The organism is Pseudomonas sp. S1(2024) (assembly GCF_046557535.1).
The window spans coordinates 1-49,539 of sequence record NZ_JBKGFP010000021.1; the positions used below are offsets into that span (position 1 = coordinate 1).

Genomic DNA, 49,539 nt, shown 5'->3' on the forward strand with positions numbered 1-49,539 from the left:
GGACAATCCATTCCCCCCGGTTCCTTTTTTTTTTTTTTTTTTTGGTGTTTTTTTCCCCCCCCCTGGGCCGCAAAGCGGCCCCAATTTCAGGCGGCTCAGATCTCAGGCCAGAACGCCCGGATCCCGGCCACACCCTGCGCCCCTGCTTCCCAGGCCTGCTCGCGCTCACCCGGCCCTACCCCACCCAACAGGTAGACCGGCTTGTTGAACCCGGCAATCAAACGTTGCGCCTCGTCCCACCCCAGCGGCACCGCCTCAGGGTGCGTCCGGGTCGCCTGCACCGGCGACAAGGTGACGAAGTCCACGCCCATCTGCTCCGCCAGCGTCAGCTCTTCGGCACTGTGGCAGGACGCCGCCAGCCAGCGCTCCTTGGGGAACGGCCGGCCGTTGGCGGCATACTTGCGCAGTTGTGCAGCCGTCAGGTGCCAACCCGCGGCTGGGAAGTCACCCAGCCACTCCAGCGGCCCCTTGAGCATCAGCTGCGCCTTGCCCGCGCAAAGGCCGACCGCATCCACCGCCACATCACGATACTTGGGATCGTACATGTCCGGGGCACGCAACTGGATCAGGCGAATGCCACTGGCCACTGCCTTCTGGATGCCCTTGAGCATCTGCGGCACTTCCAGGCCATCGGGGGTGATCAGGTACTGGTCCGGCAGGCGCGCGGCTGCAACGATCGGCTTATTGGCCTCGGGGAATTCGTACTGGGGCAAATCACGTGGGGCAACCCATTCCAGCGGCTGGCCCTCGGCTCCATGCGGCTCTCCAGTGAACGCCTCGACTTCGCGCACGTCCAGCAGCACCTGCTTGTCCGGGTAGTCGTGGCTGACCTTGATCAGCGCGCGCGAACGGCTCACCTCGATGCCAAGCTCCTCGCGCAGCTCGCGGGCCAGCGCCGCCTCGACGCCCTCACCCTCTTCTACCTTGCCGCCCGGGAATTCCCACAGACCGCCCTGGTGCTGGGTATCGGCGCGCCGCGCGATCAGAATACGGCCGTCAGTACCGCGAATGACAGCAGCTACAACATGAATCCGTTTCACCCTTCACGCTCCGCCAGGCCAGCCTTTTGCCAGGCCTGGAAGGCTGGCCACTGATAAATGGTTTCGATATAAGCCGCTGCCTCTGCAGGCACTTCCACACGGTAGGTGCGCAGGCGCACCGCCACCGGGGCGAAGAAGGCATCAGCCAGGCTCGGCCTGCCGAACAGGAACGGGCCGCTGTCCTTGGCCGCAAGGCGACATTCCGACCACAGTGCAACGACACGGTCGATATCGATTTGAACCTCCAGCGGCAAGCTGTCCAGCGCCTGGTCGCGCGACAGGTCGAACGGCATCGCGCCTCGCAGGGCGAAGAAGCCGCTGTGCATCTGCGCGCAGGCCGAACGGGCCTGGGCCCGGGCCGCCACGTCGGCAGGCCACAGCTGCGCGTCGGGGTGGCGTTCGTTGAGGTATTCGGCAATGGCCAGCGAGTCGGCGATCACACCGTGCTCTGTCTTGAGCAGCGGTACCTTGCCGGTAGCCGAGAAAGCGAGGATGCGCTGACGGGTGTCAGGCTGGTTCAGCTTGATCAGTGTTTCTTCGTAAGGCACGCCAGCCAGCTCGAGGGCCAGGGCGCCACGCAGCGACCAGGAGGAATACAGCTTGTCGCCGATGATCAGGTGATAGCTCATGGTTCGGCTCCATCGTTTGGGAATTCTGGGGCTGCTCTGCAGCCCTTTCGCGACACAAGGCCGCTCCCACATGGGGCAGTGTAAGCAGGTGCTTGTGGGAGCGGCCTTGTTTCACGATGGGCCGCAAAGCGGCCCCAATTACATCAGGTACGGTACTCGGCGTTGATCTTCACGTACTCGTGGGACAGGTCGGTGGTCCAGATGGTTTCGCTGCACTGGCCACGGCCCAGCTCGATACGGATGGTGATCTCTTCCTGGGCCATTACCTTGGCACCCTGGTCTTCGGTGTAGCTCGGGCTACGGCCGCCTTTGCTGGCAATGCACACGCTGTCCAGGTACACATCGATCAGGCTCACGTCCAGCTCCGGTACGCCGGCACGGCCGACGGCGGCGAGGATACGGCCCCAGTTGGGGTCGGAGGCAAACAGCGCAGTCTTGATCAGCGGCGAGTGGGCCACGGCGTAGCCGACGTCCAGGCATTCCTGGTGGTTGCCACCGCCGTTGACCTGCACGGTAACGAACTTGGTGGCGCCTTCGCCGTCACGGACGATGGCCTGGGCCACTTCCATGCACACTTCGAACACTGCCTTCTTCAGCGCTTCGAACAGTGCGCCGCTGGCTTCGGTGACTTCCGGCAGGTTGGCCTTGCCAGTGGCAATCAGCATGCAGCAGTCGTTGGTCGAGGTGTCGCCATCGATGGTGATGCGGTTGAACGACTTGTTGGCGCCGTCCAGCATCAGGTCCTTGAGCACCGCCGGGGCAACCTTGGCGTCGGTGGCGATGTAGCCGAGCATGGTGGCCATGTTCGGGCGGATCATCCCTGCACCCTTGCTGATGCCGGTGACGGTAACCGTCACGCCATCGTACTGGAACTGGCGGCTGGCCCCCTTGGGCAGGGTGTCGGTGGTCATGATGCCGGTGGCAGCTTCAGCCCAGTGGTTTTCCGACAGGTTGTCGAGGGCGGCCTGCAGTGCGCCTTCGATCTTCTCGACCGGCAGCGGCTCGCCGATCACGCCGGTGGAGAATGGCAGTACCGACTCGGCCGGTACGCCGGCCAGTTCGGCCAGCTTGGCGCAGGTGCGCTCGGCGGCGGCCAGGCCTGGCGCGCCGGTGCCGGCGTTGGCGTTACCAGTGTTGGTCAGCAGATAGCGCACGGTGCCCTGCACACGCTGCTTGGACAGGATCACCGGCGCTGCGCAGAAGGCGTTGAGGGTGAACACGCCAGCCACGCTGGAGCCTTCGGCGCAGCGCATGACCACCACATCCTTGCGCCCCGGGCGCTTGATGCCGGCAGAAGCGATGCCGAGTTCAAAACCCGGAACCGGGTGCAGGGTGGGCAAAGGACCAAGACCAACAGCCATTAGAGCGCTCCTAGAAAATACGGTGAACAGGTGATGGAAGAGCGGGGCCGCTTCGCGCCCCATTCGCGGCACAAGGCCGCTCCTACAAGGACATCGCAACCATTGGGGCGGGCGCGGTCCCTGTAGGAGCGGCCTTGTGCCGCGAATGGGCCGCAAAGCGGCCCCGGATGTTTCAGGTTACAACAGCTTGGTCAGATCACTCGATCTGCCCGTGGCAATGCTTGAACTTCTTGCCCGAACCACACCAGCACGGCTCGTTGCGGCCCAGCTTCTGCTCGTTGCGCACCGGTGCCGAGGCAACGGCCACTTCGGCGCCCTCCTCGTTCAGTTGCTCGCTTTCCAGGCCCGGAGCAGCGGCATGCTGGAACTGCATGCGGCTGGCCAGTTCCTCGGCCTCGCGGCGCAGGCGTGCTTCCTCTTCGACCGGGTCTTCGCGGCGTACCTGAACGTGCGACAGCACGCGGATGGTGTCGCGCTTGATCGACTCGAGCAGCTCCTGGAACAGGCTGAAGGATTCGCGCTTGTACTCCTGCTTCGGGTTCTTCTGCGCATAACCACGCAGGTGGATACCGTGACGCAGGTGGTCCATGGTCGACAGGTGGTCTTTCCACAGGTCATCCAGCACACGCAGCAGGATCTGCTTCTCGAAGGTACGCAGGGCTTCGATACCGGCCTGGTCTTCCTTCTCGGTGTACGCGGTGGTGATTTCGTTCAGCAGCTTCTCGCGCAGGGTCTCTTCGTAGAGGTGATCGTCCTCGTCGAGCCACTGCTGGATCGGCAGCTTCATGGCGAAATCGCTGGCCAGCGAAGCCTCCAGGCCGGCCACGTCCCACTGCTCGGGCAGCGACTGCGGCGGAATGTGCTGGCTGATGGTAGCGTCCAGTACTTCCTTGCGGAATTCGACGATGGTGTCGCCGATGTTCTCGGCGGCCAGCAGGCTGTTGCGCATGTGGTAGATCACCTTGCGCTGCTCGTTGGCCACGTCGTCGTATTCCAGCAACTGCTTGCGGATGTCGAAGTTGCGGCCTTCGACCTTGCGCTGGGCCTTCTCGATGGCGTTGGTGACCATGCGGTGCTCGATGGCCTCGCCGGACTGCATGCCCAGCGCCTTCATGAAGTTCTTCACCCGGTCAGAGGCGAAGATACGCATCAGGCTGTCTTCCAGCGACAGGTAGAAGCGGCTGGAGCCCGGGTCGCCCTGACGGCCGGAACGGCCACGCAGCTGGTTGTCGATACGGCGCGATTCATGGCGCTCGGAAGCGATCACGTGCAGGCCACCCGACTCGATCACCTGCTGGTGACGCTTCTGCCAGTCGGCCTTGATCTGGGCGATCTGCTCGGCGGTCGGGTTTTCCAGGGCTGCCACTTCGGCTTCCCAGTTACCGCCCAGCAGGATGTCGGTACCACGGCCGGCCATGTTGGTGGCGATGGTCAGGGCACCTGGCGCACCGGCTTGCGCGATGATCTCGGCTTCCTTCTCGTGGTACTTGGCGTTGAGCACCTTATGGTCGATACCTTCCTTCTTCAGGAGGTTGGACATGTGCTCGGAGGTTTCGATGGTCGCAGTACCCACCAGCACCGGGCGACCCTGCTTCATGCTTTCTTTGATGTCGGCGATGATCGCGGCGTATTTCTCGTCGGCGGTCAGGTACACCAGGTCGTTGAAGTCTTTACGTGCCAACGGTTTGTTCGGCGGAATGACCATCACGTTGAGACCATAGATCGACTGGAACTCGAACGCTTCGGTGTCAGCGGTACCGGTCATGCCGGACAGCTTGGTGTACAGGCGGAAGTAGTTCTGGAAGGTAGTCGAAGCCAGGGTCTGACTCTCGGCCTGGATGTTCAGGTTCTCTTTGGCTTCGATGGCCTGGTGCAGGCCTTCGGACAGACGGCGGCCCGGCATGGTACGGCCGGTGTGCTCGTCGATCAGCAGGACCTGGCCGTCCTGGACGATGTACTCGATGTTGCGGTGGAACAGCTTGTGCGCGCGCAGGCCAGCATAGACGTGGGTCAGCAGGCTCAGGTTATGCGCCGAATACAGGCTCTCGCCCTCGGCCAGCAGACCGGACTGGGTGAGCATCTCTTCGATGAACTGGTGACCGGCTTCGTTCAGCTCGACCTGACGGCTCTTTTCGTCAATGGTGAAGTGGCCTTCCTGGGTGACCTGGCCTTCCACTTCCTCGATGTGCTGGGTAAGGCGCGGGATCAGACGGTTGATCTCGATGTACAGCTTGGAGCTGTCCTCGGCCTGGCCGGAAATGATCAGCGGGGTACGCGCTTCGTCGATGAGGATGGAGTCGACTTCGTCGATCACGGCGAAGTTCAGTTCACGCTGGAACTTCTCTTCCTGGCTGAACGCCATGTTGTCGCGCAGGTAGTCGAAACCGAATTCGTTGTTGGTGCCGTAGGTGATGTCGGACGCGTAGGCGGCACGCTTTTCTTCCGGCGGCTGGAAGGCCGAGACGATGCCGACCGACAGGCCAAGGAACTCGTACAGCGGGCGCATCCAGTTGGCGTCGCGGCGGGCCAGGTAGTCGTTGACGGTGACCACGTGCACGCCCTTGCCGGACAATGCGTTGAGGTACACGGCCAGGGTACCGACCAAGGTCTTGCCTTCACCGGTACGCATTTCTGCGATCATGCCCTCGTGCAGGGTCATGCCACCGATCAGCTGCACGTCGAAGTGGCGCATGCCCATCACGCGCTTGCCGGCCTCACGGGCCACGGCGAAGGCTTCAGGCAGCAACTGGTCCAGTGTCTCGCCTTTGGCCAGGCGCTCCTTGAACTCTGCGGTCTTGCCCCGCAGTTGCTCGTCGGAGAGGGCCACCATCTTCTCTTCGAGAGCATTGACGATGTTCACCGTCTTGAGCATGCGTTTGACTTCACGCTCGTTCTTGCTTCCAAAAAGTTTCTTTAACAAAGGCGCAAACATATCGGCAGGATCTTCCACACGTAGGGATGGAGGGCGGCCCCATGAGTCGCCCGTGCAGCCCTGAGGCCGCATGCGAACGAGCATTCTACCCGGAAACGATGGTGAGGAAAGTGGTGGATTTCCACGATGCTTGGACAGCGTTTTGGCGGGGGCTTGTTTTAGATAGGGGCATTTTCCCTGAGTTCAAGGTTCGGGAAGATGAAACGTATCGAGAATGAGTCTTGTCCTTGGTTGCCTGTGCCGGCCTCTTCGCGGGCTTGCCCGCTCCCACAGGATCACCACAGGTCTCAAGTGTTGCGTAATACCTGTGGGAGCGGGCAAGCCCGCGAAGAGGCCGGTGCAGGCCACAAGAGGTGTTAAACTGCCGATCTTGTAACCTCATGCACATACCCATGGCCTACAAACCCTCCCCCGCCCAGCCGCCCTCGGCCCTGCTCCGCCAGGTCCGCCCGCTGCGCCTGCTGCTGAACCAGGCCGAACGCCTGGAGCACCTGCAGCGCCTGCTGGAAAGCCAGCTGCAACCGGCCGCCCGCGAGCATTGCCATGTGGCGTCGTGGCGCGATGGCACATTGTTGCTGGTGGTGACAGACGGCCATTGGGCAACCCGCCTGCGCTATCAGCAGAAACGCTTGATGTCTGCATTACAGGCCATGGAGGCATTCGCCAACCTCAGGCGCATCCTGTACAAGGTCCAGCCACCGCTGGTGCCAGCCAAGCGTGGTGGCAATGCCGCAGAACTGTCCAATAACGCAGCCGAGAGCCTGCGCGATACCGCCGAGGGCATCACTGACCCCAAGCTGCGCGCAGCACTGGAACGATTGGCCGCCCACGCCCGGGACAAGCCATAAAAAAGGCCACCCGAAGGTGGCCTTAATGAACTAGAGAGTGTTCGAACTTACACGGCCGCAACAGGGCGCATGTACGAGATCGGTGCCGTGCTGGCATCTTCGAAGGTGACCACTTCCCAGGCATCGGTTTCGGCAATCAGCTTGCGCAACAGCTGGTTGTTCAGCGCGTGGCCGGACTTGTAGCCCTTGAACTCGCCAATCAGGCTGTTGCCCAGCAGGTAGAGGTCGCCGATAGCGTCGAGGATCTTGTGCTTGACGAATTCGTCTTCGTAACGAAGACCGTCTTCGTTGAGCACGCCGTCCTCATCGACCACGATGGCGTTCTCGACACTGCCACCCAGCGCAAGGTTGTGCTTGCGCAGGTACTCGATGTCACGCATGAAACCGAAGGTACGCGCGCGGCTGACTTCCTTCACGAACGAGGTGCTGGAAAAGTCGACGCTCGCGCTCTGGGTCCGGTTGCGAAGCACCGGATGATCGAAGTCGATCTCGAAGCTCACCTTGAAACCGTCGAAAGGCAGGAAAGTGGCGCGCTTGTCGCCCTCTTCCACGGTTACCTCACGCAGGATGCGGATGAACTTCTTGGCTGCGTCCTGTTCTTCCAGGCCGGCAGACTGAATCAGGAATACAAAGGGTCCGGCGCTGCCATCCATGATCGGCACTTCCGAGGCGGAGAGCTCGACGTAGGCGTTATCGATGCCCAGGCCCGCCATGGCGGAGAGCAGGTGCTCGACCGTATCGACCTTGACGTCACCGTTGACCAGCGTCGTCGACATGGTTGTCTCGCCGACGTTGGCCGCGCGCGCCGGGATTTCGACCACAGGGTCGAGGTCGGCGCGGCGGAAGACGATGCCGGTGTCAACAGGTGCAGGCTTGAGGGTCAGGTAAACCTTCTCCCCGGAGTGCAGACCGACACCTGTGGCACGGATGGTATTCTTCAGGGTGCGTTGTTTAATCATGGCATTGGCCGCTTCAGCGCAAATTGCGAACAGGTATCAACAAAGGCTGGGGATGATAACAGACCCAACCTTTGATGAATACCAATCACCTTTATACCCCTGATAAATTCCATTAATCAGCCTGACGACGCAGGAATGCCGGGATATCGAGGTAGTCCAGGTCATCCTGAGGGTTCAGTTTAGCGGCTGCAGCAGCACCTGCATGGGCCTGGTTGCGCATTACGGTCGGGCGCTCCAGGTCACGGTAGTTGACCGCAGGCTGCTCCTGGCGAACCGGCGCCGGGTTGGAAGCCTCGTACACCTGCTGGGCAGTCTGCAGGGTGTTGTCGACCACCTTCACAGGCTTCTCGATGCGCGCGCCCAGGCCGGTGGCCACTACGGTCACGTGCAGCTCGTCACGCATGTCCGGGTCGATCACGGTGCCGACCTTGACCATGGCGTGGTCGGAGGCGAAGGCTTCGATGATGCTACCCACATCGGAGTACTCACCCAGCGACAGGTCAGGGCCTGCGGTGATGTTCACCAGGATGCCGCGGGCGCCCTGCAGGTTGACGTCTTCCAGCAGCGGGTTGCGGATCGCTGCCTCGGTGGCTTCACGCGCACGGTTCGGGCCGCTGGCACAGCCAGTACCCATCATGGCCATGCCCATTTCACCCATCACGGTACGCACGTCGGCGAAGTCGACGTTGATCATGCCCGGGCGCTTGATGATATCGGAGATACCGCGCACGGCACCGGCCAGTACGTCGTCGGCCTTGGCGAAGGCGGACAGCAGGCTGGCATCCTTGCCCAGGATGGTCAGCAGCTTCTCGTTGGGGATGGTGATCAACGAGTCGACGCTTTCGGCCAGCATGCGGATGCCTTCATCGGCGATCTGCATGCGCTTGCGGCCTTCGAACGGGAACGGACGGGTCACCACGGCAACGGTGAGAATGCCCATTTCCTTGGCCACTTCGGCGATGATCGGCGCTGCACCGGTACCGGTACCGCCGCCCATGCCGGTGGTGATGAACACCATGTTGGTGCCCTGCAGCACTTCAGCGATGCGCTCACGGTCTTCCAGCGCGGCCTGGCGGCCGACTTCCGGATTGGCACCGGCACCCAGGCCCTTGGTCACGCCAGTGCCCAATTGCAGGATGGTGCGCGCGCCGATGTTCTTCAGCGCCTGGGCATCGGTGTTGGCGCAGATGAATTCCACGCCTTCGATGCTGCTCTTGACCATGTGGTTGACGGCGTTGCCGCCACCACCACCAACACCGATCACTTTGATGACCGGGCTTTGCGGGACGTTGTCTACGAGCTCGAACATTTTCCCTCTCCTTACAGTTCTCTAGTTGTCGCGCCTACCACTACTGCTTTGAAACTTAGAAATTGCCCTGGACCCAGCGCTTGAAGCGTTCAAGCACTGGAGCCTTCGGTTCATCGCCATAGCTGTTGTTGCTGCTGTTACCGGTCAAGGGCAGGTCTTCGGTCTGCTTCTGCAGGCCGTAGGTGAGCAAGCCCACGCCGGTGGAATAGATCGGGTTGCGAACCACGTCGCTGAGCCCCCGAACGCTGTGCGGTACGCCCAGGCGTACCGGCATGTGGAAGATCTCCTCGGCCAGTTCCACTGCGCCTTCCATCTTCGCGGTGCCGCCGGTGAGGACGATGCCGGCCGGCACCAGGTCCTCGTAGCCGCTGCGGCGCAGCTCGGCCTGGATCAGGGTGAAGAGCTCGTCATAGCGTGGCTCCACCACCTCGGCCAGGGCCTGGCGCGACAGCTCGCGCGGTGGGCGATCACCCACGCTTGGCACCTTGATGGTCTCGCCGGCGCCAGCCAGTTTGGCCAGGGCGCAGGCGTAGCGGATCTTGATTTCTTCGGCGTACTGGGTCGGGGTACGCAGGGCCATGGCGATGTCGTTGGTCACCTGGTCGCCGGCAATCGGGATCACCGCGGTGTGACGGATCGCGCCCTCGGTGAAGATGGCGATGTCGGTGGTGCCACCACCGATGTCCACCAGACACACGCCCAGCTCTTTTTCATCGTCGGTCAGCACCGAGTAGGCCGAGGCCAGCTGCTCGAGGATGATGTCGTCGATTTCCAGGCCGCAACGGCGTACGCATTTCTCGATGTTCTGCGCCGCGTTTACCGCGCAGGTGACCACGTGGACCTTGGCTTCCAGACGTACGCCAGACATGCCCAGCGGCTCGCGCACGCCTTCCTGGTTGTCGATCACGTAGTCCTGCGGCAGGGTGTGCAGCACGCGCTGGTCGGCCGGGATGGCAACGGCCTGGGCGGCGTCGAGTACGCGCTCCAGGTCGGCCAGGCTGACTTCGCGGTCGCGGATGGCGACGATGCCGTGGGAGTTCAGGCTGCGGATGTGGTTGCCGGCCACGCCGACGAAGGCCGAGTGGATACGGCAGCCGGCCATCAGCTGCGCTTCTTCCACGGCGCGCTGGATCGACTGCACGGTGGACTCGATGTTCACCACCACGCCTTTTTTCAGGCCGCGGGACGGATGAGTACCAATCCCGACGATTTCCAGGGTGCCGTCCTCGCCCACTTCACCCACCAGCGCCACCACCTTGGAGGTGCCGATGTCCAGCCCGACGATCATTTTGCCGCTATGCGCGTTTGCCATGGTCCTGCCTCTCTCTAATTCTTCGCAACGGCGGGTTGGGCCGTCGTCGGTGCAATCGGTTCCCGCCAACCAACGGCAAGTCCGTTGGAGTAACGCAGATCAATGCGGGCGATAGTGGTGATCTGGTCTTTGAGTGTCTTGTCGTAAATGGCAATGAAACGGCGCATCTTCTCCACCAGATGGTCGCGCCCCAGCAGCAGCTCGATGCCCGGCCCGGCGCTGCTCGCGCCCGTGGTCAGGAACCAGCTGCCTCGCTCGCGCAGCTCCAGGCGAGCGATGGAAAAGCCCAGGGGGCGCAGCATCTGGCTCAATACCTGATACTGCTGCATGACTTGTTGCTGAGCACGCTGCGGCCCGGCCAGCTGCGGCAGGTGCTCGTAGTTGGCCAGTTCGCGCGGGGTGAAAGCCTGGCCCTGGTTGTTGAGCAAGGCTTCGTCACCCCAGCGCGCCACCGGCAACTGTTCTTCCAGGCGGATCACCACCTCGTCTGGCCACACCCGGCGCACTTCTGCATGGGCGATCCACGGCATCTGCTCGAGTTCTGCGCGCATCGCCGGCAGGTCGACGCTGAAGAAGCTCGCTGCCACGTAGGGCGCGATACGCTGCTGCACCGACTGCTGGCTGATGTAGCTGAGGTCGCCCTGCACGTCGATCTTGGTGATCGGCCGGTCGGCATATGGCATCAGGCGAATGGCGCCCTCGTAGGCGCCAAAACCGGCCGCCACCAACAGCACTGGCCACAACAGGCGCTTGAGGCCACCCAGGCTTGGCCGCGGCAGGCGCGCCGATACGGGCTCGTCGGCCACCAGCCTGCTGGCACCACGCGGCACCGGCTTACTACGGCCGGTAACGGGTTGCTGCTGACGTATCATCGCGCCTTGCATGGTTTTAACCTCGCGTCGCCACGCTCTCGGCCAGGATTGCCAGCACTAGTTGCTGGAAGTCCAGGCCGGCCGCGCGGGCCGCCATGGGCACCAGGCTATGGTCGGTCATGCCGGGTGCGGTGTTGACTTCGAGCAGCCAGAACCGGCCCTGCTCGTCCTGCATCACGTCCAGCCGCCCCCAGCCTTCGATACCGATGGCATCGCAGGCACGCGCGGTCAGGTCGATCAGTTCTTGTTCCTTGACGCTGTCCAGGCCGCACGGAATGCGGTACTGGGTATCGTTGGCGATGTACTTGGCGTCGTAGTCGTAGAACACGTGCGGCGTACCCAGGGCGATCGGCGGCAGCACCTGGCCGCGCAATACCGCGACGGTGAACTCCGGCCCGTGGATCCACTGTTCCACCAGTACCTGGGAATCGTATTTAGCTGCGTCCTGCCAGGCGGCGACCAGTTCCTGGGCGCTGTTCACCTTGGCCATGCCGATGCTGGAACCTTCATGGGCGGGTTTGACGATAAGCGGGAAGCCCAGTTCCGTACTGGCCTGCAAACAATCGCTTTCGCTCGCCAGCACCGCGTGGCGCGGGGTCGGAATACCCAGGCTTTGCCACACCTGCTTGGTGCGCAGCTTGTCCATGGCCAGTGCCGAGGCAAGGATGCCACTGCCGGTGTAGGGGATGCCCAGGCACTCGAGCAGGCCTTGCATGCTGCCGTCTTCACCGCCACGACCGTGGAGGATGATGAAGGCGCGGTCGATCTTCTCGCTTTGCAGGCGGTCGAGCAGGTCGTCACCCACGTCGATGGCGACCACGTCGACACCGGCGGTGGTCAGCGCGTCGATCACTGCGGCACCGGACTTGAGCGACACTTCGCGCTCGGCGCTCTTGCCGCCGTACAGCACCGCGACGCGGCCGAACGCCTTGACGTCCAGGGTCGAGTGCAGCTTGTCGTAGGCGCTGGTCATTTCGACTTCTCCTGCTTGGCGCCAGCGAACAGCGGGCTTTTCATCAATTGAGGGGCCAGGCCGCCGACATCACCGGCACCTTGGCAGATCAGGATGTCGCCAGCGCGCAGCAGTGGCTTGACCAGCGGCGCAAGGTCGACACCACGTTCGATGTAGATCGGGTCCAGCTTGCCGCGCTGGCGGATGCTGTGGCACAGCTGGCGGCTGTCGGCGCCGGGGATCGGCTCTTCGCCAGCCGGGTAGACTTCCATCAGCAGTAGCACGTTGGCATCGCCCAGCACCTGGACGAAATCGTCGTACAGGTCGCGGGTACGGCTGTAGCGGTGCGGCTGGTAGACGATCACCAGGCGACGGCTTGGCCAACCGCCGCGCACGGCCTGGATCACCGCAGCCACTTCGGTCGGGTGGTGGCCGTAGTCGTCGACCAGCATCACGCTGCCGCCTTCGACCGGCAGTTCGCCGTACACCTGGAAGCGGCGGCCGACGCCCTGAAACCCGGACAGGCCCTGGACGATGGCTTCGTCGGTGATGCCTTCGTCAGTGGCGATGGCGATGGTGGCCAAGGCGTTGAGCACGTTGTGGTTACCGGGCATGTTCACCGACACCTCCAGCGGCTCGCGATCACGACGCAGCACGGTGAAGTGGGTCTGCATGCCCATCTGGCGAACGTTGATGGCGCGGACGTCAGCCTCGTCGCTGAAGCCATAGGTCACGGTCGGGCGCTTGACCTGTGGCAGGATCTCGCGCACCACCGGGTCGTCCAGGCACATAACGGCCAGGCCGTAGAACGGCAGGTTGTGCAGGAATTCGACAAAGGTTTTCTTCAACTTGTTGAAGTCACCTTCGTAGGTCGCCATGTGGTCGGCGTCGATGTTGGTGACCACGGCCACCATCGGCTGCAGGTGCAGGAAGCTGGCATCGCTCTCGTCCGCTTCGGCAATCAGGTAGCGGCTGGTACCCAGCTGGGCATTGGTGCCGGCAGCGGTCAGGCGGCCACCGATGACGAAGGTCGGGTCCAGGCCACCGGCGGCGAACACCGAGGCCAGCAGGCTGGTGGTGGTGGTCTTGCCATGAGTGCCGGCAACGGCCACGCCATGCCGATAGCGCATCAGCTCGGCGAGCATCTCGGCACGCGGCACCACCGGAATGCGCCGCTCGAGGGCGGTGGCGACTTCCGGGTTGGCTGGGTTGATGGCGCTGGAAACCACCAGCACATCGGCAGTGGCGGCATTCTCAGCGCGGTGGCCGACGAAAATCTCGGCGCCGAACGACTCCAGACGCTCGGTGACCGGCGACGCCTTCAGGTCGGAACCGGACACTTCATAGCCCAGGTTCAGCAACACTTCGGCAATGCCGCACATGCCCACGCCGCCGATACCGACGAAGTGGATACGGCGGATACGGCCCATCTTTGGCTGGGGCATGGCTTTCTGGCTCTCAACCATGGGCCACCTCCAGGCAGATATCGACCACGGTGCTGGTTGCTGCAGGTTTGGCCAGGCGCCGTGCGGTGCCTGCCATGACGTTGAGTTTCTCGGGTTGCATCAGCACCTCGTTCAGGCGTTCAGCGAGCTGCGCTGCGCCAGTTGTCGCTTGTGGCATCAGGAAGGCAGCGCCTTCCCGGGCCAGATATTGGGCGTTGTGGGTCTGGTGGTCGTCGATCGCGTGGGGCAATGGCACCAGCATCGAAGGCAGGCCCGCTGCCGCCAGCTCGCTGACGGTCAGGGCGCCGGCCCGGCACACCACAATGTCGGCCCAGCCATAGGCTTGGGCCATGTCCTTGATGAAGGGCTCTACCTGAGCCTCGACGCCCGCCTCGCGATAACGCTCGGCGGTGGCCGGCGCGTGTTGCTTGCCGGCCTGGTGGAATACCTCTGGCCGCAGCGCGGGGGGCACTTCGGACAGGGCCTTAGGCAACAATTTGTTCAATGGTTCCGCCCCCAGGCTGCCGCCCATCACCAGCAGGCGCGCACGGCGCTCGGCCAGCGGCGCGCGCAAGGCATCCATGAACAGCTCCGGGCGCACAGGATTGCCGGTGGTGCGCAGTTTGTCGCTGGCGGCGAAGGTGGCCGGGAAGGCTTCGCACACGCGGGCAGCCAGCGGCAGCAGCAGGCGGTTGGTAGTACCGGCGCGGGCGTTCTGCTCGTGGATCACCAGCGGTACGCTGCACAGGCGTGCGGCCACGCCGCCTGGGCCGGTCACATAGCCACCGAAGCCGACCACGCATACCGGCTTGAGCTCACGCACGATACGCCGCGCCTGCAGCACGGCCTTGACCAGGGTGAACGGCGCCTTGAGCAACGACAGCTTGCCCTTGCCGCGAAGGCCGCTGACCTGGATCAGATGCAACGGCAGGCCGGCCTGGGGCACCAGTTCGTTCTCGATGCCACGCGGGGTGCCCAGCCAGTGCACGCTGTAACCGCGCGCCTGGAATTCACGGGCGCAGGCCAGGGCCGGGAATACGTGGCCCCCGGTGCCGCCCGCCATGATCAGTACGTTCCTGCCGTCAGCGGCCATGATTGGTCTCCTCGGCAAAATCGCTTTCGCTGAATTCGTGCTCCTCACTGCCCAGGTGCGTACGGCTTTCCCACTCGATACGCAGCAACAGGCCCACGCAGGCACAGCAGATCACCAGCGAGCTGCCCCCGTAGCTGAGGAACGGCAGGGTCAGGCCCTTGGTCGGCAGCAGGCCGACGTTCACACCGATGTTGATCAGGAACTGGCCGATCCACAGGAAGGCCAGGCCGAACGCAACATAAGCGGCAAAGAACTGTTTGGCTTTTTCCGCCCACAGGCCGATATACAGGGCACGCACAGTCACGAATACGAACAGCGCGATAGTCAGCAGCGAGCCGACCACGCCGAGTTCTTCGGCCAGAACCGAGAACACGAAGTCGGTGTGCGCTTCAGGCAGGTAGAACTGCTTCTGCACGCTGTTGCCCAGGCCAACGCCCAACCACTCGCCACGGCCGAAGGCAATCAGCGCCTGGGTCAGCTGGTAGCCCGAGCCGAACTGGTCGGACCACGGGTCGGTAAAGGTAATCAGGCGCGCCATCCGGTAAGGCTGCGCCTGTACCAGGACGAACACCGCGACCACCGCCAATACCACCATCAGGCTGAAGCGGAACAGCCCCACCCCGCCGAGGAACAGCATGGCCGCCGCCGCACCCATCATCACCACGGTGGCACCGAAGTCCGGCTCCATCAGCAGCAGGGCAGCCATGGGCAGCAGCACGATGAATGGCTTGAAGAAGCCCATCCAGGTTTCGCGTACCTCGGTCTGCCGGCGCACCAGGTAGCCGGCCAGGTAGATGACCACGAACACCTTGGCAATTTCCGAAGGCTGCACGTTGAAGAAGCTGAAGCCGATCCAGCGCATGGAACCGTTCACTTCGCGGCCGATACCCGGCACCAGCACCAGCACCAGCAGGCCGAAGGCCCCCAGCAGCATCAGGAAGCCCATGCGCTGCCAGGTGGCGATCGGCACCATCATGGTGGCGCCACAGGCGACCAGGCCGAGGAACACGTACACCAAGTGGCGGAACATGTGGTAAAGCGGGTTGCCAGACTGCACCGCAGCCACTTCCGAGGACGCCGAGGTGATCATCACCAGGCCCAGGCCCAGCAAAGCCAGGCAGCCGGCGAGCATCGCGAAGTCCAGGTCGATGCCACGGCCGCTGATCAGCGGCGACGGATAGGGCTTGAGGATGCCAAAGATCATGCAAGGCCTCCCGCTGCCTGGGCGAACAGGCGCCCGCGCTCTTCGAAATTCTTGAACATGTCGAGGCTGGCGCACGCCGGCGACAGCAGCACGGCATCACCCGCCCGGGACAGTTCGGCGCATTGCTTTACGGCCTCGTCGAGAGACTTAACGCGGACCAGTTGCACACCATCACCCAGGGCTTCGGCCAGGCGCTCGGCATCACGGCCAAGCAGCACCACGGCGCGGCAGAAGCGCTTGACCGGCTCGCGCAACGCGGCGAAGTCGGCGCCCTTGCCGTCGCCACCGGCGATCAGCACCAGTTTGCCTTCGATGTCGGAACCCAGGCCTTCGATCGCGGCCAGGGCAGCACCGACGTTGGTGGCCTTGGAATCGTCGTACCAGTTCACGCCGTTGCGCTCGCGCACCCACTGGCAACGGTGGGCCAGGCCGCCGAACTCGCGCAGTGCCTCGAGCATCGGTTCAAACGGCAGGCCGGCAGCGTGCCCCAGAGCCAGAGCCGCCAGGGCGTTGCTCTGATTGTGGGCGCCACGAATCTTCAGCTCACGTGCCGGCATCAGCGCCTGGAACTCGAACGCCAGGTATTTTTCGCCGTCCACTTCACGCAGGCCGAAGGCCTTGAAATCCGGTTGGTTGAGACCGAAGGTCCAGCATGGGCGGCCTTCCACCGGCAGTGGCCGGGACAGGGCATCCTGGCGGTTGACCACGACCTGGCGGGCACCACGGAAGATCCGGTGCTTGGCCAGGTGGTAGGCCGGCAGGCCGCTGTAGCGGTCCATGTGGTCTTCGCTGATGTTCAGCACGGTGGCCACTTCGGCGTTGAGCTGATCGGTGGTTTCCAGCTGGAAGCTGGACAGTTCCAGCACGTACAGCTCGACATCATCGGCCAACAGGTCCAGCGCCGGGGTACCGAGGTTGCCGCCCACCGCCACGCGCTTGCCTGCCTTGGCGGCCATTTCACCCACCAGGGTGGTGACGGTGCTCTTGGCGTTGGAGCCGCTGATGGCAATGATCGGGGCCTTGGCGTGGCGGGCGAACAGTTCGATGTCACCGGACAACTTCACCCCACGCGCGGCCGCCTGCTGCAGGGCCGGGGTGGCAAGGGCCAGGCCGGGGCTGACGTACAGCTCGTTGGCGCGGCACAGGAAGTCCACGTCCAGTTCACCACAGCGCACTTCCACCTGCGGGTAATCACGGCGCAGGGTGTCCAGTTCCGGCGGTTGCTCGCGGGTGTCGGCGACCGCAAAGGCAATGCCCCGGCTCGCCAGGAAGCGAACCAGGGACATGCCGCTCTTGCCGAGGCCGACAACGATGCGGAATTGGTCGGAAGCGATCAAGGACACGCTCATCTACCTCAGTTTCAGGGTTGCAAGGCCGATCAGCACCAGGATCACGGTGATGATCCAGAAGCGGACGATCACCCGTGGCTCTGGCCAGCCCTTGAGTTCAAAGTGGTGGTGGATCGGCGCCATGCGGAACACGCGCTTGCCGGTCAGCTTGAAGGAGGCAACCTGGATCACCACCGACAGGGTTTCCATGACGAACACGCCGCCCATGATGAACAGCACGATTTCCTGGCGGACGATCACGGCGATGGTGCCCAGCGCGGCGCCCAGCGCCAGCGCACCGACGTCACCCATGAATACCTGCGCCGGGTAAGTGTTGAACCACAGGAAGCCCAGGCCGGCACCGATCAGCGCGCCGCAGAACACGATCAGCTCGCCCGAACCCGGCACATAGGGGATCAGCAGGTATTCGGCGAACTTAACGTTGCCCGACAAGTAGCAGAAGATGCCCAGAGCGCCGCCGACCATCACCGTCGGCATGATCGCCAGGCCGTCGAGGCCGTCAGTGAGGTTGACCGCGTTGCTCGAACCGACAATGACGAAGTAGGTCAGCACGACGAAGCCGATGCCCAGCGGAATGGTGACATCCTTGATGAACGGCAGGATCAGCGTGGTTTCGACGCTGGTCGGCGCGGTCTTGTACAGGAAGATGGCTGCAGCCAGGCCGAATACCGACTGCCAGAAGTACTTCCAGCGACTTGGCAGGCCACGCGAGTTCTTTTCGATCACCTTGCGGTAGTCGTCGACCCAGCCGATGGCACCGAATGCCAGGGTAACGATCAGCACCACCCACACGTAGCGGTTGGTCAGGTCGGCCCACAGCAGCGTGCTGACGGCGATGGCGGACAGGATCAGCGCCCCACCCATGGTCGGGGTGCCGGATTTGGACAGGTGCGATTGCGGGCCGTCGTTACGCACGGCCTGGCCGATCTGGCGGATTTGCAGGGTACGGATCATCCACGGCCCCAGCCACAGCGCCAGGGACAACGCGGTCAGCACACCCAGAATCCCGCGCAGGGACAGGTACTGGAAGACCGCGAAGCCTTTGTGGAACTGTTGCAGATACTCGGCCAACAGCAGCAGCATTAATGTTTCTCCCCGCTGGCACCGCACAATGCCGCCACGACGTTTTCCATCGCAGCGCTGCGCGAGCCCTTGATCAAGATAGTGGTGTCGCTGGCATTCTCGGCGCCAACCGCGTCGATCAGCTCAGCTTGAGTAGCGAAATGGCGGCCATTGGCTCCGAACGCCTTGACCGCGTGTGTCATGTTGGAACCCACTGCGTACAGGGCGTCGACCTTGCCACGCGCGTAGTCACCCACCTGACGGTGGCCTTCTTCCGCCCATTGCCCCAGTTCGCCGATATCCCCAAGCACCAAGACGGTGCGCCCGGAAAAGCCGGCGAGTATATCAATGGCCGCGCACATGGAGGTGGGATTTGCGTTGTAACTGTCGTCGATCACCCGCACGCCGTTCGGCGCGATCTGCGCCACGGTACGGCCCTTGACCGGTTGCACGGCAGCCAGGCCTGCGGCGATGCCGCTCAGGCTCAGACCAACGGCATGGGCAGCGGCAGCGGCGGCCAGGGCATTGCTGACGTTGTGCTCACCGAGCACATTGAGTTGCACGTCTACCGTGTCGCCAGCGCCATGCAGCTTGAACGAAGGGCAACCACGGGCATCGCGGCCGATGTCAGAGGCATGGAAATCGGCCTTTGGATTGTTGCGGGCAAAGCTGAAGACCTTGTGCGCGCCGGCACGTGCCTTCCATATATCAAAGGCCTTGTCGTCCAGGTTGAGGATGGCGATACCCCCCTCGCCCAGGCCTTCGAGAATCTCGCCCTTGGCTTCGACGATCTTTTCCGGGCCGCCGAACTCGCCAACGTGGGCGGTGCCGGCGTTGTTGATGATGACCACCTGGGGCCGGGTCAGGCCGACGGTGTAGCGGATCTCGCCAATGCGCGAGGCGCCTAGCTCGATCACCGCGGCGCTGTGCTCGGGAGCGATCTCCAGCAGGGTCAGCGGCGCGCCGAGGTCGTTGTTCAGGTTGCCGCGGGTGGCGTGCACCAGGCCACGGGTGCGCAGGATGCTGGCGAGCATCTCCTTGACCGTGGTCTTGCCGCTGGAACCGGTGATGGCCACCACCGGCTTGTCGAAGGCAGCACGGTTCAGCGCGCCAAGCTGGCCGAGGGCCAGGCGGCAATCGGTGACCAGCAGCTGCGGCAAGTCGACATCGGCTACTTCACGCTCGACCAGGGCCGCGACAGCGCCCTTGGCCTTCACATCGGCCAGGTAGTCGTGGCCATCGAAGCGCGGGCCGGCCAGGGCGACGAACAGTTGCCCGGCGCCAACACTGCGGCTGTCGATGCTGACGCCGGTGAAGGTGGCGTCAGCACCGATTTGTTGACCACTCAGTGCTGTGGTCAGCTGGCTGAGTGACATCGGCTTAAGCATGTGGAGCCTCCCAGGCTGCAAGTGCCTTTTCGGCCTCGGTCAAATCGGAGAAATCATGGCGCTCGCCATTGATCTCCTGGTAATCCTCGTGCCCCTTGCCGGCCAGCACGATCACATCGTCGGCAGCGGCGGTGGCGATCAGGTGCGCGATGGCTTCGCCACGACCGGCAACGAACTCGACTTCGACAGGCTTGGTGAAACCCGGGCGGATGTCGTCAAAGATGCGCAGCGGGTCTTCAGTACGCGGGTTGTCGTCTGTTACCAGCACGCGGTCAGCCAGGCGCTCGGCCACTTCAGCCATCAGCGGGCGCTTGCCGCGGTCTCGGTCGCCGCCGCAGCCGAACAGGCACAGCAGCTTGCCGTGCGCATGCGGGCGCAGGGCTTCGAGCACTTTCTCCAGGGCGTCCGGGGTGTGCGCATAGTCGACCACCACCAACGGCTTGTCGCCCCCACCCAGGCGCTGCATGCGGCCGATCGGCCCCTGCAGCTGCGGGGTAACCTTGAGGATTTCGTCCAGCGCGTAGTCCAGCGCCAACAGAGTCGCCACGGCGGCGAGCATGTTGCTCAGGTTGAAGCGGCCCAGCAACTGGCTGCGCAGGGTACGTTCGCCCTGGGCGGTGACCAGGGTGGCGCGCACGCCATCGTCATTGAACAAGGCTTCACGGCAGTACAGCGAGGCCTCCGGGTTCTCCAGGCTGTAGCTGAGCAACCGGGTCTCGATATGGTCGACACTCGGGCGGCGGGCAAAATCGGCGGCCAGGCGACGGCCGAAATCGTCATCCAGGTTGACCACCTGGCAACGCAGGCTCGGCCAGGCGAACAGCTTGGCCTTGGCGGCCTCATAGGCCTCCATGCTGCCGTGGTAGTCCAGGTGGTCGCGGGACAGGTTGGTCATGACCGCGATGTCGAATTCCAGAGCGGCGACCCGGCCCTGCTCCAGTGCGTGGGAGGAAACCTCCATGGCCACGGCTTTGGCGCCACCTTTCTTGAGGTCATTGAGGGTCGACTGTACGGCGATCGGGTCGGGCGTGGTCAGGCGGCCACTCTGCAGCTCACCATAGAAGCCGGTACCCAAGGTGCCGATCAGGCCACAACGCTGGCCAAGCAAATCCAGCGCCTGAGCCACCAGCTGGGTGACGCTGGTCTTGCCGTTGGTACCGGTAACGCCCACCAGGTTCAGCTGGCGGCTTGGTTCGCCATAGAAGCGACCTGCGATATCCGAAAGCTGGGCGATCAGGCCCTTGACCGGGATGAGCGGCACATCGGTGATTGGCAGGACGCTCGCGCCCTGCTCTTCATAGGCTACGGCGGCAGCGCCACGCGCCAGGGCATCGGCGATATGCTCGCGGCCATCGACCTTGGCACCCGGAACAGCCAGGAACAGATCACCCGGGCGCACATTGCGGCTGTCCAGCGTCAGCTCACGAATCAACGGGTCACGGCTGGCGTGAGCGAAAAGCTTGCTCAATGGCATTGTCATCATCCACGCCCTCCCTTGGCGGTTGCAGCTGCATTGACTTGCGATTGTTCGGCGGGTGCCGGTGGCGGCAGGTTGTCTGGCGGAACGTTCATCAGGCGCAGGGTGCCGGACATGACCTTGCTGAATACCGGTGCCGAAACCAAGCCACCGAAGTAACCGCCCTTGCCAGGCTCATCGATCACCACGACGATGGCGTAGCGCGGGTCGCTCATCGGCCCGAAGCCGGCGAACAGCGAGCGGTAGGCGTTTTCGGTGTAGCCCTTGGAGCCCACGGTGGCTTTACGCGCGGTACCGGACTTGCCGGCCACGTGGTAGAACGGCACCTGGGCGCGGAACACGCCGCGCGGTGCTTCGATCACCTGTTGCAGCATGCCCTGAATGGTTTCGGCGGTTTCCTTCGGAATGGCCTGCACCGCTTCCGGGGCCTTGTCGACCTTGAGGATCGACAGCGGCACCATCTTGCCGTCGTTGGCCAGCGCCGCGTATGCATGCACCAGCTGCAGAGCGGTCACCGACACGCCATAGCCATAGGACAAGGTCGCAGTCTCGGCCTTGCGCCACTCGCGATGGTTGGGCAGGTTGCCGACGCGCTCGCCGGGGAAGCCAAGGCCGGTGTACTGGCCCAGGCCGACCTGGGACATGACCCGGTAGATGGCCTCGCCGCCGATGTCGAAGGCGATCTTGCTCATACCGACGTTACTGGAGTTGATCAGGATACCGGTCAGGTCGAGGATCGGGCCTTCGCTCTTGGACACGTCCTTGATGGTGTAGCGACCAATTTGCAGGCTGCCCGGGTACACCTCGACCTTGTCGGTCGGCTTCCAGCGACCACTTTCCAGAGCCGCGCTCATGGAGATCGGCTTGACCGTGGAGCCCGGCTCGAACACGTCGATGATCGCGCGGTTACGCATGGCGGCCGGGAACATGCTGCGGCGGTTGTTGGGGTTGTAGGTCGGCTGGTTGACCATGGCCAGGACCTCACCGGTCTTGACGTCCATGATCACCAGGCTGCCGGCCTTGGCGTCCTGTTCGGCAATGGCGTTGCGCAGCTCGCGGGTGGCCAGGTACTGCAGGCGCAGGTCTATCGACAACGCCAAGGTCTTCCCGGCCTTGGCGTTCTTGGTTACCTGGATGTCCTTGATCAGCCGGCCGCGCCGGTCCTTGATCACCTGCCGCTTGCCGGGTACGCCAGCCAGCCATTCGTCATAGGCCAGCTCCACCCCTTCGCGACCGTGGTCGTCGAGGTCGGTGAAGCCGACCATGTGCGCGGTGACATCACCGGCTGGGTAGAAGCGGCGGAATTCTTCCAGGCCATACACGCCCGGCACTTTCAGGTCGAGCACATGCTGGCCCTGCTCCGGGGTCAGGCCGCGGACCAGGTAGATGAACTCTTTGCTGGCCTGCTGGGTCAGGCGCTCGGTCAGCTGCTGCGGGTTCTGCCCCAGTGCTGCTGCCAGCTGCGGCCAGCGGTCCTTGGAGGCCTGCATTTCCTTGGGGTTGGCCCACAGGGTGGTGACCGGGGTACTGACCGCCAACGGTTCACCGTTACGGTCGGTGATCAGGCCGCGGTGAGCCGGGATAGGGATGTGACGCAGGCTGCGCGCATCGCCCTGCCCCTTGAGGAAGTCACGGTCGACTACCTGCAGGTCGATGATGCGCCAGCAGATGGCACCGACCATCAGCGCCAGCAAGCCGATCACCACGCGGAAGCGCCAGGGGTAGAGTGCGCCTTCGAGCTTCATCATGGCGCCACCATCCGCACTTCGTCAGCCGAAGGTACGCGCATCTTCAGTTGCTCGGAAGCCAGGTTCTCGATGCGACTGGCGGCGGTCCAGGTGCTTTGTTCGAGGATCAGCCGGCCCCATTCGGCCTGGGCCTTGTCACGTTCGCTCAATTCGCCGTACAGCGTGTTGAGCAACTGACGGTTCCAGTGCGCGCTGTAGGACACGGCGATGGCCGAAACCAGCACAGCAACGAACAGCAGAAGCATCAGGAAGCTTCCGCCTGGCAAAGGTTTGGCAAACAGCCTGCTCACCGCAGTTTCTCCGCCACCCGCATCACGGCGCTGCGCGCCCGCGGGTTGGCCTTGAGCTCGGCGTCGGAAGCGAACTGAGCCTTGCCGATGAGCTTGATTTTCGGCTCGAAGACCTTGTGCTGTACTGGCAGGTTGCGCGGCAGGTTGTCAGCCTCGCCCTTGGCCAGCTTGCGCATGAACAGCTTGACGATGCGGTCTTCCAGCGAATGGAAGCTGATCACTGCCAGGCGGCCGCCCACTTCCAGCGCATCGATCGCGGCCTCCAGGCCTGCCTCGAGATCACCCAGTTCGTTGTTGACGTGAATGCGCAGACCCTGGAAGGCGCGGGTCGCCGGGTTCTTGCCCTTCTCCCAGGCCGGGTTGGCCACCTTCAGCACCTCGGCGAGGTCGCCGGTGCGCGTGAACGGTTGCTGTTCGCGGCGCTGCACCACGGCACGAGCCATGCGCTTGGCGAAACGCTCTTCGCCGTACTCCTTGAACACACGGGCTATTTCTTCTTCAGGTGCAGTGGCGATGAACTCGGCGGCGCTGATGCCCTGGTCCGGGTTCATGCGCATGTCCAGCGGGCCATCATTGAGGAAGCTGAAGCCACGCTCGGGGTCATCCAGCTGCGGCGAGGAAACGCCCAGGTCCAGCAATACGCCGCTGACCTTGCCATCCAGGCCACGCTCTGCCACTTCCGCGCCCAGCTCGGCAAAGCTGCGCTGCACAATGACAAAGCGGCCGTCTTCGGCCGCCAGCGCTTGCCCCGTGGCAATCGCCTGTGGATCTTTGTCGAAACCCAGCAGCCGCCCTTGCGGCCCGAGCTTGCTGAGAATCAGCCGGCTGTGCCCGCCACGGCCGAAAGTGCCGTCCAGATAGCAACCGTCGGCGCGCAAGGCCAATGCCTCGACAGCTTCGTCGAGCAGGACGGTAATGTGGTTGAAGCCGCTATCTATGGTCACAGGATCAGGTCACGCAATTCGTCGGGCATGGCGCCCGGTTGTTGAATAGCTGCAAGGTCGGCTGCCGAAACCGCGTTCCAGGCATCTTCATCCCACAGCTGGAATTTGTTCAGTTGCCCCACCAGCATCGCCTTCTTGTCGAGCTTGGCGTACTCACGCAGACGGGGCGGCACCAGGAAACGCCCACTGCCATCGAGCTCCAGGTCAACCGCGTTACCGATCAGCAAACGCTGAAGGCGGCGGTTTTCCTCACGCAACGATGGCAAGGCACGCAACTTGGCTTCTATCTGTTCCCACTCATCGAGGGGATAAACACACAAGCAGGGGTCAACGGCGTCGATGGTCACGATCAGCTGACCATTGCAACGCGAATCGAGCTCGTCACGGTACCGGCTCGGCATGGCGAGACGGCCCTTGGCATCGAGGCTGACGGCGTTGGCTCCGCGGAACACGGCTGCGATTCCCCACAATGTTAGCTTTTTTGTGTCAGAAAACCCACTTCATCCCACTTTCTGCCACTTGCGCACACTATAGGAATCCGCCCGCAGCACCGTCAAGGCACGTTCGGAAGGAAAAGCCTTACAGGACCGAGATTTAGCGCAATAAAGGAATGCGGAAGGACTACCGAGCAGAAAAAAATACGAGAAAAATCAAACCCACGCAGGCGAATGGAGTTCGAAGTTAAAGTGATTTATTAAGAGTAAGATTTTTTCGGTATTACCAGAGGGCATCTGCTATCGAATAAAGCAGGGAGGGAAAGGTGGAGAGTCGATCTGTAAGCCGGGTTTTGTCGAGGACAGTCATTCCTCTACGACGGCCATCACTGGACGCCTCTAGCAACCTACCCGGTTCCGACGCGGGCCACGCCTGATGGAACCCTATTTGGTCTTGCTCCGAGTGGGGTTTACCTAGCCACGAACTGTTGCCAGCCGTGCGGTGCGCTCTTACCGCACCTTTTCACCCTTACCGGCACCGAAGTGCTTAGGCGGTTATTTTCTGTGGCACTTTCCGTAGGCTCGCGCCTCCCAGGCGTTACCTGGCACTCTGCCCTATGGAGCCCGGACTTTCCTCCCCCTGCTATTGCGGAACAAAAGCAGGCAGCGACTGTCCGATCGACTCTCCGCCGCCAAGATTAACGGCACGCGCGACCAAGAACAAGCAATACCGGCATTTATATCAATATGCCACTATTCGGCTTTCTGCTTTTCCAGTGCAAGTTGATACAGCAGGTTCTTGCGCACCCCGGTAATTTCCGCAGCCAGCGCCGCCGCCCGCTTGAGTGGCAGCTCGGCCAGCAGCAGGTCGAGCACCCGTTGCGCCTCGGCACTGACCGCCTGTTCGCCCTCCGGCGCACTCCAGCCACCAACCAGTACCACGCACTCACCGCGCTGCTGGTTGCTGTCACCAGCAACGAACGCGCGAAGCTCGGCCAGGGGCAGGCCCTTGAGGGTCTCGAAGGTCTTGGTCAGTTCACGCGCCAACAGCGCCGGGCGCTCGCCACCGAATACCGCCTCCATGTCTTCAAGGCATTCCAGGATACGGTGCGGGGCCTCGTAGAAGATCAGCGTGCGCGGTTCTTCCTTTACCTGCTCCAGGCGCGCCCGCCGTCCCGCCGCCTTGGCCGGCAGGAAGCCTTCGAAGATGAAGCGGTCCGACGGCAGGCCGGCTGCCGACAGCGCGGCGATCAGAGCGCAGGCGCCCGGCACCGGCACCACATTTACCCCCGCAGCACGCGCCTGGCGCACCAGGTGGTACCCCGGATCGGAAATCAGCGGCGTGCCGGCATCGGAAACCAACGCCACGTTCTCGCCCGCCAGCAGCTTGGTGAGAAAACGCCCGCCCTCGTCACGCTCGTTGTGCTCATGGCATGCCGCCAGCGGCGTGTCGATGCCGAAGTGCTGCAGCAGACGGATCGAATGACGGGTATCTTCCGCCGCGATCAGGGCCACGTCCGCCAGCACCTTCAGCGCCCGGGCACTCATGTCGTCGAGGTTGCCGATAGGGGTTGCGACCACATACAGCGTCCCCACCGTGGATTTCGAAGCCCCTGCCACATCAGTCACTGCGCACACCTGTCGTTCGGATCAAAGGCGCCATTGTAGCCCGAGCGCCTGCAACAGGGCGCAAAGAACTTCGCCGGCGACCGATGGCAGGCCTCCTATAGTGAAGGATCGACACGGCAACATCGCGCCCCGGCCATCGCTTGGGTACAATTGCCGGCCACCTTGATCGAGTAACAGGACCTTTACATGATCGCTTGCCTGCGGCTGTTCACAGCCCTCTGCCTTGCTGCCTTGCTGGCAGCCTGCGCCAGCTCGCCCTCATCCAGCCTGGGCGAACTGCCACGCACCCCGGACGCCAGCATCGAGCAACTGCTCGAAAAGGCTGCTTCCAGCAAGTCCGCGGAAGACGCCGCCCTGCTGCGCCTGAGCGCAGCCGACCTGGCCTACAGGCAGAAGGACTTCCCACGCGCCGCACGCATCCTCGAGCAGGTGCCGCTGGACACGCTCAAGCCGGCCCAGCAAGTGTTCGCCAGCACCCTCGGTGCCGAGCTGGCCATGAGCCGCAACCAGCCCAAGGCTGCCCTGGCCGCCCTGGCCCACCCCAGCCTGCAGCGCGTCGCCGAACTGCCGGAAGAACAGCAAGCGCGCACCTACAGCGTGCACGCGGCTGCCCTCGAAGCCGATGGCCAGGCTCTCGCCGCCGCGCAACAGCGCGTGCTGCTGGCCCCGCTGCTCAGCGGCCAGGCCGCCAGCGCCAACAATGACGCCATCTGGGCACTGGTCGCCGCGCTGCCGGCAGAGCAACTGCAGCAGCCTGGCAACGACCAGACCCTTGCCGGCTGGACCAGCCTGGCCTTCGCGGTAAAAAGCGCCGGCACCCTGGAGCAGCAGCAAGCGGCGATCGACGCCTGGGTCAAGCAGCACCCGGACCACCCGGCCGCCCAGCAACTGCCGCAGGCTCTGACCAAGCTCAAGGAGCTGGCCAGCCAACCGCTGACCAAGATTGCACTGCTGCTGCCTCAGGAAGGCCCGCTTGCTGGTGTTGCCCGCGCCCTGCGTGACGGTTTCATGGCTGCACACTTCCAGGCCCAGCAAGCCGGCCAGCAGGCGCCAGCCGTGCAGGTATTCGACAGCTCGCGCATCGGCTCGCTCGACGACTTCTATCGCCAGGCCCAGGCCGCAGGCGTACAGCTGGTCATCGGCCCGCTGGAAAAACCGCTGGTCAAGCAACTGGCTGCCAAGCCACAACTGCCGATCACCACCCTGGCCCTGAACTACGCCGACGCCGGCCAGAAGGCTCCACCGCAGCTGTTCCAGTTCGGCCTGGCTGCCGAAGACGAAGCCCGTGAAGTAGCCCGCCGCGCCCGCGCCGATGGCATGGTCCGCGCAGTTGCCCTGGTACCGAGCGGCGAATGGGGCGATCGCGTGCTTGCCGCCTTCCGCCAGGACTGGGAAGGCAACGGTGGCACTCTGCTCGCCGCCGAACGCATTGCCCAGCCGGTCGCACTGGCCCAGCAGATTGCCGACCTGTTCCAGCTGCGCCAGAGCGAAGGCCGCGCCAAGAGCCTGCAGAGCACGGTAGGTGGCAGCATCGCCGCGCAGCCGTCGCGCCGCCAGGACATCGACTTCATCTTCCTCGCCTCGACCCCGCAACAGGCCCAGCAGATCAAGCCGACCCTGAACTTCCAGTACGCCGGTGACGTACCGGTCTACGCCACCTCGAACCTGTACAGCGCCAGTGGTGACGTCAACCAGTACAACGACATGAACGGTATCCGCTTCTGCGAAACCCCGTGGCTGCTGGACACCAGCAACAGCCTGCGCCAGCAGGTCGTGCAGCAGTGGCCGCAAGCGGCCGGCAGCCTGGGCCGCCTGTATGCCATGGGCGTCGACGCCTACAGCCTGGCGCCGCGCCTGGACCAGCTGAAAGCACTGCCGGACAACCGCGTACTGGGCCTTTCAGGCAGCCTGAGCATGAACGCCAACCAGCGTGTCGAGCGCCAGCTGCCTTGGGCCGAGTTCGTCCGCGGCCAGGTCCAGCGCCTGCCTGACACCGCCCGCTGATGGCAGCAGCGTCGCCCACCAGCGCCGGGCAGGCAGCGGAAGCCCAGGCCCTTGAGTACCTTCAAGGGCAAGGCCTGCAACTGCTGGCGCGCAACTGGCGATGCAAAGGCGGTGAGCTTGATCTGGTCATGCTCGACGCCGATACAGTAGTATTCGTCGAAGTCCGCTACCGGTTGCACGCGGGCTTCGGTGGCGCCCTCGGCAGTATCGACGGGCGCAAGCAGAAACGGTTGGTGCTCGCCGCCAGCCTGTTCCTGCAGAAGGAGCCCCACTGGGGCAACCACCCCTGCCGCTTCGACGTAGTCGCCCTGCAGGGCAGCCACCATGCAGGCAGACCGCTTCAATGGCTGAAAAACGCCTTCGAATGCTGAACCCATTCCGATTTTTTTGCTCTATGTTTCGCGGGCTGGTCGTTGTTGCGCGTAGCAAAGGCCACCGCCCCATTTAAGGTCACCAGATGGACATGCAATCCCGAATTCGCCGGCTATTCCAGGCCAGCATCGATACCAAGCAACAGGCAATGGACATCCTGGCACCGCACATCGAGCAGGCCAGCCTGGTCATGGTCAACGCGCTGCTCAACGAGGGCAAGATGCTCGCCTGTGGCAACGGCGGCTCGGCCGGCGATGCCCAGCACTTTTCCTCCGAGCTGCTCAATCGCTTCGAGCGCGAACGCCCGAGCCTGCCGGCCATCGCGCTGACCACCGACAGCTCGACCCTGACCTCGATCGCCAACGACTACAGCTACAACGAAGTCTTTTCCAAGCAGATCCGCGCGCTGGGCCAGCCCGGTGACGTTCTGCTGGCGATCTCCACCAGCGGCAATTCGGCCAACGTGATTCAGGCGATCCAGGCCGCACATGACCGCGAAATGATTGTCGTAGCATTGACTGGTCGCGATGGCGGCGGCATGGCTTCGCTGCTGCTGCCCGAAGACGTGGAAATCCGCGTGCCTTCGACGGTTACCGCGCGTATCCAGGAAGTCCACCTGCTGGCGATCCACTGCCTGTGTGATCTGATCGACAGCCAACTGTTCGGGAGTGAAGAATGACCCCTACGCGCCTCGGCCTTATGGCCCTGACCCTATGCCTGAGCGTCACTGGTTGCAGCTCGGTGCTGACCTCTACCCGCAATTCGCCGATCGAGGACGATCGCGGAACGCGCACCATCGGCAGCAAGATCGACGACTCGCTGATCGAAACCAAGGCCTCGGTCAACATCGCCAAGGCCAGCCCTGACCTGGACAAAGGTTCGCACATCGTTGTCAGCAGCTACAACGGCATCGTCCTGCTGGCCGGCCAGACACCGCGCGCCGACCTCAAGAGCCTCGCCGAGCAGACTGCCAGCCAGGTACAGCGCGTCAAGAAAGTGCACAACGAGCTGCAGGTGATGCAGCCCTCCTCCATCCTGGCGCGCAACAACGACGCCTGGCTGACCACCAAGATCAAGACCCAGATGCTGACCGACAATGCCGTGCCCAGCTCGCGCATCAAGGTAATTACCGAGAACGGCATCGTTTACCTGCTTGGCCTGGTGACCCAACAGGAGGCCAACTCGGCCACTGCCGTGGTACAGGGCGTTTCGGGTGTGCAGAAGATCGTCAAGCTGTTCGAGTACATCGACTGATTCACTGATTACCTGCACCGGCCTCTTCGCGGGTAAACCCGCTCCCACACGAATCTCACAGCGTTCGAGGCTTGTTGTATTCCTGTGGGAGCGGGTTTACCCGCGAAAAATCAAGCACAAACGGCCAGCACAAGCAACAACACTGCCCCACGTTTCAGAAAACCCAGGAAACACCGCATGAAAAAGCTTCTGCTGCCTGCCCTGCTGTTCGGCACTTTCGCCACCCTGGCCGGCTGCTCTACACCAAGCCTGATCACCCTCAACGATGGCCGTGAAATCCAGGCCGTCGACGTACCGAAGTTCGACCGTGACGCCGGCTTCTATGAGTTCCAGCAACTCGACGGCAAGCGTACCCGCATCAACAAGGACCAGGTACGTACCATCAGCGACCTGTAAGCAGGGCTGGCGTAATTAAAAAAAGGCGATCCGGTTGGATCGCCTTTTTTATTACTTGACCACTTTCAGACTTGGTCGACCAGTCGGGCGTGGCGGCTGGCCACCCCCCTCTGGCGGGCCATCGTCATCGGGCTGCACATCATCATCTTCCTGCTCATCGTCCTCCATCGAGGACGACTCCAGCTCGAAGACCATACCCTGGCCATTCTCGCGGGCGTAAATACCCAGGATGGCGCCAACCGGCACGTACAGCGAGTGAGCCACACCACCGAAGCGGCCCTCGAAGCTGACCGCGTCGTTGTCCATGTGCAGGCTGCGCACGGCACTTGGCGAGATGTTCAAGACGATCTGGCCATCACTGGCGAAACCGTCCGGCACCTGGACCTTCGGGAATTCGGCATTGACCAGCATATGGGGCGTGCAATCGTTGTCGACGATCCACTCGTACAGTGCTCGAACCAGATAGGGGCGACTGGAGTTCATCAACGGCTCCTTAAAGCTTGCGCATTTCACGTTCTACAGAGGACAGGCTCGCCTGGAAAGGCTCGCGGGCGAACTGCCGCTCCATGTAATCCAGCAGCGGCTTGGCTTGCCGCGGCAACTCGATACCCAACACCGGCAGACGCCAGAGGATGGGCAGTAGACAACAATCGACCAGGCTTTGCTCCTCACTCATGAAGCAGGCGTACTCGCCGAACAACGGCGAGACCCCGGTCAGGCTCTCACGCAATGCCTTGCGCGCTTCGGTTCGGGCAGCCTCGCTACTGCGCGGATCGAGCACGGTATCGGCCAGGGAGCACCAGTCGCGCTGGATGCGGTGCATCAGCAAGCGACTGTTCCCCCGCGCAACCGGGTACACCGGCATTAGCGGCGGATGTGGATAACGCTCCTCGAGGTACTCCATCACCACGGTCGATTCATACAGCGCCAGGTCACGGTCGACCAGGGTCGGCACGCTGCCGTAAGGATTCACCTCGACCAGCTTGGGCGGCAGTCGACCGGGATCGACATCGATGACCTGCACGCTGATGCCCTTCTCGGCCAGCACGAGGCGTACCCGATGAGAATAGTAATCAGCGGGGTCGGAATAGCAGGCTAACCTGTTGGTTGCGCCCATGTAGCGCCTCCTCGTACGGGATGCTTGTAAAACTGTAAATGAAAACGCGCCCGTGGGGACCTGGCAGATCTGCCAGGCCACCACGGGCGCGTTCAACAACCAGAAACTACTGCGTGATCAGTGCACGTCCTTCCAGTATTCACGCTTGAGCAAGTAGGCGAATACGAAGAAGAAAGCCAGGTACAGCAACACATAGGTACCGATGCGCTGGCTTTCCAGTTTGACCGGGTTGGCCGAATAGGCCAGGAAGGTCACCAGGTTCTTGACCTTCTCGTCGAACTGCTCGGTCGTCAGGGTACCGGAATTCGGCGTAATGGTCAGCTGGTCGCAGGCTTCATGAGTCAGCGGGCTACCAGTCAGTGGGTCGAATTGCTTCTTGCCATCGGTCACGGTCTGCACCTGCTTGCAGCCAACCACCTGGTTACCCTGCAAGCCGACCAGCACGTTAGGCATGCCGACGTTCGGGAACACCTTGTTGTTCACCCCATAAGGCCGCGACGGGTCCTCATAGAAGCTGCGCAGGTAGGTGTACAACCAGTCGGTACCACGCACTCGGGCCACCAGGGTCAGGTCGGGCGGTGCAGCGCCGAACCAGGTCTTGGCGTCACTGGGCTTCATGCCGATCTGCATGTGGTCACCGATCTTGGCACCGGTGAACACCAGCTTCTCGAGCATCAGCTCGTGGGGGATGCCCAGGTCATCAGCAACCCGCTCGTAACGCTGGAACTTCGCGCTGTGGCAACCCATGCAATAGTTGGCAAAGGTACGCGCACCGTCCTGCATGGCGGCCTTGTCGCTCAGGTCGATGTCGACCTTGTCCAGCTCCAGGCCCGTTTCGGCAGCGAAGGAAAAGGCAGGCATCACTGCCAGCAAAAATACTGCAATCAACTTTTTCATCAGCCAGTCACCCTTTCCGGAACCGGTTTGGTCTTCTCGAGCCTTGTGTAGAACGGCATCAGCAGGAAGTAGGCGAAGTACAACACCGTGCACACCTGCGACAGCAAGGTACGCCCAGGTGTCGGCGCCAGCACGCCCAGTATGCCGAGGATGACGAAGGCCACACAGAACACCAGCAGGAAGAGCTTGCTGATCCAGCCCTTGTAGCGCATGGAGCGGACCGGGCTGCGGTCGAGCCAGGGCAAGACGAACAACACGGCAATGGCCGCACCCATGGCAATGACGCCCATCAGCTTGTCAGGCACCGCACGCAGGATCGCGTAGAACGGCGTGAAGTACCACACAGGCGCAATGTGCTCGGGGGTCTTGAAGGCGTTCGCCTGCTCGAAGTTAGGTTTCTCCAGGAAGTAACCGCCCATTTCCGGGAAGAAGAACACCACGGCGCAGAACACGAACAGGAACACCACCACGCCGACAATATCCTTGACGGTGTAGTACGGGTGGAACGGGATACCGTCCAGCGGGATACCGTTTTCGTCCTTTTTCTTCTTGATGTCGACGCCATCGGGGTTGTTCGAACCCACTTCATGAAGGGCGAGGATGTGCAGGACCACCAGGCCGAGAATCACGATCGGCAAGGCAACCACGTGCAGGGCGAAGAAGCGGTTCAGAGTGATACCCGAGATCAGGTAGTCACCACGGATCCACTGGGTGAGGTCGCCACCGATCACCGGAATGGCACCGAACAGCGAGATGATCACCTGGGCACCCCAGTACGACATCTGGCCCCACGGCAGCAGGTAGCCCATGAAGGCTTCGGCCATCAGCGCCAGGTAGATCAGCATGCCGAACAGCCACACCAGTTCACGCGGCTTCTGGTAGGAACCGTAGAGCAGGCCGCGGAACATGTGCAGGTAGACGACGATGAAGAACGCCGATGCACCGGTGGAGTGCAGGTAGCGCAGGATCCAGCCGTATTCCACATCCCGCATGATGTACTCGACCGAGGCGAACGCCTCTTCTGCCGAGGGCGTGAAGCTCATGGTCAGCCACACACCGGTGACGATCTGGTTGACCAGCACCAGCAACGCCAGCGAGCCGAAGAAGTACAGGAAGTTGAAGTTCTTGGGTGCGTAATACTTGCTCAGGTGGTCTTCCCACATCTTGGTCGCGGGGAAGCGAGCATCAATCCAGTCCATGAACTTGCTCATCATGCGTTCTCCTGGTCAACGCCGATGACGACGATCTCGTCCGACTCGTAAGAGTGCGGTGGCACGGGCAGGTTGAGTGGCGCCGGCTGCGACTTGTAGACACGGCCGGCCAGGTCGTAGTGGGAACCGTGGCACGGGCAGAAATAGCCACCGACCCATTTCGGGCCAAGGTCGGCGGGTGCGACTTCCGGGCGGAAGGTGGGCGAGCAGCCCAGGTGTGTGCACAGGCCAACAAGGATGAGGATTTCCGGCTTGATCGAACGAACCTGCGGATCGACGTAGGTGGGCTGCACCGAGGCCTTGGACTCGGGGTCAGCCAGATCACCTACGACCTTTTTCAGGTTACCGAGGATCTCGTCCGTTCGCCGCACGATGAACACTGGCTGACCGCGCCACTCGGCCACCATCTGCTGCCCGGCCTCGACCTTGGCGATATTGACCTTCACCGGTGCACCCGCGGCTTTCGCCTTGGCACTGGGAAACCATGACCCCACGAACGGTACCGCAGCCCCCACTGCCCCCGCCGCCCCGACTACGGATGTCGCGGCTACGAGGAAGCGGCGCCGGCCTGCGTTGACGCCGTCATTGCTCATTCAGTCCTCTCCCATCAGCTTGCTTGACCAGTTGGACCTGGCCTGTACTTAGGTAATGTCTGTGGCACTAAAAATTGGCCGCCATGGTAAGAAACAAATCCACACACTGACAAGGTGATTACCCGGGGAACGGGCTATAACCCTCGCTTTGCTTGATCTGCGTCTATGCGGCAAGTCGTCACGGACATGCTGACAGGTTAGTTCAAGACATAAAAAAAGCCCGGTTCCAAAGAACCGGGCTTTTTTCGACTGCCGAAGCGGTATTAACGCTTGGAGTACTGAGGACGCTTACGCGCTTTACGCAGACCCACTTTCTTACGCTCGACTTCACGAGCGTCGCGGGTGACGTAGCCAGCACGACGCAGAGCGCCACGCAGGGTTTCGTCGTATTCCATCAGAGCGCGGGTGATACCGTGACGGATCGCACCGGCTTGACCGCTGACACCACCACCGGAAACGGTGACGTAGATGTCGAACTTCTCAACGGTTTCGGTCAGCTCGAGCGGCTGACGAACAACCATGCGAGCGGTTTCGCGACCGAAGAACACGTCCAGAGAACGGTTGTTGATGGAAATGTTACCAGTACCCGGACGCAGGAATACGCGAGCGGTTGCGGTCTTGCGACGGCCAGTGCCGTAGTTTTGAGTCGCCGACATAATGAACTATCCCGTTAGATCTTCAGTTCTTGAGGCTGCTGAGCAGTGTGTGGGTGAGCAGCACCCGCGTACACTTTCAGCTTGCGGTACATGTCGCGACCCAGCGGGTTCTTCGGCAGCATGCCTTTGACCGCAGTTTCGATAACACGCTCAGGGGCCTTGGCGATCAACTTCTCGAAGTTGATTTCCTTGATACCGCCCGGGAAACCGGAGTGGGAGTAGTACATCTTGTCGGAAGACTTGGCACCAGTCACACGAACCTGCTCGGCGTTGATAACGACGATGTAGTCGCCGGTGTCAACGTGAGGGGTGTATTCTGGCTTGTGTTTGCCACGCAGACGGCTAGCGATTTCGGTAGCCAGACGACCCAGGGTCTGGCCAGCGGCGTCGACTACGAACCACTCGCGCTTTACTGTTTCCGGTTTAGCAGTAAAAGTTTTCATTCTCTAAAGCCTCAGAGGCCGCCCAGCGAAAAATAGACGGCGAATCTTACTGGATAGTGCACAGCTTGCCAAGGGCAAGCGCGCAGCCGAACGCTGACGCTTTTGGGGGCTCGGGTCAGGCACGCCAATGTTCGACGGGGTTCTTCCTGCGTGGTGGTGCATCACTTCCGCCACACGGAGAGGTGCCGAATTATCCAGATTGCGCGAAAAATTTCAACCTGCTTTGATGGGCTTCTTTGCCAAGGAGTGTCTATCCGATGGAATACCGCCAGCTCGGCCGTACCGACCTCAATGTCAGTGCCCTGTGCCTTGGAACCATGACCTGGGGCGAGCAGAACGTTCAGGCCGAGGCCTTCGAGCAGATTGCCCGGGCCAAGGCCGCCGGGGTCAACTTCATCGACACCGCCGAAATGTACCCGGTGCCGCCCCGCCCCGAAACCTACGCCGCCACCGAGCGCATCATCGGCAACTGGTTCCGTGACAATCGCGATCGCGACGACTGGGTGCTGGCCAGCAAGGTCGCCGGCCCCGGCAACGGCATCAGCCACATTCGCGACGGCCAGCTCAAGCACAACCGCCAGCATATCGTCGCGGCGCTGGACGAGAGTCTCAAGCGCCTGCAGACCGACCGCATCGACCTGTACCAGCTGCACTGGCCCGAGCGCAGCACCAACTTCTTCGGCAAGCTAGGCTACCAGCATTTGCCACAAGACCACTTCACCCCGCTGGAAGAAACCCTCGAAGTGCTCGACGAGCAGGTACGCGCGGGTAAGATCCGCCACATCGGCCTGTCCAACGAAACGCCGTGGGGCACCATGAAGTTCCTGCAACTGGCTGAAAGCCGCGGCTGGCCGCGAGCGGTATCGATCCAGAACCCTTACAACCTGCTCAACCGCAGTTTCGAGGTGGGCCTTGCGGAAGTGGCCATCCGCGAGCAATGCGGCCTGCTGGCCTATTCGCCGCTGGCGTTCGGCATGCTCTCCGGCAAATACGAGAACGGCGCACGCCCGGAAAACGCACGCCTGACCCTGTTCAGCCGCTTTGCCCGTTATTCCAACCCACAGACCGTGGCGGCCTGCAGCCGCTATGTGCAGCTGGCCCGCAAGCACGGCCTGGACCCGGCACAGATGGCCCTGGCGTTCGTTACCCGGCAGCCGTTCGTGACCAGCAATATCATTGGCGCGACCAGCCTCGAACAGCTGGACAGCAACCTTGCCAGCCTCAAGCTGAGCCTGAGTGATGAACTGCTGGCGGCGATCGAGGCGATTCACCAGGAGCAACCGAACCCGGCGCCTTGAGCCGGACCCTGTGCTGGTTTCTTCGCGGGCTCGCCCGCTCCCACAGGGACCGTACACAGTTCAGGGCCTATGCAGTACCTGTGGGAGCGGGCGAGCCCACGAAGAAGCACGCGCGGTCCGGCAGGCTAGACACAATCGCCAAAAAATAAGACGATCCAGCCGGTGATTGACCACTCTACCCTATAAGAACAATGACAATGATGTTTACCCAACCCTCCGCGTCGCTGCGGCGCGTCAGCATCCTGGCCATTGACAAGGTGTTCGCTTCGACCTTGATGCAGGCCAAGGATTTCTTCCACCTCGCCAGCTTGCGCTACAGCAAGCAACTGGGCCTGGGCCTGCAGCCCATGTTCGAGATTCGCCTGGTGAGCCCGGACGGCCAGCCCGTGGACAGCTTCAGCAATGTGCAGTTGCCAGTCGAAGGCGGCCTTGACGACGCAGACGTGATCATCCTTCCGGCCTTCTGGGATGACTTCGACAACCTGCTGCAACGTTATCCACAGGTACTGCCTTGGCTGCGTGAACAGCATGCCCGTGGCTCGGTGCTGTGCGCCGAGGCCAGTGGCGTATTCTGGCTGGCCGAGTCCGGCCTGCTCGATGGCAAGGAAGCGACCACCTACTGGCGCTTCTTCAACAGCTTTGCCGAACGCTTCCCGAAGATCCGGCTGAACCAGGACAAGCATCTGACCGATGCAGACAACCTCTATTGCGCCGGCGGGACCACTTCAGCCTGCGACCTGTACATCTACCTGATCGAACGCTTCTGCGGCGCCAACGTGGCCCGCGCCGTGTCCCGCGACATCCTCTACGAAGTGCAGCGCAATTACACCCCGGGACGCATGGGCTTTGGCGGGCAGAAGCTGCACCAGGACCTGATCATCCTGCAGATACAGCACTGGCTGGAAGAACACTTCGCCGACAAGTTCCGCTTCGAGGACGTGGCTCGCAACCACGGCATGAGCATTCGCAATTTCATGCGGCGTTTCCAGAGCGCTACGGGTGACAAGCCGCTGCACTACCTGCAACGGTTGAGGATCGAGACGGCCAAGGGCTTGTTGTCGAGCACGCGCAAGAGCATCAAGACCATCAGTTATGAGGTGGGCTATGACGATGCCAGTTTCTTTGCGCGGCTGTTCCGTCAGCATACCGAGCTGTCGCCGAACCAGTATCGGCAGCAGTTCATGCAAGAGGCTTGAGGCCAATGGGGCTGCCCTGCAGCCCATCGCGACACAAGGCCGCTCCTACAGGGAATCGCTTAATCCTGTAGGAGCGGGCCTGTGTCGCGAAAGGGCCGCAAAGCGGCCCCGGCAATTTCAAGGCTTGTGCGCCCGCGCCAGGAACTCGTGCGACTGCATCTCCAGCAAGCGGCTAAGGGTACGCTGGAACTCGAAGGCCAAGCGCCCACCGGTATACAGGTCCTTCAGCTCCACCTCGGCCGAGATGATCAGCTTGACGTTGCGGTCGTAGAACTCGTCCACCATGTTGATGAAGCGGCGGGCGATGTCGTCGGTGGTGACGCCCATCTGCTCCACGTTGCTCAACAGCACGGCATGGAAGATCTTGCCCAGTTCGATGTAGTCGTTCTGGCTACGAGGGCCGTCGCACAGAGCGCGGAAGTCGAACCAGGCCACGTCGTCACAGGTAAGCAGGGCATTGATCGGGCGATTCTCGATCATCAGCACGTCGTTCTGGACCGCCTGGGTGCACTCGGGGGTCAGTGCCTTGAAGCTTGCGCGCAGGCTCTGGTGAGCCGCTTCATCGAGCGGGTAATGGTAAAGCTCGGCCTGCTCCAGGTGACGCAGGCGGTAGTCGACCCCGCTGTCGACGTTCACCACCTCGGTGTACTGCTTGATCATGGCGATGGCCGGCAGGAAACGCGCGCGCTGCAGGCCGTCCTTGTACAGGCCGTCCGGCACGATGTTGGAGGTAGCCACCAGCGATACGCCGTTCTTGAACAACTCTTCCATCAGGGTGCCGAGAATCATCGCGTCGGTAATGTCCGACACGAAGAATTCGTCGAAACAGATGACCTTGGCTTCTTCGCTGAAGCGCTTGGCAATGATGGTCAGCGGGTTCTTCTCGCCCTTGAGGGTTTTCATTTCCTCGTGCACACGCTTCATGAAGCGGTGGAAGTGCGTGCGCATCTTCTGCTTGAACGGCAGCGCCTCGAAGAAGGTATCGACCAGATAGGTCTTGCCGCGCCCTACCCCACCCCAGAAGTACAGGCCCTTGACCGGGGTCTGCTCCTTCTTGCCGAACAGCTTGCCGAACACACCCGGCTTGTTGTTCTGCGCGTGTACCAGGTCATCGTACAGGCGCTGCAGGTGACGCACCGCAGTTTCCTGCGCCGCGTCATGGAAGAAGTCGGGACGTTTCAGATCTGCTTGATATCGTTCTAGGGGCGTCATGATTCGTTAGCGGGGCAACAAAAAACGGGCCGTCACTGTAGCGACAGGCCCGCTTAATGGCAATCAGTCTGTGGGAGCGGGCGTGCCCGCGAACACCGGCAAAGCCGGTGCCATGCAACGCGGCGCCTGTTTCGCCGGCACGCCCGCTCCCACAGTTTCACCATCTTCAGTCCGGTTGTGGCGCAAGCGCTGCACGCAGGCTTTCGATGGCCGAATCACGGGCTTCGGCGCTGTCGAACTGCGGCCCCTCGGCAACCTGTTCACCGTTCAGCCACAGACCGAAACCCAGGCCTTCGACGCGTACATCCGCCTCGCCACCTTGCTGCAGCTGCTTGCTCACGGCGCCGGCGCTCTTGCCGTCGGCGAAGCTGCGCGACAGCAGCAGTTGCTCGCCATCAGCGGCAAGCAGGCGGAAGCGGAAGCTGCCGTCTTCATCGCGGAAGCTGACGAAACGCGCACTCTTGGCGGCCTTCTTCTTCACTTCGGTGCTGGCCTGCACGCTGCTACGGAACGAACGCAGGCCAACGGCCTCGCGCAGCTGCTCGAGGAATGGCGTGGCGATCTTGCGAGCCTTGGCAGCGCCGGCCAGCAGGATGTCTTCCAGGTCCGCCGGGCGGGCGATCAGCTGGTGGTAGTACTCGCGCTTCTCGGCCAGCTGGCCGTCCAGCAGCTGGAACAGCCGCTGCTTGGCCTCGCCCCAGCCCAGGCCCTGCAGCAGCTCTTCACGGAACTCGGCGCACTGCGCCGGCGTCGAGAAGGCCTGGAACAGGGTGAACAGGTGAGCGTTGTCCGGGTCTTTCGCCTCGCCAGGCGCACGCGAGTCGGTGACGATGCGCGAGATGGCGTCTTTCATCTCCTTGGCGCTGGTGAATAGCGGGATGGTGTTGTCATAGCTCTTGGACATCTTGCGCCCGTCCAGGCCCGGCAGGGTCGCGACGCTCTCCTCGATCACCGCTTCCGGCAGGGCGAAGAAGTCCTTGCCCTGGCCGAACAGGTGGTTGAAGCGCTGACCGATGTCGCGGGCCATTTCCACGTGCTGGATCTGGTCACGACCGACCGGCACCTTGTTGGCATTGAACATCAGGATGTCCGCAGCCATCAGCACCGGGTAGCTGTACAGGCCCATGGTCACGCCGGCATCCGGGTCTTCGCCATTTTCCAGGTTCTTGTCCACCGAGGCCTTGTAGGCGTGTGCACGGTTGAGCAGGCCCTTGGCGCTGACGCAGGTCAGCAGCCAGGTCAGCTCGGGGATTTCCGGGATATCGGACTGGCGGTAGAAGGTCACCTTGTCCGGGTCGAGGCCACCGGCCAGCCAGGTGGCGGCGATTTCCAGGCGCGAACGCTGGATGCGCAGCGGGTCGTCGCACTTGATCAGGGCGTGGTAGTCGGCCAGGAAGTAGAACGAGTCGACACCGGGCTGCTGGCTGGCACGGATCGCCGGGCGGATGGCGCCGGCGTAGTTGCCCAGGTGCGGAGTGCCGGTGGTGGTGATACCGGTGAGAATGCGCGTGGTCATGGGTGTTCGCTTATTCAGGCTTGGCTCAGTTCGAAAGGCGCGGCAGCAGCAGATCCTTCAGATCGGTCAGCTTGCCATGGAAGAAGTGTCCGCATTCTGCCACTTTCAGCAGCTCATGGGGGCGCGACAGGCTGTCGGACCAATCGTAAACCAGCTGCGGCGCGACGACTTCGTCGGCGTCCGGCTGCACCACGGTGATCGGGCAGCGCTGCGGCAGCGGGAAATCCGCCGTCAGGCGCATGACCGCCGGGGCGATCATGAACAGCTGTTGCAGCTCTACTCCGGCAGCTTCCAGGCGGCCGGCCAGGCTGGTGGCGACGAAGCCGCCGAACGAGAAACCCATCAGCACCAGCGGCAGGCCCAGGTGCTTTTCGCGCAGCCAGGCCGCAGCGGCTTCGGCATCAGCCACCTCGCCAGCGCCCATGTCATGGGTGCCTGCGCTCTGCCCGACGCCACGGTAGTTGAACCGCAAGGTCACGTAGCCGGCGTCACGGGCGGTGCGTTGCAAGGTCGAGACCACCTTGTTGAGCATGGTGCCGCCCTGGACCGGGTTGGGGTGGCAGATCAGCACCGCGCCACGTGCATTGGCCACGTCCAGGTACAAGGCTTCCAGCTGGCCGCTGGGGCCATCGATGAACAAGGGGGTTTCGCGGACAAGCAAGGCACTACTCCGTGACCTCGGAAGGGGTCGATTCGTCTAGATGAGGAATTCTGTTCTGATTTGCGATCGCTCGCGGTATACAGCGCAGGTCTGAGCCGTTAACGTAAAGCAAAGCCGTTTATAGAGGAAGGACTCGTGGAACTCTCGCTCCTTGTTTGGTTGTTGCCGACCCTGGCCCTGGTCATCGGCGTGGTGGTTGGGTTCGTCGTCGCTCGCCTGCTGCCCAATGCCGCGCCGAGCAGCACCCAGCGTCAACTGGATGATATCCAGAAGCGCTTCGACAGCTATCAGAACGAAGTGGTTACTCATTTCAACAGCACGGCCGTGCTGGTCAAGAAACTGACCCAAAGCTATCAGGACGTGCAGGACCACCTGGCCGAAGGCGCCAACAGCCTGGCCCTGGACGACGTCACTCGCCAACGCTTGCTGGCAGCCCTGCACTCCGAGGCAGCGCAAGGCCCACGCGACCGTTTGACCCCGCCGAAGGACGCCGAAGTGCCACGCGACTACGCGCCGAAAGCACCGAACTCGCCGGGCATGCTCGACGAGAGCTACGGGCTCAAGCGCTGATCTGCAGAAAATGACAAAGGCCTCGCAAGAGGCCTTTTTCATGGGCTGGATTCACTGGCCTCTTCGCGGTGGCCTCTTCGCGGGTGAACCCGCTCCCACAGGGGCGGCGCAGGTTTCAAATACTGCGCCTGACCTGTAGGAGCGGGTTTACCCGCGAAGAGGTCGGCCCAGGCAACCTAGCTGCAGGCCTGCAATGCCTGCTCGACATCCGCCAGCAGGTCCTCCACGTCCTCCAGCCCCACCGACAGGCGCACCAGCCCCTCCGATATCCCGTGATGCGCCCGCTCCTTCGCGGTATAGCTGGAGTGCGTCATGCTCGCCGGATGCTGCGCCAGCGACTCGGCATCGCCCAGGCTCACCGCCCGCGCAAACAGTTGCAGGGCATTCATGAATCTGCGCCCGGCCTCGATCCCCCCCTTGAGCTCGAAGGCGATCATCCCGCCCGGCAAACGCATCTGCCGCTGCGCCAGCTCGTACTGGGCAAACGACGGCAAACCTGGGTAGTGAATCAGCTCCACCTGCGGCTGCCGAGCCAGAAACTCCGCCACCTGCTGGGCATTGGCGCAATGTCGGTCCATGCGCAGGGCCAAGGTCTTGATACCGCGCATCAGCAGCGCCGCATCGTGGGGTGACAGCACCGCCCCGGTCATGTCCTTCAGCCCTTCCAGGCGAATGCGGTCGACCAGCGCCTTGCGCCCCACCACCAGACCGGCAGTGATATCGCCGTGGCCACTCAGGTACTTGGTCGCCGAATGCACCACCAGGTCCGCTCCCAGCTCCAGCGGCCGCTGCAGGTAGGGCGTGCAGTAGGTGTTGTCGACCACGACATGCACATCATGCCCGCGCACCGCCTCGGCCACCGCGGCGATATCCACCAGCTGCATGTTGGGGTTGGCCGGCGTTTCGAAGTAGATCATCCGCGTCTTGCTGTTGATCGCCGCTTTCAGGGCCTTGGCATCGTTCAGGTCGACATGGCGGATTTTCACGCCGAATTCGCCAATGCCATGGTGCAGGAAAGCAAAAGTGCAGCCGTACAATGTGCGCCCGACGATCAGCTCATCACCAGGGCGCAACAGGGTCCAGATCGTCGAGGTGATGGCCCCCATGCCCGACGCCAATGCCAGCCCCGCCTCGCCGCCCTCCAGCGAGGCCATGCGCTGCTCCAGCAGAGCCAAGGTAGGGTTGGAAATGCGGCTGTAGAAATGCCCCGGCTCCTCCCCGGCGAAGCAAGCAGCACCGTATTCGACTGTGGGGAAGGCATAGGTAGCGGTCTGGTACACCGGCGGCACCAGGGCGCCACCGTGGGAAAGCGGATCGTAGCCATGGTGAATGGCCCGCGTGGAAAAACCGGTGTTGTTATGGGAGTCGCGCATGGCAACAGCCTCTTGTGGTTTGCTATAAGCTTATGCCACCGAGCTGCCCGATTTTTTCCAAAATGGCCCACGCATACGCGTGCTTGTTGGAACAAAAATAATAATTACCGGACCAGGAGGGCAAAACATGCCTTCAAGCCTCGACCGCACCGACCGCGCCCTGCTCGCTGCCCTGCAGGACAATGCCCGCCTCACCGTTGCCGAACTTGCCGACCAGGTAGCGCTAACCACCTCGCCATGCTGGCGGCGGGTCAAGTTGCTGGAGGACAACGGCTACATCACCGGCTACCAGGCCATCCTCTCGCCCAAGTCACTGGGGTTTGGCGTCACCGCGTTCGTCAGCATCATGATGGACTCGCACACCAAGGACATGGCACTGGCATTCGAACAGCGGCTGATGGAAATTCCCGAGATTGTCGCCTGCCACAACATCTCCGGGCGCTATGACTTCTTGCTGGAGATCCTGGCGCGGGATTTGGAGTCGTTTGGCGAGTTCACCCGGGAAGTGCTGCAGCGGTTACCGGGGGTGAAGGAGATCTATTCGAGTTTTTCGTACAAAGCGGTGAAGGAAAAACGGGTGATACCGGTGTCGGAAAAACATATCTAGGACAGGTCTTTCAGCACGCCAGGAACGGTCCTACTGATTACCGAACCGCAGCCGACATACAGCGAGTTACATTTACGGAAAGCTAGCCCATGTAGCGATCAGGAGAACCTACATGGCTAAAGACAACGCATATTATCTCGATGAAGCGCTATACATCAGTGCGCAGCCACCAACGGGCATTGAGCTGCATTATATTGGCGGTGGTGGTGGGCCGGGGGGAGGTGGCTGGGGGCTTAGCGACGGGTATCCTCGCGGGACCAGTCCAACCAAAAGCGATATTGCACGCGTAATTTCCACTCGAAAGGTGTTCGCAGAGGAATACCATATCGTTGAAAAAGATTATTTGGAAAAATACCGTCAAGAGACGAACCAGCTGCCAAGCACAATTGCAGCATTGAAGTCCCAAATAAAAGCGGAAGCGAGCCAGGCAGGCGCCCCTCTGACAGCGGCATCAGCCGAGCAGGTCATTCTCACCACACGCATCAATCAGATGCGTGATCTTTATCTACAGATCCTGCCCGACGCCAACAGTTATTTCGGTGCACCCGCGTTCTATAAACGCGGTGATTCAATGATGAGCCGATTTCTCGACCCGGGCTTTTTCGCCGCAACAACGGGTGAAGAACTGGGGGCAGAATGGGGCGCCAAACTGCACAGTTCATGGGATGGCGCCTATCGCCTGCATCTTGAAGCACTCAAGATTCAGGCACTGGCAGATGACCTGGAAAGCCTGGCAACACAAGTGGATCAGGATGAGCTGAGTCATCGGCCAATGGACTTGTCGCAGGCCATTGCCCGAAGAACAGCGCAAATCCATGCAGAGCGGCAAATTCATTTCAACTGCTTGCCCAGTGTTATTCAGCACGAGTTGGGGCAGACAGTCATTGACGACGCACTCTCGCTCGTTCAGGCACTCAGTGCTTATCTAGCCACTGCTGTTGCCCTGATCCAGGGCAAACAATCGCAAATCCCGTCATACCCGGACCAAAACCCTCAAATCAACGGCCCTCTGTCAAAGCCGCAACTCGAAGGGCTTCTGCACCTCGTGGATGAGCAGCGGTTACGGCGTGCCGGTCCACGCTGGAAGGAGTATCACCAGGCGCTTGCTCTGACCGAATCGATCCGGTTTCTGGGTGTCTACACAAGTGCCACGCAAAACCTGGTGCAGCGCGCCGTTGAGGTAGAGAGCCTGCAAGGGCAACTCGCCGCACAAGAAGAAGCTGCGCGCCAGCAGGCCGAAGCCGAGCAACAATGGCAGGAGGCTATACGCCAGCGCGTGTGCTATAACCACCAGGCGCAGTTTGCAGGATCAGCGCCAGCCGTAATCCCCATCGGCGCTGCAACCTTTGCAATTGCCGAAACATCGTACACAGCATTGAGCAAAGCAATAACTTCGGCGATCAGTCGTCTGGTTGCTGTTTCTCTTCGCTCGCTTTCCGTTGGCACCCTCGCAATGGCCTGGCCATCGACACTGGGCAACAGCGAACGCCACTACCTCATTAGCACCCCACTATCCAGCCTGGTACCGCCTGACGGGCCAGACATTGCCGCGCTGGCCGCAACATCCACCAGTATCGACTTACCGTATCTCATGGCAGGGGCCGAAAGCGAAGACACCCTAGACCTGTATGTGGTGCCAGGCGGCAAACCGGTAGCGGTTCGTGCAGCAACGTTCGACACGGAACGGCAGGTGTACAGCCTGGCGCTGGACAATCCTCAGCGGATTCTGACGTGGACACCTGCCAGTGCTCCGGGTGGTGAGCAAGGAAGTTCCACCAGCCTTCCGCAACTACCCCCAGGCACCATCGTCTATGCCGGTAGCAGCCTGAACCCTGTGAATAACGAACAGGAAGGCTACCCCGCGCTTGATCTGCTGGATCAGGAACGGCTGATCATTACCTTCCCCATGGACTCGGGATTACCGCCTATTCTGGTGGTGTTCAAGAGTCCGCGATATGAGCCAGGTATTGTCATGGGCTCAGGGGCGGAGATCGATGGCATCTGGCTTGGGGACATAACCAGAGGGGCCGGAGCAAAAATCCCGACACAAATTGCAAATGCGCTGAGGGGAAGAGAGTTTCGAGACTTCGATGAGTTCAGAACCGCATTCTGGAAGGCGTTATCCGATACCCCAGAGCTTTCTAGCCAATTCAATGATGCAAACAAGAGTCTCATCGCCAAAGGGCGCGCGCCCAGAGCGCGTGACAAAGATCACCACAAAGGTCACGCAACCTTCATACTCCACCACGTGATTCCAATTTCCGAGAGCGGGGCTGTATACGACGTAGACAACTTAAGAGTAGTTACACCAGCGGCGCATCATGCCATTCACTATGGGGCCTCCGAATGACTCAAAAAGCCACGATCTCCGAATATACAGAACTTGACTTCTTGAATTTCATCAAATCAATAATCAACCCACCAGACAACATAAGCGATCAAGAACTTGATGCACAAATCATGGCATTCAAGACTCTGAGCGAACACCCCAACGGGTCAGACCTAATTTATTGGCCTGAAGCAGACGGCCTTGACACGCCTGAAGAAATTCTACGCATAATAAAAGAGTGGCGTGCAGCCAACGGCAAGCCAGGATTCAAACCAGAATGAATTCGACACCCCGCTCACGCGGGGTGTACCACCAAAGCGCAACTCAGTAAAAATTTCCAAACATCCACAGGAAGGCTGCGCCAAGCGCGTTTTGGGCAATGGCCGCAACGGTCGCCTATTTACCGACCAGTATCTCAAGGCCGCTGGCTTTGGCGGCTATAAATAGCAGGATAAAAAAACCCGCCGAAGCGGGGTTTTTCTTGCAGGCAGCCTGGCGCTTAGATCGCGCCACGCTGACGCAGCACGTCCAGCACCTGCTTCACGCCCTCATCCACGCTCGTGGCCTGGGTATCGATCACAAGGTCGGCATCCAGCGGCACATCGTACGGGAAGCTTTCGCCCGGGATGTTGTCGCCACCAGCAGCGTACAAGCCTTGCGGGTCACGCTCACGGCAGGCCAGCGGCGAGGCCTGGACGTAAACGGTCACCAGGCGCTCCTTGCCGATCAATGCCTTGGCCTGTTCGCGGCCTTCTGCATCCGGGGCCACGAACGCGGCCAGAGTCAGCAGACCGGCTTCGTTGAACTGGCGCGCCACATGGGCGGCGCGGCGCCAGTTCTCGGTGCGGCCGGCACGGTCCTGCGGCAAGCCCTTGTTCAGGTCATGGCGCAGGTTCTGGCCGTCGAGCACGTACACTGCACGGCCCATGTCGAACAGCTTGCGCTCCACGGCGTAGGCCAGGGTGCTCTTGCCAGCGCCGGACAGGCCACTGAACAGCACGGTGGCAGGCTGCTGGCCGAAGCGCAGGGCGCGCTCTTCGGTGGCCACATGGCACAGCTTGCCATGATGGCCGGTGCTGCCGTGCGGCAGGACTGGCGGAGCGATGATCATGCCGGCGCCGACCGTGCCGTTGGTCAGCCGGTCGATGACGATGAACGCACCGGTGGTGCGGTTGCTTTCGTAACCGTCCAGGGCAATCGAGGCGTCCAGGGACACCTTGACGCGGCCGATCTCGTTCAGTTGCAACGCGCTGGCAGCGCCCTGCTCCAGGGTGTTCACATCGACCTTGTGGGTGATGCTGGCAATCGAGCCCGGCACGTAGCTGGTGGCGCGCTTGATGTCGTATTTCTTGCCCGGGAGCATCGGCTCCTCGGCCATCCACACCAGCATGGCGTCGAACTGGTCGGTGACCGGCGGGACGTTGTCGGCATGCACCAGCAGGTCGCCACGGGAGATGTCGATCTCGTCTTCCATGGTCAGGGTCACGGCCTGGCCAGGGCCTGCGTTTTCCAGCTCGCCTTCGTAGGTGACGATGGACTTGACGCGGCTGCTCTTGCCCGACGGCAGCACGACGATTTCATCGCCCTTGTGCACCACGCCGCTGGCGATGGTGCCGGCGAAACCGCGGAAGTTCAGGTTCGGGCGGTTGACATACTGCACCGGGAAGCGCAGGTCGGTGAAGTTGCGGTCGGCCGACACTTCGACGGTTTCGAGGATTTCCATCAGCGTCGGGCCGGCATACCACGGCGAACGCTCGCTGTGGTTGACCACGTTGTCGCCCTTGAGCGCCGACATCGGCACGAAGTGCAGGCTGCTCGGCACCAGGTTGATGGCTTCGGCGAACTTCAGGTAGTCGGCCTTGATCGATTCGAAAACGCCCTGATCGAAGCCCTTGAGGTCCATCTTGTTGACCGCGACCACGATGTGCTTGATGCCCAGCAGCGAGGCAATGTAGCTGTGGCGGCGGGTCTGGGTCTGCACGCCGTAGCGGGCATCGACCAGGATGATCGCCAGGTCGCAGGTGGACGCGCCGGTAGCCATGTTGCGGGTGTACTGCTCGTGGCCCGGGGTGTCGGCAATGATGAACTTGCGCTTGGCGGTGGAGAAATAGCGGTAGGCGACATCGATGGTGATGCCCTGCTCGCGCTCGGCCTGCAGACCGTCGACCAGCAGCGCCAGGTCGACTTCCTCGCCGGTGGTGCCGACCTTTTTCGAATCGCGGGTGATAGCCTCGAGGTGGTCCTCGTAGATCATCTTCGAGTCGTGCAGCAGGCGCCCGATCAGGGTGCTCTTGCCGTCATCCACGTTGCCGCAGGTGAGAAAACGCAGCAGTTCTTTGCGCTCGTGCTGAGCCAGATAAGCGAGGATGTCTTCGCTGATCAAATCGGATTGGTGCGACATGGAGTAACCCTGAAAATTAGAAGTAGCCCTGACGTTTCTTGTCTTCCATGGAACCGGCGCCATCGTGGTCGATGACTCGGCCCTGGCGCTCGGAAGTGCGCGTCAGGAGCATTTCCTGAATGATGTCGGTGAGCGTCTCGGCTTCCGACTCGACAGCGCCCGTGAGCGGGTAGCAGCCAAGGGTACGGAAACGCACCTTTTTCTTGACGATGCGCGCTTTCTCTTCATCGGTGAGATGTTCGAGGATGCGCTCGTCGTCGATCATGATCAGGGTGCCGTTCTTCTCGATGACTTCACGCTCGGCGGCGAAGTACAGCGGCACGATCGGGATGCCTTCGAGGTAGATGTACTGCCAGATGTCCAGCTCGGTCCAGTTCGACAGCGGGAAGACGCGGATCGACTCGCCCTTGTTGACCTTGCCGTTGTACACGTTCCACAGTTCCGGGCGCTGGTTCTTCGGGTCCCAGCGGTGCTTGCTGTCACGGAACGAGTAAACGCGCTCTTTGGCCCGCGACTTCTCTTCGTCGCGGCGAGCACCACCGAAGGCGGCATCGAAACCATGCTTGTCCAGCGCCTGCTTCAGGCCCTGGGTCTTCATGATGTCGGTGTGCTTGGAGCTGCCATGGGTGAACGGGTTGATGCCCTGCGCCACACCCTCGGGGTTGACGTGGGTGATCAGCTCCAGGCCCATTTCCTCGACCATCTTGTCGCGGAAGCTGTACATCTCCTGGAATTTCCACTGGGTGTCGACGTGCATCACCGGGAACGGCAACTTGCCTGGGAAAAAGGCCTTGCGCGCCAGGTGCAGCATCACGGCGGAATCCTTGCCGATCGAGTACAGCATCACCGGGTTGTCGAACTCGGCGGCCACCTCGCGGATGATGTGGATGCTCTCCGCCTCCAGCTGTTTCAAGTGCGTCAGTTTGTCGACCATGGCTACTCACGAAAAACGATCTTATGGACGGCCTGCGGGCCGTGTTCGAGCGAGCCACTTTATCACAGCGGCTGCTTCTATTTAGGAGGCCGGCTAGATCGAAAAAGTCTAACGATATGACTGGGGGTTTGGGCTGGAATAGGGGCCGCTCTGCGGCCCTTCGCGGGCACGCCCCCCCCCCCCCACGTCCCACCCCACCCCTTTTGGGGGGGGGGACTACCA

46 protein-coding genes and 1 other RNA gene are annotated in these 49,539 nt (G+C 62.1%); 12 read left to right on the forward strand and 35 right to left on the reverse strand.

Translation table 11 applies throughout. The features are described 5' to 3' along the window. Positions 1-95: 95 nt before the first annotated feature. The 4 genes from ACLCGK_RS08810 to secA form a co-directional block, all read right to left on the reverse strand. Positions 96-1,040, reverse strand: a complete 945-nt coding sequence (locus ACLCGK_RS08810; protein WP_410951836.1) for a Nudix family hydrolase — start codon at positions 1,038-1,040, stop codon at positions 96-98. Further along, positions 1,037-1,669 carry a glutathione S-transferase family protein gene (locus ACLCGK_RS08815; RefSeq protein ID WP_410951837.1) on the reverse strand — a complete coding sequence of 211 codons (633 nt, stop codon included), beginning with the start codon at positions 1,667-1,669 and terminating at the stop codon, positions 1,037-1,039. Before ACLCGK_RS08815 ends, ACLCGK_RS08810 begins: the two co-directional genes overlap by 4 nt. A 143-nt stretch (positions 1,670-1,812) precedes the next feature. Next, positions 1,813-3,030 carry a bifunctional glutamate N-acetyltransferase/amino-acid acetyltransferase ArgJ gene (argJ, locus tag ACLCGK_RS08820; protein WP_410951838.1) on the reverse strand — a complete coding sequence of 406 codons (1,218 nt, stop codon included), beginning with the start codon at positions 3,028-3,030 and terminating at the stop codon, positions 1,813-1,815. Positions 3,031-3,226: 196 nt separating this feature from the next. After that, entirely contained in the window at positions 3,227-5,962 is a 2,736-nt protein-coding gene (secA, locus tag ACLCGK_RS08825) for a preprotein translocase subunit SecA (RefSeq protein WP_015271704.1), read from the reverse strand. Between the two features lie 392 nt (positions 5,963-6,354). Here secA and ACLCGK_RS08830 point away from each other — a divergent pair, with 392 nt between their 5' ends. Further along, a complete protein-coding gene (locus ACLCGK_RS08830) occupies positions 6,355-6,810 on the forward strand; it encodes a DUF721 domain-containing protein (protein ID WP_023661964.1) in 456 nt (151 codons plus the stop codon). A 47-nt stretch (positions 6,811-6,857) separates the two neighbouring features. Here the strand turns inward: ACLCGK_RS08830 and lpxC are convergent, their stop codons facing one another. The 18 genes from lpxC to rsmI form a co-directional block, all read right to left on the reverse strand. Next, the gene (lpxC, locus tag ACLCGK_RS08835) at positions 6,858-7,769 is read right to left on the reverse strand and encodes a UDP-3-O-acyl-N-acetylglucosamine deacetylase (protein WP_023661965.1); all 912 of its coding nucleotides are present in this window, start codon (positions 7,767-7,769) and stop codon (positions 6,858-6,860) included. 112 nt (positions 7,770-7,881) lie between these two features. Next, the gene (ftsZ, locus tag ACLCGK_RS08840; RefSeq protein WP_003260772.1) at positions 7,882-9,078 is read right to left on the reverse strand and encodes a cell division protein FtsZ; all 1,197 of its coding nucleotides are present in this window, start codon (positions 9,076-9,078) and stop codon (positions 7,882-7,884) included. 55 nt (positions 9,079-9,133) lie between these two features. Continuing rightward, entirely contained in the window at positions 9,134-10,390 is a 1,257-nt protein-coding gene (gene ftsA / locus ACLCGK_RS08845; protein WP_015271706.1) for a cell division protein FtsA, read from the reverse strand. A gap of 14 nt (positions 10,391-10,404) precedes the next feature. Next, positions 10,405-11,274, reverse strand: coding sequence for a cell division protein FtsQ/DivIB (locus ACLCGK_RS08850; protein WP_012274056.1), 870 nt, complete (start codon positions 11,272-11,274; stop codon positions 10,405-10,407). A 4-nt stretch (positions 11,275-11,278) separates the two neighbouring features. Continuing rightward, complete coding sequence (locus ACLCGK_RS08855) at positions 11,279-12,235, reverse strand: D-alanine--D-alanine ligase (RefSeq protein WP_023661967.1); 957 nt, start codon at positions 12,233-12,235, stop codon at positions 11,279-11,281. Then, positions 12,232-13,680, reverse strand: a complete 1,449-nt coding sequence (murC, locus tag ACLCGK_RS08860) for a UDP-N-acetylmuramate--L-alanine ligase (protein WP_003260781.1) — start codon at positions 13,678-13,680, stop codon at positions 12,232-12,234. The genes ACLCGK_RS08855 and murC overlap by 4 nt, the downstream gene beginning before the upstream one ends. Then, positions 13,673-14,752, reverse strand: a complete 1,080-nt coding sequence (gene murG / locus ACLCGK_RS08865; protein ID WP_039612998.1) for an undecaprenyldiphospho-muramoylpentapeptide beta-N-acetylglucosaminyltransferase — start codon at positions 14,750-14,752, stop codon at positions 13,673-13,675. Before murG ends, murC begins: the two co-directional genes overlap by 8 nt. Continuing rightward, the gene (ftsW, locus tag ACLCGK_RS08870) at positions 14,742-15,956 is read right to left on the reverse strand and encodes a putative lipid II flippase FtsW (protein WP_013974112.1); all 1,215 of its coding nucleotides are present in this window, start codon (positions 15,954-15,956) and stop codon (positions 14,742-14,744) included. Before ftsW ends, murG begins: the two co-directional genes overlap by 11 nt. Then, a complete protein-coding gene (gene murD, locus ACLCGK_RS08875) occupies positions 15,953-17,299 on the reverse strand; it encodes a UDP-N-acetylmuramoyl-L-alanine--D-glutamate ligase (protein ID WP_024087703.1) in 1,347 nt (448 codons plus the stop codon). The genes ftsW and murD overlap by 4 nt, the downstream gene beginning before the upstream one ends. 6 nt (positions 17,300-17,305) lie before the next feature. Beyond that, a complete protein-coding gene (gene mraY, locus ACLCGK_RS08880; protein WP_023661969.1) occupies positions 17,306-18,388 on the reverse strand; it encodes a phospho-N-acetylmuramoyl-pentapeptide-transferase in 1,083 nt (360 codons plus the stop codon). Next, the gene (locus ACLCGK_RS08885) at positions 18,388-19,755 is read right to left on the reverse strand and encodes a UDP-N-acetylmuramoyl-tripeptide--D-alanyl-D-alanine ligase (protein ID WP_410951839.1); all 1,368 of its coding nucleotides are present in this window, start codon (positions 19,753-19,755) and stop codon (positions 18,388-18,390) included. Before ACLCGK_RS08885 ends, mraY begins: the two co-directional genes overlap by 1 nt. Beyond that, positions 19,748-21,238 carry a UDP-N-acetylmuramoyl-L-alanyl-D-glutamate--2,6-diaminopimelate ligase gene (locus tag ACLCGK_RS08890; RefSeq protein ID WP_410951840.1) on the reverse strand — a complete coding sequence of 497 codons (1,491 nt, stop codon included), beginning with the start codon at positions 21,236-21,238 and terminating at the stop codon, positions 19,748-19,750. Before ACLCGK_RS08890 ends, ACLCGK_RS08885 begins: the two co-directional genes overlap by 8 nt. Further along, entirely contained in the window at positions 21,235-22,977 is a 1,743-nt protein-coding gene (locus ACLCGK_RS08895) for a peptidoglycan D,D-transpeptidase FtsI family protein (protein ID WP_410951849.1), read from the reverse strand. Before ACLCGK_RS08895 ends, ACLCGK_RS08890 begins: the two co-directional genes overlap by 4 nt. Next, positions 22,977-23,270 carry a cell division protein FtsL gene (ftsL, locus tag ACLCGK_RS08900; protein ID WP_346642470.1) on the reverse strand — a complete coding sequence of 98 codons (294 nt, stop codon included), beginning with the start codon at positions 23,268-23,270 and terminating at the stop codon, positions 22,977-22,979. The genes ACLCGK_RS08895 and ftsL overlap by 1 nt, the downstream gene beginning before the upstream one ends. Further along, a complete protein-coding gene (rsmH, locus tag ACLCGK_RS08905) occupies positions 23,267-24,214 on the reverse strand; it encodes a 16S rRNA (cytosine(1402)-N(4))-methyltransferase RsmH (protein ID WP_013974118.1) in 948 nt (315 codons plus the stop codon). The genes ftsL and rsmH overlap by 4 nt, the downstream gene beginning before the upstream one ends. Continuing rightward, positions 24,211-24,666: a division/cell wall cluster transcriptional repressor MraZ gene (mraZ, locus tag ACLCGK_RS08910; protein WP_004575120.1), complete on the reverse strand. Its 456-nt coding sequence runs from the start codon at positions 24,664-24,666 to the stop codon at positions 24,211-24,213. Before mraZ ends, rsmH begins: the two co-directional genes overlap by 4 nt. Positions 24,667-24,974: 308 nt before the next feature. Further along, an RNA gene (rnpB, locus tag ACLCGK_RS08915) (RNase P RNA component class A) lies at positions 24,975-25,334 on the reverse strand. 67 nt (positions 25,335-25,401) lie between these two features. After that, complete coding sequence (gene rsmI / locus ACLCGK_RS08920) at positions 25,402-26,277, reverse strand: 16S rRNA (cytidine(1402)-2'-O)-methyltransferase (protein WP_024087707.1); 876 nt, start codon at positions 26,275-26,277, stop codon at positions 25,402-25,404. A 186-nt stretch (positions 26,278-26,463) separates the two neighbouring features. On the opposite strand from rsmI, the gene ACLCGK_RS08925 reads away from it, so the two are divergent. From ACLCGK_RS08925 to ACLCGK_RS08945, 5 genes are all read left to right on the forward strand, one after another. Beyond that, the gene (locus ACLCGK_RS08925; protein ID WP_410951841.1) at positions 26,464-28,281 is read left to right on the forward strand and encodes a penicillin-binding protein activator; all 1,818 of its coding nucleotides are present in this window, start codon (positions 26,464-26,466) and stop codon (positions 28,279-28,281) included. Next, the gene (locus tag ACLCGK_RS08930; RefSeq protein ID WP_410951842.1) at positions 28,281-28,652 is read left to right on the forward strand and encodes a YraN family protein; all 372 of its coding nucleotides are present in this window, start codon (positions 28,281-28,283) and stop codon (positions 28,650-28,652) included. Before ACLCGK_RS08925 ends, ACLCGK_RS08930 begins: the two co-directional genes overlap by 1 nt. Positions 28,653-28,738: 86 nt before the next feature. Next, the gene (locus tag ACLCGK_RS08935) at positions 28,739-29,332 is read left to right on the forward strand and encodes a phosphoheptose isomerase (RefSeq protein ID WP_012274070.1); all 594 of its coding nucleotides are present in this window, start codon (positions 28,739-28,741) and stop codon (positions 29,330-29,332) included. Beyond that, a complete protein-coding gene (locus ACLCGK_RS08940) occupies positions 29,329-29,907 on the forward strand; it encodes a BON domain-containing protein (protein WP_023662826.1) in 579 nt (192 codons plus the stop codon). Before ACLCGK_RS08935 ends, ACLCGK_RS08940 begins: the two co-directional genes overlap by 4 nt. A gap of 177 nt (positions 29,908-30,084) precedes the next feature. Further along, positions 30,085-30,303: a YgdI/YgdR family lipoprotein gene (locus ACLCGK_RS08945; protein WP_003260792.1), complete on the forward strand. Its 219-nt coding sequence runs from the start codon at positions 30,085-30,087 to the stop codon at positions 30,301-30,303. Between the two features lie 51 nt (positions 30,304-30,354). Here ACLCGK_RS08945 and ACLCGK_RS08950 read toward each other — a convergent pair whose 3' ends face one another. The 7 genes from ACLCGK_RS08950 to rplM form a co-directional block, all read right to left on the reverse strand. Next, positions 30,355-30,786, reverse strand: coding sequence for a ClpXP protease specificity-enhancing factor (locus tag ACLCGK_RS08950; RefSeq protein WP_410951843.1), 432 nt, complete (start codon positions 30,784-30,786; stop codon positions 30,355-30,357). 10 nt (positions 30,787-30,796) lie between these two features. Next, complete coding sequence (locus ACLCGK_RS08955) at positions 30,797-31,420, reverse strand: glutathione S-transferase N-terminal domain-containing protein (protein WP_410951844.1); 624 nt, start codon at positions 31,418-31,420, stop codon at positions 30,797-30,799. Between the two features lie 117 nt (positions 31,421-31,537). After that, positions 31,538-32,317, reverse strand: a complete 780-nt coding sequence (locus ACLCGK_RS08960) for a cytochrome c1 (RefSeq protein ID WP_013974125.1) — start codon at positions 32,315-32,317, stop codon at positions 31,538-31,540. Further along, positions 32,317-33,528: a cytochrome b gene (locus tag ACLCGK_RS08965; RefSeq protein ID WP_003260795.1), complete on the reverse strand. Its 1,212-nt coding sequence runs from the start codon at positions 33,526-33,528 to the stop codon at positions 32,317-32,319. Before ACLCGK_RS08965 ends, ACLCGK_RS08960 begins: the two co-directional genes overlap by 1 nt. Next, complete coding sequence (gene petA / locus ACLCGK_RS08970) at positions 33,528-34,121, reverse strand: ubiquinol-cytochrome c reductase iron-sulfur subunit (protein ID WP_015271723.1); 594 nt, start codon at positions 34,119-34,121, stop codon at positions 33,528-33,530. Before petA ends, ACLCGK_RS08965 begins: the two co-directional genes overlap by 1 nt. Before the next feature lie 263 nt (positions 34,122-34,384). Then, positions 34,385-34,777, reverse strand: coding sequence for a 30S ribosomal protein S9 (gene rpsI, locus ACLCGK_RS08975; RefSeq protein ID WP_003260797.1), 393 nt, complete (start codon positions 34,775-34,777; stop codon positions 34,385-34,387). A 14-nt stretch (positions 34,778-34,791) separates the two neighbouring features. After that, positions 34,792-35,220, reverse strand: coding sequence for a 50S ribosomal protein L13 (gene rplM, locus ACLCGK_RS08980; protein ID WP_003260798.1), 429 nt, complete (start codon positions 35,218-35,220; stop codon positions 34,792-34,794). Between the two features lie 257 nt (positions 35,221-35,477). Here rplM and ACLCGK_RS08985 point away from each other — a divergent pair, with 257 nt between their 5' ends. Beyond that, the gene (locus ACLCGK_RS08985; RefSeq protein ID WP_410951845.1) at positions 35,478-36,518 is read left to right on the forward strand and encodes an NADP(H)-dependent aldo-keto reductase; all 1,041 of its coding nucleotides are present in this window, start codon (positions 35,478-35,480) and stop codon (positions 36,516-36,518) included. Positions 36,519-36,793: 275 nt separating this feature from the next. Next, a complete protein-coding gene (locus tag ACLCGK_RS08990; RefSeq protein WP_169774643.1) occupies positions 36,794-37,714 on the forward strand; it encodes a GlxA family transcriptional regulator in 921 nt (306 codons plus the stop codon). Positions 37,715-37,831: 117 nt separating this feature from the next. On the opposite strand, the gene zapE is transcribed toward ACLCGK_RS08990, so the two are convergent. The 3 genes from zapE to ACLCGK_RS09005 form a co-directional block, all read right to left on the reverse strand. Continuing rightward, positions 37,832-38,926, reverse strand: a complete 1,095-nt coding sequence (gene zapE, locus ACLCGK_RS08995; protein WP_013974130.1) for a cell division protein ZapE — start codon at positions 38,924-38,926, stop codon at positions 37,832-37,834. A gap of 166 nt (positions 38,927-39,092) precedes the next feature. Further along, positions 39,093-40,442 carry a tryptophan--tRNA ligase gene (locus tag ACLCGK_RS09000; RefSeq protein ID WP_003257163.1) on the reverse strand — a complete coding sequence of 450 codons (1,350 nt, stop codon included), beginning with the start codon at positions 40,440-40,442 and terminating at the stop codon, positions 39,093-39,095. 25 nt (positions 40,443-40,467) lie between these two features. Beyond that, positions 40,468-41,103: an alpha/beta hydrolase gene (locus ACLCGK_RS09005; protein WP_410951846.1), complete on the reverse strand. Its 636-nt coding sequence runs from the start codon at positions 41,101-41,103 to the stop codon at positions 40,468-40,470. A 135-nt stretch (positions 41,104-41,238) separates the two neighbouring features. On the opposite strand from ACLCGK_RS09005, the gene ACLCGK_RS09010 reads away from it, so the two are divergent. Then, positions 41,239-41,673 (forward strand): YhcB family protein, encoded by a 435-nt coding sequence (locus tag ACLCGK_RS09010; protein WP_003257164.1) that lies wholly within the window; start codon positions 41,239-41,241, stop codon positions 41,671-41,673. A gap of 176 nt (positions 41,674-41,849) precedes the next feature. On the opposite strand, the gene ACLCGK_RS09015 is transcribed toward ACLCGK_RS09010, so the two are convergent. After that, a complete protein-coding gene (locus ACLCGK_RS09015; protein WP_410951847.1) occupies positions 41,850-43,046 on the reverse strand; it encodes a methionine gamma-lyase in 1,197 nt (398 codons plus the stop codon). 127 nt (positions 43,047-43,173) lie between these two features. On the opposite strand from ACLCGK_RS09015, the gene ACLCGK_RS09020 reads away from it, so the two are divergent. From ACLCGK_RS09020 to ACLCGK_RS09030, 3 genes are all read left to right on the forward strand, one after another. After that, a complete protein-coding gene (locus tag ACLCGK_RS09020; protein WP_016488989.1) occupies positions 43,174-43,653 on the forward strand; it encodes an Lrp/AsnC family transcriptional regulator in 480 nt (159 codons plus the stop codon). Between the two features lie 112 nt (positions 43,654-43,765). Beyond that, entirely contained in the window at positions 43,766-46,003 is a 2,238-nt protein-coding gene (locus tag ACLCGK_RS09025; RefSeq protein WP_410951848.1) for an S-type pyocin domain-containing protein, read from the forward strand. Beyond that, the gene (locus tag ACLCGK_RS09030) at positions 46,000-46,263 is read left to right on the forward strand and encodes a bacteriocin immunity protein (RefSeq protein WP_015271731.1); all 264 of its coding nucleotides are present in this window, start codon (positions 46,000-46,002) and stop codon (positions 46,261-46,263) included. The genes ACLCGK_RS09025 and ACLCGK_RS09030 overlap by 4 nt, the downstream gene beginning before the upstream one ends. 218 nt (positions 46,264-46,481) lie before the next feature. On the opposite strand, the gene cysN is transcribed toward ACLCGK_RS09030, so the two are convergent. Continuing rightward, a complete protein-coding gene (gene cysN, locus ACLCGK_RS09035) occupies positions 46,482-48,383 on the reverse strand; it encodes a sulfate adenylyltransferase subunit CysN (protein WP_054573306.1) in 1,902 nt (633 codons plus the stop codon). A 16-nt stretch (positions 48,384-48,399) separates the two neighbouring features. Continuing rightward, a complete protein-coding gene (gene cysD / locus ACLCGK_RS09040) occupies positions 48,400-49,317 on the reverse strand; it encodes a sulfate adenylyltransferase subunit CysD (RefSeq protein ID WP_013974136.1) in 918 nt (305 codons plus the stop codon). Between the last annotated feature and the right edge of the window lie 222 nt (positions 49,318-49,539).

Excerpts from the sequence above, each read along its gene's own strand:
- ACLCGK_RS08850 (WP_012274056.1), bottom strand. The coding sequence starts at position 11,274 with ATGCAAGGCGCGATGATACGTCAGCAGCAACCCGTTACCGGCCGTAGT.
- ACLCGK_RS08935 (WP_012274070.1), top strand. The coding sequence starts at position 28,739 with ATGGACATGCAATCCCGAATTCGCCGGCTATTCCAGGCCAGCATCGAT.
- petA (WP_015271723.1), bottom strand. The coding sequence starts at position 34,121 with ATGAGCAATGACGGCGTCAACGCAGGCCGGCGCCGCTTCCTCGTAGCC.
- ACLCGK_RS08985 (WP_410951845.1), top strand. The coding sequence starts at position 35,478 with ATGGAATACCGCCAGCTCGGCCGTACCGACCTCAATGTCAGTGCCCTG.
- ACLCGK_RS08885 (WP_410951839.1), bottom strand. The coding sequence starts at position 19,755 with ATGCTTAAGCCGATGTCACTCAGCCAGCTGACCACAGCACTGAGTGGT.
- ftsZ (WP_003260772.1), bottom strand. The coding sequence starts at position 9,078 with ATGTTCGAGCTCGTAGACAACGTCCCGCAAAGCCCGGTCATCAAAGTG.
- ACLCGK_RS08890 (WP_410951840.1), bottom strand. The coding sequence starts at position 21,238 with ATGATGACAATGCCATTGAGCAAGCTTTTCGCTCACGCCAGCCGTGAC.
- ACLCGK_RS09000 (WP_003257163.1), bottom strand. The coding sequence starts at position 40,442 with ATGACCACGCGCATTCTCACCGGTATCACCACCACCGGCACTCCGCAC.
- ACLCGK_RS08925 (WP_410951841.1), top strand. The coding sequence starts at position 26,464 with ATGATCGCTTGCCTGCGGCTGTTCACAGCCCTCTGCCTTGCTGCCTTG.
- mraY (WP_023661969.1), bottom strand. The coding sequence starts at position 18,388 with ATGCTGCTGCTGTTGGCCGAGTATCTGCAACAGTTCCACAAAGGCTTC.
- ACLCGK_RS08945 (WP_003260792.1), top strand. The coding sequence starts at position 30,085 with ATGAAAAAGCTTCTGCTGCCTGCCCTGCTGTTCGGCACTTTCGCCACC.
- rpsI (WP_003260797.1), bottom strand. The coding sequence starts at position 34,777 with ATGTCGGCGACTCAAAACTACGGCACTGGCCGTCGCAAGACCGCAACC.
- cysN (WP_054573306.1), bottom strand. The coding sequence starts at position 48,383 with ATGTCGCACCAATCCGATTTGATCAGCGAAGACATCCTCGCTTATCTG.
- ACLCGK_RS08950 (WP_410951843.1), bottom strand. The coding sequence starts at position 30,786 with ATGAACTCCAGTCGCCCCTATCTGGTTCGAGCACTGTACGAGTGGATC.
- ACLCGK_RS08815 (WP_410951837.1), bottom strand. The coding sequence starts at position 1,669 with ATGAGCTATCACCTGATCATCGGCGACAAGCTGTATTCCTCCTGGTCG.
- secA (WP_015271704.1), bottom strand. The coding sequence starts at position 5,962 with ATGTTTGCGCCTTTGTTAAAGAAACTTTTTGGAAGCAAGAACGAGCGT.
- ACLCGK_RS08895 (WP_410951849.1), bottom strand. The coding sequence starts at position 22,977 with ATGAAGCTCGAAGGCGCACTCTACCCCTGGCGCTTCCGCGTGGTGATC.
- cysD (WP_013974136.1), bottom strand. The coding sequence starts at position 49,317 with ATGGTCGACAAACTGACGCACTTGAAACAGCTGGAGGCGGAGAGCATC.
- ACLCGK_RS09015 (WP_410951847.1), bottom strand. The coding sequence starts at position 43,046 with ATGCGCGACTCCCATAACAACACCGGTTTTTCCACGCGGGCCATTCAC.
- ACLCGK_RS08930 (WP_410951842.1), top strand. The coding sequence starts at position 28,281 with ATGGCAGCAGCGTCGCCCACCAGCGCCGGGCAGGCAGCGGAAGCCCAG.
- ACLCGK_RS08955 (WP_410951844.1), bottom strand. The coding sequence starts at position 31,420 with ATGGGCGCAACCAACAGGTTAGCCTGCTATTCCGACCCCGCTGATTAC.
- murC (WP_003260781.1), bottom strand. The coding sequence starts at position 13,680 with ATGGTTGAGAGCCAGAAAGCCATGCCCCAGCCAAAGATGGGCCGTATC.
- ftsA (WP_015271706.1), bottom strand. The coding sequence starts at position 10,390 with ATGGCAAACGCGCATAGCGGCAAAATGATCGTCGGGCTGGACATCGGC.
- ACLCGK_RS09020 (WP_016488989.1), top strand. The coding sequence starts at position 43,174 with ATGCCTTCAAGCCTCGACCGCACCGACCGCGCCCTGCTCGCTGCCCTG.
- ACLCGK_RS08940 (WP_023662826.1), top strand. The coding sequence starts at position 29,329 with ATGACCCCTACGCGCCTCGGCCTTATGGCCCTGACCCTATGCCTGAGC.
- ftsW (WP_013974112.1), bottom strand. The coding sequence starts at position 15,956 with ATGATCTTTGGCATCCTCAAGCCCTATCCGTCGCCGCTGATCAGCGGC.
- ACLCGK_RS08965 (WP_003260795.1), bottom strand. The coding sequence starts at position 33,528 with ATGAGCAAGTTCATGGACTGGATTGATGCTCGCTTCCCCGCGACCAAG.
- lpxC (WP_023661965.1), bottom strand. The coding sequence starts at position 7,769 with ATGATTAAACAACGCACCCTGAAGAATACCATCCGTGCCACAGGTGTC.
- zapE (WP_013974130.1), bottom strand. The coding sequence starts at position 38,926 with ATGACGCCCCTAGAACGATATCAAGCAGATCTGAAACGTCCCGACTTC.
- ACLCGK_RS09025 (WP_410951848.1), top strand. The coding sequence starts at position 43,766 with ATGGCTAAAGACAACGCATATTATCTCGATGAAGCGCTATACATCAGT.
- ACLCGK_RS08960 (WP_013974125.1), bottom strand. The coding sequence starts at position 32,317 with ATGAAAAAGTTGATTGCAGTATTTTTGCTGGCAGTGATGCCTGCCTTT.
- rplM (WP_003260798.1), bottom strand. The coding sequence starts at position 35,220 with ATGAAAACTTTTACTGCTAAACCGGAAACAGTAAAGCGCGAGTGGTTC.
- ACLCGK_RS08990 (WP_169774643.1), top strand. The coding sequence starts at position 36,794 with ATGCAGGCCAAGGATTTCTTCCACCTCGCCAGCTTGCGCTACAGCAAG.
- ACLCGK_RS09030 (WP_015271731.1), top strand. The coding sequence starts at position 46,000 with ATGACTCAAAAAGCCACGATCTCCGAATATACAGAACTTGACTTCTTG.
- murG (WP_039612998.1), bottom strand. The coding sequence starts at position 14,752 with ATGGCCGCTGACGGCAGGAACGTACTGATCATGGCGGGCGGCACCGGG.
- argJ (WP_410951838.1), bottom strand. The coding sequence starts at position 3,030 with ATGGCTGTTGGTCTTGGTCCTTTGCCCACCCTGCACCCGGTTCCGGGT.
- ACLCGK_RS08855 (WP_023661967.1), bottom strand. The coding sequence starts at position 12,235 with ATGACCAGCGCCTACGACAAGCTGCACTCGACCCTGGACGTCAAGGCG.
- ACLCGK_RS08830 (WP_023661964.1), top strand. The coding sequence starts at position 6,355 with ATGGCCTACAAACCCTCCCCCGCCCAGCCGCCCTCGGCCCTGCTCCGC.